The organism is Candidatus Electronema sp. JC, from assembly GCF_048287365.2.
GTDB lineage: Bacteria > Desulfobacterota > Desulfobulbia > Desulfobulbales > Desulfobulbaceae > Electronema.
Genome location: NZ_JBLWEM020000023.1, coordinates 1 through 45,554, shown reverse-complemented (window position 1 = coordinate 45,554; position 45,554 = coordinate 1). Strand labels below are relative to the sequence as shown.

Annotated in this window: 42 protein-coding genes, 1 tRNA gene and 1 pseudogene; 16 read left to right on the top strand and 28 right to left on the bottom strand. The window is 58.0% G+C overall.

The features are described from left to right. Positions 1 to 135: 135 nt before the first annotated feature. The 5 genes from ACNKH3_RS03680 to ACNKH3_RS03660 all read right to left on the bottom strand — a co-directional run bounded on the left by ACNKH3_RS03680 (position 136) and on the right by ACNKH3_RS03660 (position 2,833). The gene (locus tag ACNKH3_RS03680; protein WP_420208292.1) at positions 136 to 294 is read right to left on the bottom strand and encodes a hypothetical protein; all 159 of its coding nucleotides are present in this window, start codon (positions 292 to 294) and stop codon (positions 136 to 138) included. 19 nt (positions 295 to 313) lie between these two features. Beyond that, positions 314 to 916 (bottom strand): hypothetical protein, encoded by a 603-nt coding sequence (locus tag ACNKH3_RS03675; RefSeq protein ID WP_420208291.1) that lies wholly within the window; start codon positions 914 to 916, stop codon positions 314 to 316. 92 nt (positions 917 to 1,008) lie between these two features. Continuing rightward, on the bottom strand, positions 1,009 to 1,518 hold the full coding sequence (locus tag ACNKH3_RS03670; protein WP_420208290.1) for a MogA/MoaB family molybdenum cofactor biosynthesis protein: 510 nt from the start codon (positions 1,516 to 1,518) through the stop codon (positions 1,009 to 1,011). 23 nt (positions 1,519 to 1,541) lie between these two features. After that, complete coding sequence (locus ACNKH3_RS03665) at positions 1,542 to 2,393, bottom strand: hypothetical protein (protein WP_420208289.1); 852 nt, start codon at positions 2,391 to 2,393, stop codon at positions 1,542 to 1,544. Next, positions 2,393 to 2,833 (bottom strand): ubiquinol-cytochrome c reductase iron-sulfur subunit, encoded by a 441-nt coding sequence (locus ACNKH3_RS03660; RefSeq protein ID WP_420208288.1) that lies wholly within the window; start codon positions 2,831 to 2,833, stop codon positions 2,393 to 2,395. The genes ACNKH3_RS03665 and ACNKH3_RS03660 overlap by 1 nt, the downstream gene beginning before the upstream one ends. Positions 2,834 to 3,069: 236 nt before the next feature. Between ACNKH3_RS03660 and ACNKH3_RS03655 the strand changes: the two genes are divergently transcribed. Further along, complete coding sequence (locus ACNKH3_RS03655; protein WP_417916259.1) at positions 3,070 to 4,899, top strand: tetratricopeptide repeat protein; 1,830 nt, start codon at positions 3,070 to 3,072, stop codon at positions 4,897 to 4,899. 469 nt (positions 4,900 to 5,368) lie between these two features. Further along, positions 5,369 to 5,980, top strand: coding sequence for a fibronectin type III domain-containing protein (locus tag ACNKH3_RS03650; protein WP_417916260.1), 612 nt, complete (start codon positions 5,369 to 5,371; stop codon positions 5,978 to 5,980). Between the two features lie 144 nt (positions 5,981 to 6,124). On the opposite strand, the gene coaD is transcribed toward ACNKH3_RS03650, so the two are convergent. The 17 genes from coaD to ACNKH3_RS03565 form a co-directional block, all read right to left on the bottom strand. After that, complete coding sequence (gene coaD, locus ACNKH3_RS03645; protein WP_417916261.1) at positions 6,125 to 6,604, bottom strand: pantetheine-phosphate adenylyltransferase; 480 nt, start codon at positions 6,602 to 6,604, stop codon at positions 6,125 to 6,127. Next, complete coding sequence (gene rsmD, locus ACNKH3_RS03640) at positions 6,601 to 7,188, bottom strand: 16S rRNA (guanine(966)-N(2))-methyltransferase RsmD (RefSeq protein ID WP_417916262.1); 588 nt, start codon at positions 7,186 to 7,188, stop codon at positions 6,601 to 6,603. Before rsmD ends, coaD begins: the two co-directional genes overlap by 4 nt. Positions 7,189 to 7,191: 3 nt before the next feature. Continuing rightward, positions 7,192 to 7,959 carry a CDP-diacylglycerol--serine O-phosphatidyltransferase gene (gene pssA, locus ACNKH3_RS03635; protein ID WP_420208287.1) on the bottom strand — a complete coding sequence of 256 codons (768 nt, stop codon included), beginning with the start codon at positions 7,957 to 7,959 and terminating at the stop codon, positions 7,192 to 7,194. 114 nt (positions 7,960 to 8,073) lie between these two features. Continuing rightward, positions 8,074 to 8,559: a thioredoxin family protein gene (locus ACNKH3_RS03630; RefSeq protein WP_420208286.1), complete on the bottom strand. Its 486-nt coding sequence runs from the start codon at positions 8,557 to 8,559 to the stop codon at positions 8,074 to 8,076. Continuing rightward, on the bottom strand, positions 8,552 to 9,769 hold the full coding sequence (locus ACNKH3_RS03625) for a glycosyltransferase family 4 protein (RefSeq protein ID WP_420208285.1): 1,218 nt from the start codon (positions 9,767 to 9,769) through the stop codon (positions 8,552 to 8,554). Before ACNKH3_RS03625 ends, ACNKH3_RS03630 begins: the two co-directional genes overlap by 8 nt. Then, a complete protein-coding gene (locus ACNKH3_RS03620; protein ID WP_420208284.1) occupies positions 9,766 to 11,460 on the bottom strand; it encodes an FAD-dependent oxidoreductase in 1,695 nt (564 codons plus the stop codon). The genes ACNKH3_RS03625 and ACNKH3_RS03620 overlap by 4 nt, the downstream gene beginning before the upstream one ends. Before the next feature lie 15 nt (positions 11,461 to 11,475). Then, a complete protein-coding gene (locus ACNKH3_RS03615) occupies positions 11,476 to 12,393 on the bottom strand; it encodes a glycosyltransferase family 2 protein (RefSeq protein ID WP_420208283.1) in 918 nt (305 codons plus the stop codon). Next, positions 12,386 to 12,637, bottom strand: a complete 252-nt coding sequence (locus tag ACNKH3_RS03610) for a DUF4911 domain-containing protein (RefSeq protein ID WP_420208282.1) — start codon at positions 12,635 to 12,637, stop codon at positions 12,386 to 12,388. Before ACNKH3_RS03610 ends, ACNKH3_RS03615 begins: the two co-directional genes overlap by 8 nt. A gap of 49 nt (positions 12,638 to 12,686) precedes the next feature. Then, positions 12,687 to 14,129 carry an adenylosuccinate lyase gene (gene purB / locus ACNKH3_RS03605; RefSeq protein ID WP_420208281.1) on the bottom strand — a complete coding sequence of 481 codons (1,443 nt, stop codon included), beginning with the start codon at positions 14,127 to 14,129 and terminating at the stop codon, positions 12,687 to 12,689. A 136-nt stretch (positions 14,130 to 14,265) separates the two neighbouring features. Continuing rightward, positions 14,266 to 14,694 carry a DUF4395 domain-containing protein gene (locus ACNKH3_RS03600; protein ID WP_420208280.1) on the bottom strand — a complete coding sequence of 143 codons (429 nt, stop codon included), beginning with the start codon at positions 14,692 to 14,694 and terminating at the stop codon, positions 14,266 to 14,268. A 41-nt stretch (positions 14,695 to 14,735) separates the two neighbouring features. Continuing rightward, the gene (locus ACNKH3_RS03595) at positions 14,736 to 15,923 is read right to left on the bottom strand and encodes a hypothetical protein (RefSeq protein ID WP_420208279.1); all 1,188 of its coding nucleotides are present in this window, start codon (positions 15,921 to 15,923) and stop codon (positions 14,736 to 14,738) included. Next, positions 15,910 to 16,173, bottom strand: coding sequence for a hypothetical protein (locus ACNKH3_RS03590; protein WP_420208278.1), 264 nt, complete (start codon positions 16,171 to 16,173; stop codon positions 15,910 to 15,912). Before ACNKH3_RS03590 ends, ACNKH3_RS03595 begins: the two co-directional genes overlap by 14 nt. Before the next feature lie 82 nt (positions 16,174 to 16,255). Continuing rightward, positions 16,256 to 18,025, bottom strand: a complete 1,770-nt coding sequence (recJ, locus tag ACNKH3_RS03585) for a single-stranded-DNA-specific exonuclease RecJ (RefSeq protein ID WP_420208277.1) — start codon at positions 18,023 to 18,025, stop codon at positions 16,256 to 16,258. Positions 18,026 to 18,167: 142 nt separating this feature from the next. After that, a complete protein-coding gene (locus tag ACNKH3_RS03580; RefSeq protein ID WP_420208276.1) occupies positions 18,168 to 20,408 on the bottom strand; it encodes a lectin-like domain-containing protein in 2,241 nt (746 codons plus the stop codon). A gap of 6 nt (positions 20,409 to 20,414) precedes the next feature. After that, positions 20,415 to 21,398: a hypothetical protein gene (locus ACNKH3_RS03575; protein WP_420208275.1), complete on the bottom strand. Its 984-nt coding sequence runs from the start codon at positions 21,396 to 21,398 to the stop codon at positions 20,415 to 20,417. A 38-nt stretch (positions 21,399 to 21,436) separates the two neighbouring features. Next, positions 21,437 to 22,114, bottom strand: coding sequence for a hypothetical protein (locus ACNKH3_RS03570; RefSeq protein ID WP_420208274.1), 678 nt, complete (start codon positions 22,112 to 22,114; stop codon positions 21,437 to 21,439). 584 nt (positions 22,115 to 22,698) lie between these two features. Continuing rightward, positions 22,699 to 22,775 (bottom strand) — tRNA-Met (locus ACNKH3_RS03565). 199 nt (positions 22,776 to 22,974) lie between these two features. Here ACNKH3_RS03565 and ACNKH3_RS03560 point away from each other — a divergent pair. The 9 genes from ACNKH3_RS03560 (at position 22,975) to metG (ending at position 31,733) form a co-directional block, all read left to right on the top strand. Further along, positions 22,975 to 23,109: a hypothetical protein gene (locus tag ACNKH3_RS03560; RefSeq protein ID WP_420208273.1), complete on the top strand. Its 135-nt coding sequence runs from the start codon at positions 22,975 to 22,977 to the stop codon at positions 23,107 to 23,109. Positions 23,110 to 23,151: 42 nt separating this feature from the next. Then, the gene (locus tag ACNKH3_RS03555; RefSeq protein WP_417915945.1) at positions 23,152 to 23,961 is read left to right on the top strand and encodes a hypothetical protein; all 810 of its coding nucleotides are present in this window, start codon (positions 23,152 to 23,154) and stop codon (positions 23,959 to 23,961) included. A gap of 164 nt (positions 23,962 to 24,125) precedes the next feature. Beyond that, positions 24,126 to 25,436: a hypothetical protein gene (locus tag ACNKH3_RS03550; protein WP_420208272.1), complete on the top strand. Its 1,311-nt coding sequence runs from the start codon at positions 24,126 to 24,128 to the stop codon at positions 25,434 to 25,436. Positions 25,437 to 25,487: 51 nt separating this feature from the next. Beyond that, positions 25,488 to 26,306, top strand: coding sequence for a prolipoprotein diacylglyceryl transferase (lgt, locus tag ACNKH3_RS03545; RefSeq protein ID WP_420208271.1), 819 nt, complete (start codon positions 25,488 to 25,490; stop codon positions 26,304 to 26,306). Positions 26,307 to 26,315: 9 nt separating this feature from the next. Then, positions 26,316 to 27,047, top strand: a complete 732-nt coding sequence (gene pyrF, locus ACNKH3_RS03540; RefSeq protein ID WP_420208270.1) for an orotidine-5'-phosphate decarboxylase — start codon at positions 26,316 to 26,318, stop codon at positions 27,045 to 27,047. A 124-nt stretch (positions 27,048 to 27,171) separates the two neighbouring features. Continuing rightward, the gene (holB, locus tag ACNKH3_RS03535) at positions 27,172 to 28,173 is read left to right on the top strand and encodes a DNA polymerase III subunit delta' (protein ID WP_417916417.1); all 1,002 of its coding nucleotides are present in this window, start codon (positions 27,172 to 27,174) and stop codon (positions 28,171 to 28,173) included. A gap of 105 nt (positions 28,174 to 28,278) precedes the next feature. Further along, the gene (locus tag ACNKH3_RS03530) at positions 28,279 to 29,229 is read left to right on the top strand and encodes a PSP1 domain-containing protein (protein WP_417916416.1); all 951 of its coding nucleotides are present in this window, start codon (positions 28,279 to 28,281) and stop codon (positions 29,227 to 29,229) included. Between the two features lies 1 nt (position 29,230). Beyond that, complete coding sequence (locus ACNKH3_RS03525) at positions 29,231 to 29,767, top strand: hypothetical protein (RefSeq protein ID WP_420208269.1); 537 nt, start codon at positions 29,231 to 29,233, stop codon at positions 29,765 to 29,767. A 10-nt stretch (positions 29,768 to 29,777) separates the two neighbouring features. Then, complete coding sequence (gene metG, locus ACNKH3_RS03520; RefSeq protein ID WP_420208268.1) at positions 29,778 to 31,733, top strand: methionine--tRNA ligase; 1,956 nt, start codon at positions 29,778 to 29,780, stop codon at positions 31,731 to 31,733. Positions 31,734 to 31,820: 87 nt separating this feature from the next. Here metG and ACNKH3_RS03515 read toward each other — a convergent pair whose 3' ends face one another. Beyond that, positions 31,821 to 32,141, bottom strand: a complete 321-nt coding sequence (locus ACNKH3_RS03515) for a c-type cytochrome (RefSeq protein WP_420208267.1) — start codon at positions 32,139 to 32,141, stop codon at positions 31,821 to 31,823. 282 nt (positions 32,142 to 32,423) lie between these two features. After that, on the bottom strand, positions 32,424 to 33,224 hold the full coding sequence (locus ACNKH3_RS03510) for a hypothetical protein (protein WP_420208266.1): 801 nt from the start codon (positions 33,222 to 33,224) through the stop codon (positions 32,424 to 32,426). A gap of 184 nt (positions 33,225 to 33,408) precedes the next feature. On the opposite strand from ACNKH3_RS03510, the gene lon reads away from it, so the two are divergent. The 3 genes from lon (at position 33,409) to metK (ending at position 38,957) form a co-directional block, all read left to right on the top strand. Next, positions 33,409 to 35,790, top strand: coding sequence for an endopeptidase La (gene lon / locus ACNKH3_RS03505; protein ID WP_417915822.1), 2,382 nt, complete (start codon positions 33,409 to 33,411; stop codon positions 35,788 to 35,790). Positions 35,791 to 35,880: 90 nt separating this feature from the next. Next, positions 35,881 to 37,776, top strand: coding sequence for a bifunctional homocysteine S-methyltransferase/methylenetetrahydrofolate reductase (locus ACNKH3_RS03500; protein ID WP_420208265.1), 1,896 nt, complete (start codon positions 35,881 to 35,883; stop codon positions 37,774 to 37,776). A 17-nt stretch (positions 37,777 to 37,793) separates the two neighbouring features. Then, positions 37,794 to 38,957 (top strand): methionine adenosyltransferase, encoded by a 1,164-nt coding sequence (metK, locus tag ACNKH3_RS03495; protein WP_420208264.1) that lies wholly within the window; start codon positions 37,794 to 37,796, stop codon positions 38,955 to 38,957. 65 nt (positions 38,958 to 39,022) lie between these two features. Here the strand turns inward: metK and ACNKH3_RS03490 are convergent, their stop codons facing one another. The 3 genes from ACNKH3_RS03490 to ACNKH3_RS03480 all read right to left on the bottom strand — a co-directional run bounded on the left by ACNKH3_RS03490 (position 39,023) and on the right by ACNKH3_RS03480 (position 42,722). Then, the gene (locus tag ACNKH3_RS03490) at positions 39,023 to 40,927 is read right to left on the bottom strand and encodes a biotin/lipoyl-containing protein (protein WP_417915716.1); all 1,905 of its coding nucleotides are present in this window, start codon (positions 40,925 to 40,927) and stop codon (positions 39,023 to 39,025) included. A gap of 161 nt (positions 40,928 to 41,088) precedes the next feature. Next, positions 41,089 to 41,223 (bottom strand): hypothetical protein, encoded by a 135-nt coding sequence (locus tag ACNKH3_RS03485; protein ID WP_420208263.1) that lies wholly within the window; start codon positions 41,221 to 41,223, stop codon positions 41,089 to 41,091. A gap of 56 nt (positions 41,224 to 41,279) precedes the next feature. Beyond that, positions 41,280 to 42,722 (bottom strand): acetyl-CoA carboxylase biotin carboxylase subunit, encoded by a 1,443-nt coding sequence (locus ACNKH3_RS03480; RefSeq protein ID WP_420208262.1) that lies wholly within the window; start codon positions 42,720 to 42,722, stop codon positions 41,280 to 41,282. A gap of 262 nt (positions 42,723 to 42,984) precedes the next feature. Here ACNKH3_RS03480 and ACNKH3_RS03475 point away from each other — a divergent pair, with 262 nt between their 5' ends. Continuing rightward, the gene (locus tag ACNKH3_RS03475; protein ID WP_420208261.1) at positions 42,985 to 44,340 is read left to right on the top strand and encodes a vWA domain-containing protein; all 1,356 of its coding nucleotides are present in this window, start codon (positions 42,985 to 42,987) and stop codon (positions 44,338 to 44,340) included. Between the two features lie 147 nt (positions 44,341 to 44,487). Next, entirely contained in the window at positions 44,488 to 44,952 is a 465-nt protein-coding gene (locus tag ACNKH3_RS03470; RefSeq protein WP_420208260.1) for a YkgJ family cysteine cluster protein, read from the top strand. Positions 44,953 to 44,967: 15 nt separating this feature from the next. Here the strand turns inward: ACNKH3_RS03470 and ACNKH3_RS03465 are convergent. After that, a pseudogene (locus ACNKH3_RS03465) lies at positions 44,968 to 45,554 on the bottom strand (IS5 family transposase); the annotation flags it as partial.

The following is a 45,554-nucleotide window of genomic DNA, read 5'->3' as shown; positions in this document are numbered from 1 at the left end:
CAGGACTGACCCGCTCCGCTTCGGCGCTGCTATAAACTCGCTGAGTGCCGATTAAAAAATTAATATAATCGTACTCACTTACTTTGGATTTATTCATCCTGATAGGTTAACTGATTTTTACCAACTGCGTAACTCCTATTTGTTTTTCGAGGACGACTGGCCGAAAAAATAGCCAAGGATGACCAGAAAGCCGTTGCTGAGAATTTGCGATTCCGCGCCGAAGATCATGCCGCCAATCAGGGCGACAGTGACCATGAGAAGGACAATGCCGCCATTGGTGATGCTGTATTGCATGTTCGCTTACGTAGAAGCGTCAAATGATTGGGCAGTGTAAATAAGTGTCAAGTGATTTCTTCCACGCAGCCTTTGTGTCGAAGTCCTTTGCTAATTCTTCACCATCGCCTCTTTTTGTGAATGCACCCATGCCGTGTTGAATCATGTAACGAGGATAATAATCCGGCACCCCAATTCGCACGATCTCCCTGCAAGCTACTGCAAGACCTTCTGGACTGCCAAGTATCTCCTTTATATTTTTCTGGAATTCGACTCGTTTGCTTTCATCCAATGCACCTAATGCCTGCATAAAGGCAACATCTACTGCTTGATGGGCTGTCTTGTCTACTACCCGAAAAGTATCAAAACGTCCATATGTTCCTGCAATTGCGAAAAGGAAGGCACCTTTTTCATACATTTCTGAGTCAACACACTTCGACATAGACTTGTAGAGATCAGTTGGGGTGTATTTGCTCTCCACTTTATCCATACCGATACAACCAACGTCGTATTTTGATTCCAGGTTGCCAGATGCCTCAATTATCTGGATAGTTGGTTGCGTTGCAGAGTCGGCGGCAAAAGCCCCAACAGTAAAACCAAATGAAAAAGCAGCGATCGATGCAAAAATTGTTCTCGTTTTCATATTTCCTCTCAGGATTTTTTTGTCAAATAATCGTGGCGCGGCTGCCGCCTCCACAATTTTCGCAGCACATGACCCGAAACTGCTCTATATGATCAGCAGGACTGGCCGCAGTCCGCCGAATCGCCCTTGATTTTGCGCAGGCCATGCGCCAAGGCGGGCAGCACGGCCTCCAAGTTTTCTTTCGCCGCCCGCTCGCTGCCGGGCAGATTGATGATCAGGCACTGCCCGCGTACCCCGGCGATGCCCCGCGACCAGACCGCCTGCACGGTTTTGGCGAGGCTGGTTTGGCGCATGGCCTCGCCCAGCCCCGGCACCTCCCGCTCAATCACCCGGCGGGTTGCCTCCGGCGTGCGGTCGCTGGGCGAAACTCCGGTGCCGCCGGTGGTGACGATCAGATCCAGCCCCCGCTGGTCAGCCCATTCGGTCAGCGTGGCGACGATCAGCTCTTCTTGATCAGGAATGACCGCGCTGGCGGCCACAATGAAGCCCTGCGTAGCCAGAAGCTCTTGGAGCAGCGGCCCGGCGGTGTCCTGCCGCTCGCCGCGCGAGCCTTTGTCGCTCAAGGTGAGCACGCCGCAGGTGAACGGGGAAAATTTGCTCATGGCATTGACCTCGTGGTGAAAAATCATGATCTCCAGCCCAGCCAAGTGAAGGCGGCGTAGGCGAGCAGCCAAGCTGCGATGACGGCAAGGCACCAGCTTCTGGCCCGGCCTGCCGCAGGCAGCAAAAGCAGCGGCCCGATCAGTGCGGCAGGCAGCGCGATTCCGGCCCAGAAGGCGGGCAGATGGCGCAGCAGCTCCTGCATTCCGATGAAAAACCACGGCCCGGCGATGCGCAGCAGACCGAAACGTTCCGGCTCAAGAGGAATTTTTACGAAGGCCGCTGCGGCAAGCAGCAGCAGAAGCAGCGGCAGATGATTGCGCCATAGCGCGCCATAGCGGCGGAGATGCGGCCAAAGGCAGAATGCGGCCAGCAGCATCAGTCCGACCGCGTGATGCAGGTAAATTTTCCGCAGGCCCGCCGCGCCAATGTCGAGCAGCAATTTGTTCAGCGGCTGGCCGAAGAGCGGAATGGAGAGCGCGATGTTTTCCGCAATTGCTCCAGCAGCTTCTCCGGTCGCATCGCCGCGCAGAATGTAGCCGGTGAAAAGCAGGCTCAGGGCGACCGGCGCGCTGGCGGTCAGCCGCAGCCAGTCCGCTTGAGAAAACTGGCCGCTGCGCCGCCCGATGACCAAGGCCAAATGGATGAGCAGCAGGCAAAAAAACGCTTGGCTGGAGCAGTAGTGCAGCGAACGCCAAAAGGTGCCGAAGGGGATGACTAACTGGATGGTCGCGGTGGAATAGAACGGCTCCGCCGGGTTGTACTGCAAGCCGAGCACCAAGCCGGACAGCGCGGAAATATAGAGGCTGATCAGGGCGTGGCCGCCCCAGCGCAGGGAGAAAAGCCAGCTTTGCAGTGCCGCGAGCTGACCAGCCATCAAATCGTCACCACATAGCCGGTCACTGCGCCGGTCTCATCTTTTTGCAGCTCCACTGGAAACGCGGGCAGGTTTTTCTCCGCAGGTCCGGCCAGCCGCAGGCCCTGCGGGCTGAAGCGGCTCTGGTGGCAGGGGCACTCAATCATCTGTTTGTCTTCCAAAAAATTCACCCGGCAGCCGAGATGGGTGCAGGTGCGCGAAACCGCCCAAGCCGTTTGCCGGTCCGGCGAGGCAAAGAGGAAAAATTCCCGCTCGGCGTGCACTCCGCTGCGCGGCAGCGGAGCCGCGACCTTCACATAACGCGGCTTTGGTTTGACCGTGAAGCCGGTGAACTTGAGCAGGGGATGAATCAGCGCCAAGCCGGAAAGAGCGGCAGTCCAGCGGAGAACAGCTGTCAGCACGCTGCGGCGGTCATCGGAGGAGGCATGAGGGCAAGACATAGCAATTGCGGCGGCAAGGACGAAAACATTGACAGGCAGGGGGCAGAAAATCTTTTGCTCCGCTGGCGTTGTGCAAAAAGTTTACTATATAGCACGAAACCGCAGCAAACAAGCTGATTCTTCATGCAGGCGGCCCGCGCAAGCGGCGTGCGCCTGCTGTCTTTTTCCGCTTGACAGCGCGGCGGCATTATATGAAATTCTGCGGACAAGAACTTCAACGCCCAAGGAGGCTGCGCATGAACTACGCTTGGTTTGAAAAAATTGCTCCGCATCTTGCTGGCAGCCCGCTGGTGCTGATCGGCTTTGTCCTGCTGCTCGCCTACGGGATTCACTGGCAGCTGATAAAATCCGGCTTGCTGTCTCAAGTGGACAAGAAAGACAGCGGCCTGATCATCCGGCTCTTTCTCCGCTACGGCTTCTGGCTGGCCTTGACCTTGCTGCTGGCGGGAGTGGGCTTGGAGGCGTGGAAAAGCTACGTGGCAAAGATTCCGCCCGTTGACGCGGCAAAGCTGGCGGAAAAGCTGATGGAGCCACTGCAAGGCGAGCTGGCCACGAAGAACGAGCAGATCAAAGCCCTGACCAAAGCCATTACCGCCCTGTCGAAAGCTGATGCGCCTGGCCGCCGCATTGATGAAGCCCTGCAAGCCTTGCAGCGTGGCGATGCCAAGCAGGCCGAGGCTATTTTTGCTGAGGTGCTGAAAACAAAAGAGGCGCAAGGCCGCGCTGCGAACAAAGAAGCGGCGGCGGCAGCCCGGCACTTGGGCGCGTTGGCTTACATGAACAATCCCAAGGAAGCGCTTGTTGCCTACCAAAAGGCCGCAGAGCTTGACCCGGACAATCCTGACGGCTGGAATCGGCTTGGGCATTTGTTGAGCCGTACAGGGGAGCTGGCGCAGGCGGAAGCGGCATATCGCAAGGTGCTGGCCTTGGGCGGCACGAAAAAATGGCAGGCAGCAGCCACCGGCAATCTGGGCCTTGTGTATGCAACACGCGGGGACTTGGCGCAGGCGGAGGAGATGCACAAAAAATCTCTGGTGCTGAATGAAGTCTTGGGCAGCAAGGAAGGCATGGCGATCAACTACGGCAATCTGGGCAATGTGTATTTCACAGGCGGCGACTTGTCGCAGGCGGAGGAGATGTATAGCAAAGCTGTGGTGCTTCATGAAGCCTTGGGCAGCAAGGAGGGCATGGCGGCGAATTACGGCAATCTGGGCAATATATATTATACACGCGGAGACTTGGACAAGGCGGAGGAGATGCACAGGAAAGCTCTGACGCTCAATGAAGCCTTAGACAGCAAGGAAGGCATGGCGGCGGATTACACCAATCTGAGCAGTGTATATTTCACACGTGGCAACTTGTCGCAGGCGGAGGAGATGCACAGGAAAGCTCTGACGCTCAATGAAGCCTTGGGCAGCAAAGAAGGCATGGCACTGAATTACGGCAATCTGGGCATTGTGTATTCCACGCGCGGCGACTTGGTGCAGGCGGAGGAGATGTATAAAAAATCTCTGGTGCTCAATGAAGCCTTGGGCAGCAAGGAGGACATGGCTGCGAATTACACCAGTCTGGGTTTGATATATAAAAAGCGCGGGGATTTGGCGCAGGCGGAGGAGATGTATAAGAAGAGCCTTGAAATCAGCGAGGCGTTAGGGATGAAAGAAGCAACGGCGAATCAATACGCCAATCTGGGCAGTGTATGTAAAAAGCGCGGAAACTTGGCGCAAGCGGAGGAGATGCACAAGAAAGCTCTGGTACTGCATGAAGTCTTGGGCAGCAAGGAAGGCATGGCAAAGTCTTACGGCAATCTGGGCAATGTGCATTTAATACGCGGAGACTTAGCGCAGGCGGAGGAGATGTACAAGAAGAGCCTTGAAATCAGCGAGGCGTTAGGGATGAAAGAAGCAACGGCGAATCAATACGCCAATCTGGGCAGTGTATGTAAAAAGCGCGGAAACTTGGCGCAAGCGGAAGAGATGTGGAAAAAAGGCCTGCATCTATTTAAGGAAATGGGGCACCCAAACGCCAAGGAAGTGCAGCAATGGCTGGATGGTTTAGGCAAATAGTCCAGCGTCTTTCTTTCGCCCGCAGCAGTGCCTCTCCTTCCTGACCAACAGCGCAACGCCGAACCTCCCGCAGTATCCCTCCAGAAAACACCTCGCCGCATTCCGCATCGCCTCGCCGCATTCCGCATCGCCTTGACGCGCTCAGAATTGCCTCGCTGCTGAACTCGATGAACCGCTGCGGAGATTTTCACCGTGCTGATTGATTCGGCACGTTGCTGCCAAGCTCCTTGCCGCGCCACACTGCCCATAAAGCCGCTGCATGAATCATCGGCCTGCTGATACAGAGCTTTCCGTAATGCGCTTCTCTGCATGATAATGCGAGGCAGAGCAGACCGTCTCGTTCTGCAACAGCAAAAAACATCTTGCATTATTGCATTCAGCGGCGTATCGTGCAAGTGCTGTGCGCGGCAACGGGCTGGCCGCTGCTGTGTCGCAGAGAAACAGCGGATATATCACAGGAGGCTGGATCATGGCGGAGTTCCCGAAAACAGAAGAAGGCATCATACAGCTGGCGCAAACGATGATCAGCGGCATGACGGAAAATGCCGATTATCCTGCGCCGCCAGTTCCAGCAGCCCAGCTGCAAGCGCTCTTGGATGAATTTGTCGGCGCAAGCAATTCCCAAGTTGCGGCATACGCTGCGGCGGAGCAGGCCACGCAAACCAAGCGCACGAAAAAAGAGACCCTGACTGGCGGAATGCGGGCGGATTTGAACTATGCCGAATATGCGGTGAACGGCGATGACGCAAAGCTGAATCAGATTGGCTGGAGCGGACGGATGCCGCCTTCGCCGATTGCCGCGCCTGGCCAGCCGCTGAATTTTCAGGTTGTCCGGCAAAGTCCGGGCGCAGTGAGCCTGCGCTGGAAGCGGTCTGCTGCTGACGGCGGCCCCGCCGCTTATTTTGTCATCAAACGGCGGGGACGGGGCGACGACGAGGAATGGACACCGGTGCACACGCTGACCGGCGTTGAGGCGGAACTGACAAATCAGAAGCGCGGCAAAGAGCTGGAATATTGCGTTACCGCTGTCAACAGATCAGGCGAAAGCCTGCCGAGCAACAGCGTGATGGTGGTGCTGTAAGGGTTTATTGCCGGGGCGAAAATTTCTTCGCCCCGGCAATGCCAGCAAAAAGGCAGCATCCAACAAGGGCAAAAGATTTTTTGCCCCTACGTTGGCCGATGATGTTTTGGTAGGGGCGAAAAATATTTCGCCCAGGCATTTTCCTCAATGCCCGAACTTCGTCTTCAGCGCAGCCAAGACATGCGCCGGAACCATGCCGCTGATGTCCCCGCCGTGCCGCGCCGCGTCTTTGATGATTGATGAGCTGATGTAAATCCAGCGGAATCCGGTCATGAGGAAAACCGTTTCCACCCGCCGCTCCAGCTTGCGGTTCATCAGGGCGAGCTGGAGTTCGTAGTCAAAATCAGAGACCGCCCGCAGGCCGCGAATAATGGCGCAGGCGTTTTTGCGCACGGCGTAATTCACGATCAAACCGCTGGCCGTGTCAACCTCCACGCGCTCATTAGCCGCAAAGCATTGCTGAATCATGCTGATCCGCTCCTCCAAGCTGAAGAGCGGGTTTTTGGAGGGATTGAGAGCAATGGTGACAACCACGCGCTCGAATATCCGCAGCGAGCGGGTGATGATGTCAATATGCCCGTTGGTGATCGGATCGAAGGTGCCGGGATAAATGGCGATGCTCATTGCGCCAGCTCCTCTGTCCGCCGGTAAAACCAGAGGCCGGTTTCGCCGTAGCTGCGCTGATCAGTCAGCGACAGACTGCCGCACCGCTCAGGCAGGCGGGCGTTTTTGCGCTCCTCAGCAATCAGCAAACCGCCTTCTTGCAACAAGCCGCTTTCCGCCGCTGCCGCCGCAGTTTTTTCCGCTAGATTTTTTTCATAGGGCGGATCAAGAAAGATCAGATCAAAGCGCATTCCAGCAGGCAGGCGGTTTTTCAATTTGACGAGACTGTCAGGCTTAGACAAATCGAGCTGAAGCAGCGCGGCATTGGCTCCGGCGGCGCAGCGGCTGAGGCTGTCCTGAATAAGCTGCAAGGATGTTTTCGACAGATCGGCAAAGACCGCCGCCGCCGCGCCCCGGCTCAAAGCCTCCAAGCCGAAAGAGCCGGTGCCTGCGTACAAATCCAGCACCGCGCTGCCGGGAATTTCCGCCGCGATGATGCTGAAGAGCGCCTCGCGCACGCGGTCGCTGGTGGGACGAATAAGCGTGCAGCCAGGTTTCGGCCCGCTGATGCTGCGGCCTCGCGCTGCGCCGCCGGTAATGCGCATCGCTCAGGCCGCTCCGCTGTCTGATGACGGCGGCGGCTGATTTTTCCGCCGCATCAGCCCGTACAGCTCCAGCAGCGGCCCGGAGGCGGCGTAGCTGAGGGCGGCGATGAACAGCGTCACCGGCGGCTCGGAAGCGAGCACCACCAAGATGAGAATAATGCCGACCAGCGCATGAAAACGCCGCTCGCGGGGAATGTGGATTTTCTTGAAGCTCCGGTAGCGGTGGTTGGAAATCATCAGGTAGGAGAGCAGATAGACCAGCAGCAGGATGGAGATGTGCCGGACCGTGCCTTCCGCGCCCAAGTGGCGGGAAAACATCACCGCTGTGGCCACGGCTCCGGCGGCGGCAGGGCACGGCAGGCCGACGAAATCATAATTCTTCTGCTTCTCCGGCTGCGGCGGCGCGGCGGCGAGAGTGTTGAAGCGGGCCAAACGCAGGGCGGTTGTGGCGACATAAAGAAAGGCGGCCAGCCAGCCGTAGCGGCCATAGGGTTTCAACGCCCAGAGATAGGCAAGCAAGCCCGGCGCCACGCCGAAAGAGACCATGTCGCAGAGCGAATCCAGCTGCATCCCAAAATTGGAGGTGGAGCCAGTCATCCGGGCAACCCTGCCGTCCAGGCCGTCAAAGATGGCGGCGATGATGATCGCCACCGCAGCGGCGTAAAAATGACCGTTGATTGAGGCGACCATCGAATAAAAACCGCTGAAGAGGCTGGCGACGGTCAATGTGCAGGGGAGGAGAAAAGCGCGGCTAGGCTGGGGCAGTTCCATCATGGCGGCTCGCTGGCAGGAGAAATCTGAGGAAGCGGGCGGACGCTCGGCCCGCCCTGCGCAGGGCAATATTATACCTGCAAGGCGGAGTTCTGCAACAGAATACGGCCCGGCTCAGAGCTGCCCGCGCAGCCAGAGTTCGGCCTGCGCCGGAGAGGGCAGCAGGCCCGCGCATTTGATCGCGCCGTTGATCATCAGGGCTGGGGTTTTGGTCACGCCGTGCCGCCCGATCTCGTCCGGGTCGTAAATCTGCTCCACGTCCGCCGCGATTTCCAGCCGGTCGAGCAGCTCGATCAGCATCGTGTAAAGGCGGTTGCAGCTGACGCAGCCGGTGCCGAAGATGCGAATCACTAAACCCTCTCCGCCGCCGACCTCCGCGCCGCAGTGCCTGAGCCAAGCGGCCAGCAGGGCTTCGCGGTACTGCGCCTCGCAGCCGGGCGGGATGTAGTTTTCTTCTTTGATTTTCGCGAAGAGAAAGTCCGCTGCTTCAGCATCAGCCAGCTGCTGGCGGGCGGCAACGTACAACGCGGCATCAAGACCGACCAAGCCGACGCTGGCCTTGCCGATGCGGATGAAACGGGAGGCGGGTGTCTCAGACATTGTTGCTTGTTGCGGATGGCTGCACAGCGCAGCCGAGATTTTTGTACACCTGATGCAGCGTCCGGCCCAGCGCGGCGGAGGAGTAGCGGTCGCGGACGGCCCGGCGGCCTTCATTGCCCCGGCGGCGGGCTGCATCGCGGTCGTCCAGCGCGGCTTGAATGGCGGCGGCCAGCCCGGCGGCATCGCCCGATGGCGCGAAATAGCCGGACGAACCGAGCATGTGGCGGTTGTTGGCGGTGTCAAAGCAGGCCACCGGCAGCCCGGCGGCCATGTAGTGCAGGAGCTTGCCGCTGGCCTCGCCTGCGTCAGCCTCCTTCGGCTCCACCGCCAGCTCGCCCAAGGCCAGCCAGCCAGCCAGCTCGGCGTAGCTGAACTGGCCAGGCAGCAGGCAGCATTGCTCCAAATGATGTGCGGCAACAAAATTCCGCGCCGCCTCGGCCGGATATCCGGCCAGCAGGAAGAAGAGGTCGCCGTGCTCCGCGCAGAGCAGCCGCATCGCCTCCAAAAGCTGCTGCATCCCCTTGCCCGGCAGCAGCGAGCCAGTGTAGATGATCACCCGTCTGCCTGCCGGAATCACCCCTTCCGGGGGACGGCAGGCGGACGCGGCGGCGAAGAAGGAGTCCGGCACCACGTCCTCCAGCAGCAGGACTTTTTCCTGAGGCACGCCGAAATCTTCCAGCAGGCAGTCCTTGCTCCGCCGCGACGAGCAGAGGAAGAAATCCGGCATCCGGCAGATCAGTTCCTCAATGTTCCTGAACAAACGCAGCGGCAGCGAATTCGCGCCGAAGCTCTGGTATGCGGTCAGCTCGCCGGAGAGACTGCCTTGCATGTCCATGATCAACGGCAGCCTGCGCCAGAACAAACATTTCTTCACCGCCCAGCCGATCAGCGCGCCCTCGTGAAGATGACAATGAAGAAGGATGGGCCGCTCCTGCCAGACTGTCTTCAGGACGAGAATGAACAGCAGCGCGTCGGCAAGGAAGCGGTAGGGCGAATAGCCTGCGTCCAACTTGGTGTAGCCCGGCACCGGCCAGATGCGGCGGATGTCTAAGCCCTCCATGTCGCGGCCATGATGGTATGTGCAGAGGATCACCCGCCGCTGGCTGTGCCGCAGGGCCTCGATCTCGTTGCGGATACGGATATGGCAGCCTCGGTCGGCAAAAAAAGGCGTGGGCGCGACATGGACAATCGCCGCTTTGCCGCCGCTCATGCCGGACTGACCTGCTGGCGGAACGCGTAGCGGGCCAGCACAGCCGCCTTTTCCGCCGCAGTCCGCTGCTCGTCCCAGTCCAGCTCGGCAGCCATGATTGCCGCCGCGCGGTTCAAGGCCGCCTCGTCCGGGCAGCCGATGGTGCCCATGCCGGTGCGGCGGAACACCACGTCATCAAGATGCGCGGCCATCTCCTTCCGCGCCGCATGCAGCACTTCCGCCGCGCAGACTGACACGCCGGGCGAAAGCGGCTTGAGCAGCTCCGCATCTCCGGCGGCGGTCTCCATCACCCGGTCAATCCCTGTGCCGTGATAGCGGATCAAATGCTCGGCCATCTCCTTGGTCAGCAGCGCGCTGTATTGCTCCTGCTTGCGGGCAATGAAGGCGGCAAGATTCGTCATGCCGCCTTCGAGCAGCGGCGTGACGGCGGTGCGGCAGGGAAAGGCCGGGCAGCCGAGCTTGCGCACCGCCAGATCCACCGTTTTTTCCGCCAGGCCGCGCGCGGTGGTGTATTTCGCGCCCAGCGCGGTGATCAGACCGGCCACGCCGTCGCTGCTGTGGTGGTCAACCAGCTGGTAGTCGCCGCCCGCCTGATATTTCTCCGGGTCAATCACGCGCACAGTCAGGGGGTAAATGCCGACGTAGGCATAATAAACCTCGTCGCGGCGCAGGCCGAGATCCGGCAACGTCTCGTTGATGTCGGCGAGAAACTCGTCCACATCCTCGGCAGTCACCCGCAGCTGGTCGAAATCGCCCTTGAAGGGCGTGTTGGTGGTGCCGATGAGCGATCGGCCCCGCCACGGGATGATGAAAAAATGCCGCCCGCCACGCGTGACAAAGCCTTCTGTTTTCTCGCGGGTGGTCAGGGCAAGGGCATAGTCCGGGTGAATCTGCCGGGTGACGAGATGCACGCCGCGAGCAAAGCCGGTGATTTCCTTGCGCAGCCGCAGCTGGAGCGAAGGCGAGGCGCGGTTGAGGGACTGCGCAGCCGGGCCGGAGGAATTGACGGTCATCCGGGCGGCGACGGAAAATTCCTTGCCGCTGAGCGCGTCTCTGACCGCAACCCCGCGCACCCGGTCCCGGCTGCTCAGATAGCTGACCGCTTCAGCGTAGTTGGCGACTGCCGCGCCGTTGCTGGCCGCTGTTTTGATGAAGGCCAAGGTCATGCGCTCAGAGCTGTGCATGTGCGACTCGTTCAGCACCTGCGCCCCGCTGAGCTTGGCGATGCTGGCTAATTGCGGCGCCACGCGGACTGCCTTGATAGGCGGCAGGAACTCGCCCAGCGGCGCGCCCGGCGGCAGATCGCTGAAGCCGCAGTGGCAGAGGCCGTAGATGCGCATCGCCGCCTGCAAGGGCAGCGCGCCTTGCATGAACGAGCCTTTTTCGGTCGGAATGAGAAAAGGCAGCCAGCGCAGCAGATGCGGGGCCAACCGCTGCATGATCCGCTGCTCCCGGCCTGATTCCCGCACCTTCCAGAGCTGGGCCTGCGGCAGGTAGCGGATGCCGCCGTGTAGCAGCTTGGACGAGGCGGCGGAAGTGAAGCCGCCGAAGTCGCGCCGTTCCAGCAGGGCCACGCTGAGGCCGCGCAGGGCCGCGTCATGGGCGATGCAGGCCCCGCTGATGCCGCCGCCGATCACCAGCAGATCAAACTCCTGCCGGGCCAGACGGCGCAGATGCTCGTTTCTGTTCATGCTCTTCTCCTTGGTTCAGGGCCGCTTGGCCAACTTCTTCCGCAGCTTGTATTTGACCGCCGCCAGCAGCAGCTTCAGCCGCTCGCGGACGCTCGGCTCGGCTCGGCCCGCCAGCTCGGCCCGCACCTGCTCCAGCTCGTCGCGCAGCTCCAGCAGCCGCGCGGTTCCGGCGGCGGCAAGGCCCCTGTGCTGCTCCGGCAAGGCGGCGAGCATGTATTTATGAATCACGTCGAGATCTTGCAGCCGCCCGGTCACAGCCGCCTCGCTCAGGGTGTTGCCGCTGTGGATGCGGTAATAGAGCAGCTTCTGGTCATGGACATAACGCACTTGGCCGGGAAAGGCCAGCATCATGCGGAAGATATAATCGTAATCATGCAGATAGCGCAGGGAGCAAAACTTGCCTGCCGTGCGCACGGCTTCAGCGGTCATGAAGAGATTGGAGGTCGTGACCATGAAATTGCCCTTAAGAAAGGCGGTGTACAAATCGCCGCAGGCAAAATACCAGTCCCTGTTCTTCTTGTGCCAGACATTCCAGCCGAAATTCGGATCTGAGAATTCCTCGCCGCTGTCAGAGATCGGCACGACATCGCTGAACAGGCAGGCTGCGCCGCTCTCCTGCTGAAGAGCCAGCAGCTTTTCCAGCCGGTCTGTGGTGTAAATGTCATCCGAATTAAGGATGGCGACATAATCTCCCTTGGCCAAGCCCAGCCCACGGTTGATGGTGTTGTAGGCATCCTGATTCTCCTGATGATAATAGCTCAGGCGGGGATCGTCATAGCTCTGAACAATCTCGCCGGTCGCGTCCTTGGAGCCGTCGTCAATCACAATCAGCTCAAGCTGGCTGTGCGTCTGTTTGAGGACGGACTCGACAGCCGGGCCGATGAAGCGTTCATGGTTATAGGCAGGGATGATGACGGAAACAGTTTTATTCATTTGCATGCACAAACTCAGCAGCCTGAGCCGCCTGCGTTAATCCTGTTTCATCTGAATTTGCAGGCGCCAGTTCGCCCGATATTGCCGCCAGCAGCGTCCACAGCTCGGCGTGTCTGCCTTTTGGGACAATGAGCCGGACCAGCCCTTCCTGAACATCGATGGTGGAAAGCACGGCAAGACCGTCGTAGCCTTCAAGCAAAAAGCGGAAGAGGCTGATGCGGTCGGTTCTGATGCGGAGGAACAATGTATGCATAATGAATGGCAGCAATAGAGGCCGGAGAAGGGCAGGGCGGTCAGACCTTCAGTGAGGCATCCACGCCGCCGAGCAAATCCTGATAATTCGTCAGCACTGGCTCGACCACCTCAGCCAGAAACTCCTCAGTCTGCTGGGCGGCGCGGCCAGTGAATTCCTGATAATTGCCGATCAGCTTTTCCAGCTCGTTCAACGAAAAGGGAACGCGCTCATCTTCTGCCAGACGGACAAGCAGGTCGTTGTCCAAGCCTTCCTCCTTCACTGCCAAACCAGCGGCCACAGAATGCTCGCGGATCACCTCGTGCATTTCCTGACGGCTTTGGCCCCGCTCGACACAGGCCATGAGGATCTTCTCAGTGGCCATGAAGGGCAGCTCGGCCCGCAGATGCTTTTCAATTTGCTTGGGATAGACCACCATGCCGTTGGTGATGTTGACGTAAAGCCTCAGGATTGCGTCCGTAAGCAGGAAGGCTTGGGCCATGTCCATGCGGCGGATGGCTGAATCGTCCAGCGTCCGCTCAAACCACTGGTTGGCGGCAGTGGCGGCGAAGTCGGCGGGCAGCCCCATCAGCTTGCGGGCCAGTCCGGTCATGCGCTCGGAGCGCATCGGGTTGCGCTTATAAGCCATCGCCGAGCTGCCGACCTGCTTCTGCTCAAACGGCTCTTCCTGCACTTTCAGGTTGGAGAGCAGGCGCAGATCCACGGCAAATTTGTGCGCGGACGCGCCAATGCCTGCCAGCGTTTCGGCGGTTTTCATATCCAATTTGCGCGGGTAAGTCTGTCCGGTGACTGGAAAAACCTGATCAAAACCGAGCTTCTCCGCCACGCGCCGGTCGAGTTCGCGCACCTTGGCGTGGTCGCCGTGGAACAGCTCAATGAAGGTGGCCTGCGTGCCGACTGTGCCTTTCGCGCCACGCGCCTTGAGCTGCCGCTCCAAAGCCTCGATGTAGTCCAAGTCCATGAGCAAATCTTGGATATACAGGGTGTTGCGCTTGCCGACTGTGGTCGGCTGGGCGGGCTGGTAATGGGTGAAGCCCAGCGTGGCCATGTCCTTGTGCGTGCGGCAGAACTCGGCCAGATTGGCGATGACGTTGACCAAAGCCTTCTTGATTAGCCGCAAGGCTTTTTTCTGGATGATCAGGTCGGTGTTGCAGACAACAAACTGCGAGGTCGCGCCGAGATGAATGATGGCCTCGGCTTTCGGACACTGCTGGCCGTAGACATGGACATGCGCCATGACATCGTGGCGGATTTCCTTTTCCTTCTTTGCCGCCGCCGCAAAATCAACGTCCTCGGCATGGCTTTTCAGCTCATCCACCATCTCCCGGCTGACGAGTTCCAAGCCCAGCTCGTGCTGCGCCTCGGCCAAGGCCACCCAACATTTGCGCCACGTGGTGAACTTGAAGCGTTCTGAGAAAAGCTCCTGCATTTCCCGGCTGGTGTAGCGGCTGACCAAAGGCTCTTGATAAATATCGTGATTCATAGCAACGTATTGCGGATGAAGGTTGATGTGTGGGGAAGAACTGGCGGTGTATTAAAACGCAATCCGGCGGAAAAGTCCACAGGGAAGGGCAGGGGAGGGGGAGAAGCAGGGCAGGGCGGCCCTGCTTCGGCGGGTTTCAAGTCATTTTGCAGATGAACGGGTACATCTTGCAGGCCACGCAGAAACGGAAGGCGGCTTCCAGCAAGGCGCAGGCGGCGAACATCAGGCCGATGACCCAAGCGGCGGCATTCTGATGCAGAAGCCAGGCGGCGATGAGGAGGACGGAGAAAAAGAAGCCTATCCGGGCGGCGAAAATTTTGGGCGCGGCATCAACCAAGACCGGCTTGAGTTTTGCCAAGGCGACAATTTTTTTGCTGATTGCGACAAAAAGGCTGTATTTCGGCTGCCAGAAGCCGCGAATGCAGAAATCCGCCGCCACGATTAAAATGAGCCACTTCCATGGGCTGAAGAGAAAAAGCAGCAGCAGGACGACAGCCTGCGCGGCGTTGGCCCGCACGACATTCTCGTCAATTTTTTCAAAAGATACTGGACACATTGCATTCATGAAAAACCTCCTGCGGTATTGAAAAAAAAATTTCGAGGCGGTCAGTTGCCGCCGCCGGAAAAAATGGGATCCAAGGAAGCGGATGCCGTTTTTGCGAAGCCAATGCTTTCCTCGGTCATGAATGCAAGATTTAGAAATGCCAGACGCAAAGAATACAGCTTGTCCATCCCGTTCAGCTTTTTCTTCAGAACAGTTTTTTTGTACATCCTGACAAGTTCTTTGGCCGCGCCTTGATTGATATTCGTCATATCAACATAAAGCATGTCAACGTCTGCGCCTTTTTTGATCTTGCTGATTGGCTGATATGTAGTTATGATGTATGGCCCAGGCCGGTCAAAATTGAGTTTTGTCCTTGCGCTTAACACAGCAAGAAGTTTTCTGGATGATTCGTAATCCGGCTTATGCGAGGTGTCGTCAGTGCCAACAGACGGAATCAGGAAGATATTCAATTCCTCCGGCGGTATGGATTCCGCCATTTCATTGGCCGATGCCGTTGATTCTTGAATATAATTCACCAGATCAATGTATTTGCTGCCGCCATTTCTCCCTGTCAAAACGTAGGAGTACGTTGCATAGTCTTCAGGCTCCGCACCAAAGCTGGAGAGATATTCCCAGACATGAGCGGCAGGGAGAGCTGGTGACTTTTGAGCAAATGCTTTAGGAATATACGCTGATAACTCCTCAATAACAATATCTGCCTCAGGTTTAGCCTGCTGCTCATTGCGACGACGGTAAACCTCAATTTGCTCCTCGACAGGAGCAGAAGCTGGACGCAGACGCAAGGCAAAATAGGGGATAAACTTGCCGCCGCGTTTAGTCACTCCAGCTTTAAATACGAGAGAAGAAAAATCTTTCTGCTCATATCCAGACTGTTTGCTTCTGAGCAGTTTTTTTATTGTGGCAACGCCGAACCTGCCAGCGTGCTGCTGCTCATCTGGAGTGAATTGATCAGCCAGCTCCGGCCCGGCTTTATGCACCATTAAAGCGACAGCTTGGCGGAGCATGAAGTCTGCCCACGATTCAATGATTTCAGCATCTCCACTGAACAGAGAAAGCTGAGAATTCAAATAACCTTGCGCAGCTTGCTCCTCCGTCACTTCATTGCTGTAGGCCACATGCCATCCGCCAAAATCCGGCTCTTCCTCAATGATTTGCGGGACAGGAGTGGCGGACAAATCCTGCGCCAGCAGTGCCGCAAACAGCAATATAATCAATTTAATCGTTTTCATTTGTCTCTCCGTCTTGTTTCTTTTTTCGGCCTGTGATCTTTGAATAAATAAAATCTGTTGCAAACGCCAAGCAGAGACCAATTCCTGCAATCACCGTGGTGAGAGAACTTATCTCCACCTCAGGATACACCAGCTTGAACAGTGCTGTGACAGCAGCGATATGCAGCAGGATTACAACAGAAAACCGCAGCAGCTTTCGGTTGGCAAACATCATCGCGGCAGACAAGGCTTGTTCAGATTTATCGGACAACTAAGCTGAGTTAACGATACTGTGCGGCATGTGAGGAGGTCAAGGAATTTTTCGTGGCACGCTTAATGTCGCATAATATATATTATGATAAGTTTTTGCCGCTGAGAATAGCCGCCGCATGGACTTCCACTCGGCTCACGCCCCGGTAGCTGCTCTCCTTCAGCCTGAAGGCCAAATCCACCGCCCCTTCTGCCGCCGCCTCAAAATGAGCGGCCATGAAAAAGCCGATGCCCTTGACCATGCCGCCGTTGAGCGGCACGGCGAAGCGCAGATGCTCGCGCAGCGTGTTGACCTCGCGCAGGCGGATGTTGCGCAGGAGAAAAACCGGCTCCGGGTTGCCTTGGCCGAACGGCTCCAGCAGCCGCAGACTGCTGGCCAGTTCGCGGAAGTCCGTCTGCTCGTCTAACACTGCGTCAATCGAGATGCCTGCCTTGGGCAGCCCGCCGCCCAAGGCGCGGACAGCCTCAGCAAAGGCGGTGCGGAACTGGGCAAAGTCCTCGTTCCGCACAGTCAGGCCAGCGGCCATCGCGTGGCCGCCGAAATGAACGATCCACGCCCTGCATTGCTCCAGCACCTGATGCAGGTTCAAGCCCGGCACGGATCTGCCTGATCCCTTGAGCATTCCTTCCTGACCGCTGTCGCCAGTGAAGACCAAGGACGGCAGGTGAAAACGATCTATCATCCGGGAGGCGATGATGCCGATCACGCCGGGGTGCCAGTCCGGGCCTTGCAGGACAAGACTCCCCTGCCCTGCTGCAACCTGCTGTTCTGCCTGCTGAAGCGCGGCTTCCAGCACCTCGGCTTCCAGCTCGCGGCGAAGGATGTTCGCCGCCTCCAGCTCCTCCGCCAGCACTGCTGCCGCGCCCATGTCCTGTGTCAGCAGCAGATCTGCGGCCAGCTGCGGATTACCCAGCCGTCCAGCGGCGTTGATGCGCGGCCCCAGCTGATAGGCCACATTCTCCGCAGAAACACTATCTTCCCGTAGTCCGGCCCGCTCGCAGAGCGCGGCGATGCCCGGCCTGCCACGTCCGCTGATGACCTCCAGCCCGGCACGGACAAGCACGCGGTTCACCCCGGTCAGCGGCATCACGTCAGCAATGGTGCCCAAGGCGGCGAGGTCGAGTGAATCGCGCAGATTCGGCATCTTGTCCTGCGTCCACCAGCCCTTTTCGACTAACTTTCTCCGCAGGGCAACGAGGAGGAAGAAGGCCACGCCCACACCGGCCAGCTCGCCGTCGGCAAAGGCGCAGCCCGCCTGCCTCGGATTCACCACTGCGTCGGCCAAGGGAAAATCCGCTGCGGCAGCAGGCGGCTCATGGTGGTCAGTGATGATGACAGTGAAGCCTAAGCTCTGGGCATATCGCACTTCCTTCGGCGTGGAGATGCCACAATCCACGGTGATCAGTAGCGCAGGCATGAGCACCAGCGCGGCCAGCGCGGCCACAGACTTCATGGTCAGGCCGTACTCGTCAGTCAGGCGGTTGGGGAGATGATAAATAGGCTCTAGGCCGGTTTTGCGCAGGAAGTCAGCCAGCAGCACCGTGGCGGTGATGCCGTCCACGTCATAGTCGCCGTGAATGACGATCTGCCGCCGACGCACCACAGCTTCGGCGAGCAGATCCGCCGCCTTGTCCAGCCCTTTCATCGCGCTTGGCGCAGGCAGGTCAGCAAGCTGCGGCTGGAGGAAGCGGCGGGCGGCTTCAGCGGAAACAAGACCACGCCGGAAGAGGATTTTGGCAATGACGAGCGGCAGTTGCAGGTCAGCAGCCAGCTGCTTGCAGCAGGTCGCTTCGGTTGCGGAAAGCGGCGGCGGAAGGGTTAAGCCCCCTGCCCTGCTCACGCCTGTTTCCATGCCAACTGGCTTGATTTGCTGTCAATCATCTTAATCATTTAGTTCACGTTCATGGCCGAATAAAAATAGTGCGAGCACCCCCTACTGTTCAAGAAACTATAAAACGCAGACAAGTCACCTTGGAACCTTATTACAGGCAAATCTATTGAACAATAAGGAAAGCATCATCAAGATAACCGTCGTTATTCCATCCTTGAGTTCGCTCAGAGTAAAAATGATAGGTGACAAAACGAGTTCCTGACGGCACTGCCACGGTATTTTCTTTTAACGTCCACGTATTATTTGAATAAAACCAGCCTAAATCAGAAGAGCCTATATCTGAACTCCCGTTGCTGAAGGTAATCTCAATTTTCCCTCTATCCTCTTGGGTTCCATAGCCGGACTGCCAGCCACCAAACCTTGCAGTCAATTTTCCAGAATCAATATCTTGGATGCTAAATCCCTTGGCTGCAAGGTCAACGATCTGGTAACTATGGGTAGTTGCAGCCGTGATACCTCCCAAATAATTGATGCCGCTATGAGGTGGCGGGTCATCAGTATTAGTCCTAATTGCGTTATCTGTTATCCAATTATCTAATCCTGATTCAAATCCAGAATTCTCCAGCAAGTTATTTGTATAAAAAATAACCGGAGAAAAATACTGCTCGCTGGTTGCGCTGCCTGTTGCGCCGACAAAGCCATAGCTTGCCGTGGAAGTTCCGAGAAGCGTCTTGAGGTCAAGACCTTCATGCGCAAAAACTGTGCTGCCGTCCAGAGTCACAGAGAAAACTTGCGCCTCTTTGTTCCAGCTTACAGTCATGGTATGCGTTGCATTGTCTTCAATGTTGAAGGTAAGAGGCACTAAGGGAAGTCCTCCATTATCTGTGCTGTTATGTTTGACAGAGCCATTCTTGATGAGAGCAATATGATCTGCCGACGGATCGGATGAATTGCTAAAGGTATCTATTTCGACACCTAAACAAGGTTTGTCACCACATGCGCTGCTGAAACCCAATCCTTCTCCTCCGTTCAGGGACGTACCTGCCGGAGTCAATTCAGGAAGCATGATAAAGACCATGCCGTCGGCCCCATTGTTGTTGTCTCCCATATAGATGGTGAACGTTTTTTCAAAATCACCATCCACGTTGAGCGCGCCTTCACGCAGGGCCATGCCAGTCTTCCACGTTGCATCAGGGGTGATGCGTATAATCTTATCTCCTTCGGCCTTCTGCGCATCCTCGTACAGCAGCCAGTCATCTGTCACGGTGATAGATTGCTCAGGAGGCGTAAGGTCTTTCATATTGTCGGCAAAGGTGGGGTCACCAGTCATGCCGACATCAAGAATGCAGTCCTCAAGCAGGATGGAATCAGTAATTCCTGCATCACGGCAGATTTTTTCGGCATTGGTGCGCACATCATCCGAGAGGTCCGATGCTTTGATAAGCTCATAAGGAAAATTGAGGTCAGTATAGGTTGAGGTGTCCTCTCCCTCAGCATACGTGAATAAAGACTCGTCTTTGGTGATGCGCCAGCTGTTGCCAAACTGATTGTACAGTTCATCTTTTGCCAGCTTATAAAATACGTTAAACGTTTTGCTGCCGTCTCTGGTTTGCAGGTCATTGCTTCTGTCGCCGTCGCTGTTGCCGAGCAAACCTTTGACCAGCCCTTTGCGGTTGTCTGGCAGGGAAACGAAAATATCAAGATGACTGTTGTGAGTATTAACCAACGCCATGCTGTTGTCCTTCCAGATGACCCAATATCGATTCTGGTTCTGTGCATAGATTTTACAGCCGTTTTTGAGTTGGACAATCTCTTTGTCCGCCATAGTTTTTGGAGCATTGTTGATAGACAAACAAGGAGTCTTTGCAACATTGATTTCGACCACATCTCCGCCAACGCTCATGGCAACGGCTTTGTTGGTGGCAATATGTTTTGAGTTTCGCCAAGGTCCCTGACGAATTTGGATGGTCATCTCCGTCGGGTCTTGCGTTGATTGCAAATAGACAAACTCTCCCACCGCTTGGAAGTCGTAGTGCAGCCTGTCAAGTGTGTAGATGTGTGGGTCGCCGGAGCTACTGCCGTACTTAATGTCACAAGTTATATATGCACCAAAACCTGTAATCAAAGAATATCCGGCACCTATTGCCACAGCTGGTAGGATACCTACTCCGGTGGCAGCCAACCCCACAAGACCAACGGCTATCCCGCCTGCATGACCAATCAAAGAATTTTTTATATTACATTCAAGTAACTCGGGAGAAGCAGAAGGACAAAGACCAGCCCCAATAGAGTTAATTGCAACTCCACAAAGATGATCAACTGCAAGCGCACCTACTTCTTCAATTGGTGTTTTTGATAAAAGACCAGAGGCGCTGCACCCAGCATTAGCCAAGATAAATCCCAAAGCACATTAATCTATATTACTTAAAGATGAGCGAATTGCCTCAATTGGAGCTTGAAGAAATCCCTCTTCAATATGAACTTCATGCAAAATCCAATCCAAGGCGATAATTGTTCCTTCATTTACACTGAATTTTGTAGGATACCCGTAATCATCCATTAGCGTTTTAATAATGTGATTACCTATAATTTCTTCAGCAGAAATAAATACAAGAGCTTTGGCAGCACCGTAGATATCTTTCTCCGCAAAATATTTAACCACCCAGCCGTTAGTTGTCGTTACTGTAAGCCATAACGGATCAGAAGGATCAGTATTAGTCACCACTTCGGATTGATCATCGACTACCGGAGGCTGGATCGAACTGACATCAGGCAATTCACCAATAACTGTCCATTCCTTTTCACCGTGAATTGTGTAGTTCTCCCAATTTAAAATTACTTTTTTATCATCCTGTTGCCCAATAGAGATTAGATGTCCATCGCCGTCGAATTCCATCTCAAAATACTCGCTGGTCTCATCCTTTTGGGCATGAAATCCCGTAAGGACAACTGGAGCACCCATTGCATCCTTGACTGCAAAGTACTCCACAGTCCATCCATTGGTCGTCACAGCCGTCAGCATAAGTCGATCAAATGGATCAACATTCATTGTAAATGCTGTATTTTCATCAATAATAGGTTCTGATGAAAAGTAGAACTCAGGAATATCACCTATAATTTTCCAATTCTCTTGAGTTAGATTAGCCGCCTTCTGCAAGGCAAGCATAGCATCTCCTGCCGCAACCTTGCCATTACCGTCCGCATCCAAATCCGTGCAAGTTCCTTCATTCCCTGTCAGCATCCGCATAATCTTCATGGCTTTTTCAAGCTCATCAGCTTGAGAAGCAGATGCCTCATCAGGAAAAACATTCAGAAGCAGAACACCGGCCAAAAACATTGCAGCAATTGCAACCCTATTCACCTTCCTGCCTGTTTGTTTCTTTTGTGCAGACAACATAATCTCTCTCCAGTTCTTCCGACAGCAGAACCCTGTCAATTTAAAAGAAGATGAATCCAAGGCATGTGCGCTCTGTATCCAGTGCCGCCGGGCGCATTTTTTTCTTTCGGATTGTAGGGATTGCCTTCTGGATCAACTTTCCCGGCAATACTGTTGAAATATTCCTGCAAGTCCGTATAGCCGTCATGATCATAATCACTGAACGCATTGGCCGTGTCCAGATCACCGAACATTTGCTCTTCCCAAACATCGTCAATGCCGTCCTGATCACTGTCCGAAAAAGTATGAACAACAACCGCGCCTTCAGTCAAGGAAACCGGCAAAGGAGGAAATGGGTTCTCAGCGTCTGCCGCACCATTGAGCAGAGGAAGCGTTTCCCCGCTCGCCGGATAACCGCAGCTCTCATTGTTCATGGCCACGGCTTCAATGGCTATGGGATAGGTGCCATCAGGCGCATTGCCTGCAACAGTGAAACTGAGCTGAAACAAGGTCGTTTCGCTCTGCCCGGCCTGAACCCGTATCCCGCTGAGAACTGCCTTGTTTTCAGAGACCTTATACACAACCGGGCTGGTGTAGGTGACTCCATCAACCACGATTTCGCTCGGCGGCAGCGGATCAGGAACAGGACTCAGAGACTGCCATTGCTCGGAAAAGGTGCCAAAAAATGGAGATGCGACCGAGGTCAACTGCAAGTAATCGGTGTTGTAGGTCAAGGCAAGGAGTGCCGCAGCAATTTCCGCAGGCTGATCAACGGTTATCTGCACAATGATGCTGTTGCCGGGATGCGCCGTTGCCGTCGAAACGCCCAAAGACACTGCCTCGCTGACTGACGGGGCGCAAAGAAACAGAGAAAATGCGATGAGATAAATTTTTATGAAGGATTTTTTTTGAGTCATGGCAATGTATCTCTGTAAGAACTGAGTTTTTCAGATAAATAATAATCTGAATGATTCTTTTTAAACTCACTGAATGCTTTGCTCCTCAATCATTTTTTGCTCCATGCGAGAGAGTGGCTTAAGAATACAGATTTCATCTGAAAAAGCAACAACTAATATGCAATTCCCCGCCATCTGCGGGCTGTGAAATTAAGCGCATGAAAACACAAGAATTTTATGGAGCAGCCGATATTAACCTGTAAACCCGTTTTGAAGCATTCTTCCAGCAAATTTCCTTGGTCATGCGCGGCAGGAGGTTGAGCTCCAACCGCCTGTTGCTCCGGCCAAAAACGAAAAAGCCCTGAATCCATTTTGGATTCAGGGCTTTCATATTGCCTGACCGGACAATGCCGGATATTTTTTGGTGGCGATGCAGGGACTTGAACCCCGGACACTACGGATATGAGCCGTATGCTCTAACCGGCTGAGCTACATCGCCTTCAATTCCAAGGAAGAGAATTATGCTCTTTTCTGTTCCTTTTGTCAAGCAGGAATCATAAAAAACATGGCCGCCCGCCGCCAGCGGCGGCTTTTCTGTCCGGCCAGCCAGCAATTCCTTGTCCTGCATCAGAAAAAAAAGGATAATGACTGAAATTTCCGTCCTGCGTCCGGCAGACGGACACGCAACCCGACACAAGATGAAGGTCATGCTGACATTGCTCCGTGCGGCCCTGCTGCCGCTTCTCCTGCTGACCGCCGCGCCGGTCATGGCCGCCGAATTTCTCCTTTTTTACAGCAACAACGTGCATGGCGAAACTGAACCCTGCGGCTGAAAATCCCGGCAGCTGGGCGGTCTGTCCAGAAAATCAGCGCAGATGACCCGGATCGCCGGGCAGGAGCAGCTTCCTTGGCTGCATCTTGACAGCGGCGGCCTGCTGTTCAACAAGCAGAGCAGACTGTCCGCCGGCCAGGAGGAGTCCGGAAAAAACGCCGCCGCAGGCATCGCCGAGGCCATGGAGGCCATGCGCTGCCGCGCCCTCGGCATTGCCGCGCACGACCTGGCCGGCGGCGTGGCGTTTCTGAAGCAGCTTCAGCAGGAGCGGCAGCTGGCCTGGCTGTCGATGAATCTGGTCGAGGCGGCAAGCAGGCAGCCGGTTTTTCCTTCGTGGCTTATGACTGAAACAGCTGGACTGCCGGTGGCGGTGCTGGGTCTCACCGGCGGGCCAGAGACGTTGGCGGCGGCCCCGGACAAGGCGGACTATGTGGTGCTGCCGTGGCAGGATGTGCTGCCTGAGATCCTGCGGCAGGCTCGCGGCAAAGCGGCGGTGGTCATCCTGCTCTCCAGCTATCCAGCGGCGGTGAACAAGGAAATAGCCGCCGCCCATCCCGGCCTGCACATCGTGCTGACCTCCGGGCCGGGAGCCGCCGCATCGCATCCCGCGCTGTCCGGCGGCGCGCTTTTCGCCCAGACCGGCGCGCAGGGAAAAACTTTGGGCCTGCTGCGGATCACATGGACTGAGGCGGGCAGATGGGCGGCGCCGCAGGCGGAGGATGAAAATCTCTGCCGCTTCAACGCCCGCCTCATCCCGCTGGAGTCCTCGCTGCCGGAAGACGCGGCGGTGCGGGAGATCATCAGCCGGGCCGCGCAGCGGCGGACGGCAGGAAAAAACCGCCGGGGAGATTGAATTGCGGCAGGAAAAGCGATAGACTGCAATCAGAACTCCTCCTGATGCGGGACGGAGCCGGAAAAATCTGAATGCGCCGCGCGCGGCTGCCGGGAAGGAGGAGCCTGGCAGCGGCAGTTCCGGCAGCCGCCCCTCAGTGTTGCGCACATCAGGGACAGAACTTCATGTATCAACAATTTTCGTTCATGCTGGCGGTGCTGCTGGTTGTCATCGCCGGAGTCACTGTGCTGATCATGCTGGAGATGAGCAGCAGTCCGCAGGAGCAGGGCGGCAGAAGCGGCTGCCCTTTTTTCCAGCGCATTCTCGGCTATCTTTTTCTGGTGCTCTTCGCAGTGCTGCTGGCCTGCATGGTCTTTCAGGCCGGCAGCCTTCAGGAGAACATGCCCGCGCCGGTCATGATCCTCGCCCTGCTGCTGGTGCCGCTGGTCATGATCAAGGTGGTGATCGCCCGGCAGCAGGCCCGGATCAGCACCAAGCTGCTCCTGCTCGGCACCGCCATTTTCGGCCTGTCCTTCGGACTGACCGGCATGGCGGCGAAATACTACGCCCAGCACGGCGACAGGCTGAAATCCGGCATGTTGGGCCCGGACGCGGAGCAGAATATAGGCATAGAGCCGGGCCAGGCGATCATGAGCAAAAAATGCAGCAAGTGCCACAGCCTGGAGCGGATCTACACCGCCAGCATCACCGACTGGTCGCCGATAGTCAGCAGGATGGCCAGTTTTGACGCGCCCAACATCTCCAGCTCCGAGGTCAAGCACATCGCCGAATATCTCAACAAGCTGGAGGAGCAAAAATTTGACAAGCGGGCGCGGCAGCTGATTTCCGCCAAATGTGTGATCTGCCACGCTTTGGATAAAATTTTCATTACCGAGAAGAACGCGCAGCTCTGGCGCGAGATTGTTGATCGCATGATCAAAATTGTCGGCGACCCCGGCTATATGAATGACGAGGAGAAAGAGATCATCATCAGCTTTCTCAGCCGCCGCCGTCAGGGACGCATAATCAGCCAGCCGGATGACAAGCCGGAGGATGTGTTTATCGGGGTCAGAAAACTGATCGCCCGCAAATGCAGCGCAGGCTGCCACGCCTTGGAGCGGGTGCTGCGCCCGGAGAAAAGCCGGGAGGAATGGACGGAAACGGTCAACAGCATGGTTGAAATGACCGGCGATCCAGAGTATCTTTCTGAGCCGGAGAAGCAGCAGATCATCGACTTTCTCAGCCTGCCGCCGGACGAGCGGCGCAGCGGGCCTGCTGCCGAGCCGCCCTCAGCCCGGCTGGAGCATCCGCTGCTCAAGGCGAAATGCCAGCGCTGCCACAGCCTGCACGTCGTCGAGCAGGCTGAGAAAAGCACGGACGAATGGGCGCAGACAGTGAGCAAGATGGCGGAAAACAGCGGCGACCCCAACTATCTCAGCGAGCAGGAGAAGCGGGACATCATCACTATCATCAGCAGCTGGGAAGTGATCAAATAGCCCCGCCGCCGCTTGTTCCGCAGCAATCAGAAAAAACGCATTCACCTCGTCATGCTTGCTTATCCTGACATTGATCCTGTAATATTCGCCGTCGGTCCTTTCGCGGTGCGCTGGTACGGCCTGATGTATGTTCTCGGTTTCGCCGCCTCATATCTTTTAGTCAGACAGCAGGCGCGGCAGTTCGGCTGGCAGCGGATGCTGGACCAGATAGACAACCTCAATCTGGCCCTGATCGCCGGGGTGATCCTCGGCGGGCGCGGCGGCTACGTCCTGTTTTACAACTTGCCCTATTACCTTGAGCATCCGGCGGAAATCCTCGCCACATGGCAGGGCGGCATGTCCTTCCACGGCGGGGTGATCGGGGTTGTGCTGGCCGGGCTGCTTTTCTGCCGCTCCGCCAAGCTGAATTTCTGGCAGTCTGCGGACTTGTATGTGGTCACGGCCCCTGTCGGCCTTGGCTTAGGCCGGATCGGCAACTTCATGAACGGCGAGTTGTATGGCCGCGTCACCGACGCGCCGTGGGGGATGATTTTCCCCGGCGGCGGCGAGCTGCCCCGGCATCCTTCCCAGCTCTACGAGGCCCTGCTGGAAGGACTGGTTCTCTTCTGCATCCTCTGGCCGCTGCGGGCCAAGCCGTGGCAGAATCAGCCCGGCAGACTGTGGCCGCACGGTTCCCTGCTGGCCTTGTTTCTTATTTTGTACGGAACCTTCCGCTGGCTGATCGAATTCTTCCGCGAGCCGGATCCGCAGCTCGGCCTGCTGCTCTTCGGCATGAGCATGGGCCAGCTGCTCTGCGCCGCGATGATCGCCGCAGGACTGATCCTGCACACTGCGCTGCGGCAACGGCAGCAGCAATCTCTTGCCCACTAAGTACGCATCATGCCCAAAAACATCCCGCTCAACGAGCGGATCATCTTTGCCCTTGACGTGCCCACCCACGAGGAGGCCATGCGCCTGATCGAGCGGCTGGACGGCGAAATCCGCTTTTTCAAGGTCGGCCTTCAGCTCTTCATGGCAGGCTGGTTCAAGACCATCGACGCGCTGGTCGAGCGCGGCTGCAAGGTGATGGTTGACCTGAAATTCTTCGACATCCCAGAGACGGTCAAGCTGGCGGTCGGCCAGCTCTGCGGCCGGGGCGTGACCTTCGCCACCGTGCATGGCAACGACCCGATTCTGCGGGCGGCGGCGGCAGCCAAGGGCGACCTCAAAATCCTCGCAGTCACGGTGCTGACCAGCTTCGGCGAGGAGGACATGCGGGCGATGGGCATGAGCGGCAGCATCGCCGATTTGGTGCTGCTGCGCTCGCGCCGGGCGCTGGAGCTGGGCTGCGACGGCGTGGTGGCCTCTGCGCTGGAGGCCGGGCCGCTGCGCGGCGAGCTGGATGAGAATTTCCTCATCGTCACACCGGGCATCCGGCCCGGAGCGAATATAGACGACGGCAGCGACGATCAGAAGCGCATCGCCACAGCTAAAAACGCCATCCTCAGCGGCGCGGATTACGTGGTCATCGGCAGGCCAATCCGCGACAGCAAAGACCCCGTCGCCCTGATCCGCAGCTTGCAGCAGGAGATCGCCGAGGGGCTGGCTGGGAGAAATCGTCTGTCAGTTTGATCGCAATTTTCCGTCAGCTTGCTCATTCCTCCGGTTTTTCTTTCCTCACGCCCAGCTTGCAAGAGACTTGCAAAGACAGTCGGCCTGCTGTCTGGCCGACTGCTTTTTCCTATTGCTGTCATTTATGCCCTTTTCCCAAATCATCGGTCAGCGCAAAGCCCTGAGCCTGCTCCGCCGCGCCCTGAACGGCAGGCGGCTGGCGCACGGCTATCTCTTCACCGGGCCGGAAGGCGCGGGCAAAAGCACAACCGCCCGCGCCTTGGCCGCCACGCTGCTTTGTGAACAAAAAGGCGGCGGCCCGCCCTGCGGCTTTTGCTCCGGCTGCCGGAAATTCGCCGCAGGCAGCCATCCTGATTTTCTCCTGCTCCAGCCGGAAGGCGCGGGGATCAAAATCAATCAAATCCGCGAGCTGAAAAAGGCCCTGACTTTTCCGCCCTTTGAGCAGGGAATGCGGGCGGTGATCATTGAGGACGCGCAGAGCATGGGCCGCGAAGCAGGCAACAGCCTGCTCAAGCTGCTGGAGGAGCCGCCGCCGGACAACATCATCCTGCTCATCGCCTCGGACGCAGAGCCGATGCTGGAAACCATCGTCTCCCGCTGCCAGGTCATTCCCTTTGCCCCGCTGACTGAGGCGGAGGCCGGACAGGTCATCCGACAGACGCAGCCGCAGTTTTCTCCAGAAGACGCTCGATTGATGGCCAAGCTGACCGGCGGCTGTCCGGGCCGCGCCGCAGCTCTGCACAGCAGCGATGCTCTCAGGCTGCATAAGGAATGCTTGGATGCCCTGCTGGCCGCCGCCGCCAGCGAGGCGGCGGCGGTCGAACAGGCTCTTGCTCTGGCCGGTCGGCTGGCGGAGCTGAAGGACGATCTGAATCTCTTTCTTGATCTTCTTTCACTGTCTTGGAAGGAAGTGATGGCCTCCCGCCTCTGCGGGAAGGAGCTGGAAGCGGGCCATCCGCTGGCCGGGGCAAGAGAACGCTGGAATTTGCAGCAGCTTTCTGCTATGGTGGAGGCGGCGGCATCGGCCCGCAGCGATCTGGCGAGAAATTGCAGCCGGACCTTGGTTTGCGAAGCGCTGCTGCTGGAGCTGTTCTGCGGCGGAGCAAAAGGCGGCGGCGGGCTTTGACAGCTCCTGAAGCATTTGAAAACAACTTCAACAGAACAATTTCAGATATTTTGCATTTGCCTGAATGCCAAGCTGTTGATCTGATATTGTCAATATTGATAACAAATGATGAAATTTGCAGGGCAGGACAACGCGCCTTCAATAGCTGAGACAACCGTCAGCCAAGGCGGAGAAATTCATTTCTACCGCGTCCGCCGCCGCCCGCTGGGGCAGGATCATCTCGCCCGCAGCCTGCTGGCTGATTTGTCCCCCGGCGAGATCGTGCTGATCAGGACAGAGGAGCGGCTGGAGCCGGTGACGCTCGCCTGCCGTGCGCCTGCGCCCCTGCCTGACAAATCCGCTGATCATGCCTGGGAGATCACCCGCCGCGCCAATGCCGAGGAGCAGGACCGCCTCGTTCAGCTGCCCGCCCGCGAGCGGGCAGCCGCCGCTTTCTGCAAAGAGCGGATCAGGGCCTTGCATCTGCCCATGCACTTGGTGCAGGCCGAGTGCCACGCCAATGGCTCCAAGGTGATTTTTTATTTCACTGCTGAAAACCGGGTGGATTTCCGTGAGTTGGTCAAAGATCTGGTGCATGAGTTCCGCACCCGCGTCGAGATGCGGCAGATCGGTGTCCGCCACGAAACCCAGATGACCGGCGGCATCGGGGCCTGCGGGCGCGAGCTGTGCTGCGCCGCCTTTCTCCGCAATTTTGAGTCAGTGTCTATCAAAATGGCTAAGGCGCAGGACCTGCCGCTCAATCCGGCCAAAATTTCCGGGGTCTGCAACCGTCTGCTTTGCTGTCTGACCTACGAATTTGAAAGCTACCGGGCTATCAAGCGGGAGATGCCCCGGCTGGGGCAGCAGCTTTATCATGCCGACAAGATGTATAAAGTCACGCGGGTGCTGCCGATGCAGGCCACAGTGCAGGCCGTTTCCGAGGATGGCGCGGAGGTGACGCTGACTGAGGCGCAGTGGCGCGAGGCGGAGAATGCGGAACGGCAGGGAATGCAGGCGCAAAAAAAAAGCAAGGTTGTCGGGAAGAAGGAATTTTCATCAAAGCGCAGAAAGGATTGAAATGAAGTTCAAAATAAGCACTGTCGTTTTGACAGTCTTGTTTGTCGCATCCGTGTTGGAGTTACTGTTTAACCTTGACTTGACATGGCTGCTTTTTGTCTGTCATAATCATGAGACATGTTTTGTTGATGTCGCTTTGCCGATATCTTTTGTCATAGGGATCAGTCTCGTTGTCGATTATTCATTGCACTCTTTGCGAAAAAAGGAAAAAGAAAAGAGCGTTGTTTACCGGCAGACTATTTTCGGAATGAATCATTTGGTGCGAAGCCTGCAAAGCAAATTTGTCGTGATCACTGATTCTGAATCAGTGAAGAAAGAGTTTGGAGAAGATATTATTGCTCTGCTCCGAGAGTCGTCTGCAGAAATAGAAGGAATTCTTAACAAGCTGGCCGCGCTGAACAAAGCTGATCCAGTAATCATCAAAGATATTCTATCAGCGCAAAATCGCTGCAATATTTGCGGCTGCGAGCGAGTGAACCCGCTGGAGCTGCATCCAGCTATGAACCTTCAGCGGGCGAAGCGGCCTGCGCATTTATAATTTTCCAATCATGACCACCTACATCACCACCCCGATTTATTACGTCAATTCCACGCCGCACATCGGCCACGCTTATACAACCATCATTGCTGACACCTACAGCCGTTTCCGGCGGCTATGCGGCGATGACGTGCGCTTTCAGACCGGCACGGATGAGCACGGCGAGAAGATTGTCCAAGCAGCGGAGAAAGAGGGCATTGGCCCGCGTGAGTATGCCGACCGGATTTCCGCCGCCTTCCGCGACACTTGGCCGCTGTTAGACATCGCGCCGGATCATTTCATCCGCACCACGTATCCTGAGCATATCAAGGTGGTGCAAGACATTCTGCAAAAGGTTTATGAGCAAGGCGACATTTATTTTTCCTCATATTCCGGGCATTACTGCAAGGGCTGCGAGCGATTCCTGACCGAGAAAGAACTGTTGGACGGCAAATGTCCTGATCATCTCACTGTCCCGGATGAGGTCAGCGAGCAGAATTATTTTTTCCGCATGTCAAAATATCAGGACTGGCTGATCAATCATATCAAAGCCAATCCTGACTACATCACTCCTGAACGCTACCGCAACGAGGTGCTCTCTTTCCTCAGCGAGCCGTTGGAGGATTTGTGCATCTCCCGGCCTTGCTCGCGCCTGACTTGGGGCATTCCGCTGCCGTTCGACAAGAATTTCGTCACCTACGTCTGGTTTGATGCGCTCATCAATTATCTGACCGGCATTGGCTATCCTGACGGAAAAGATTTCACCAAATATTGGTCAGTGGCGGAACACATTGTTGCCAAGGACATTCTCAAGCCGCATGCCATTTATTGGCCGACCATGATTCAGGCTGCCGGGATGCCGCCGTATCAGAAGCTGCACGTGCATGGTTATTGGAATGTGGATGAAACCAAGATGTCGAAATCCATCGGCAATGTCATCCGCCCCGGCGATTTGGTTGAAGAATACGGCAGCGACACCGTGCGCTATTTTCTTCTGCGTGAGATGAGCTTTGGCCGCGATGCCTCGTTTTCTAAAGAGGCGATCTTTGAACGCCGCAACTCCGATTTAGCCAACGATATCGGCAATCTCTTCTCCCGCGCTTTGACCATGCTCGCCAAGTATGCGGAGACGAAGGTGCCGCAGCCGGATGAAGCCGCTGTCACCGAAGAAGACCGGGTGCTGATCTCCGCCATCGAGAAGATGTTGGCCGATTACGCCGCCTGCATGAACGGCTTTGAGTTCCACCGCGCTTTGCAGGCAATCTGGGAAGTGATTGGAATGCTGAACCGTTTCATCGTCACCAACGCGCCGTGGGAGTTGGCCAAAGATGCGGCGCAGGCCGGGCGGCTGCGGACGGTGCTCTATTTCCTTGCCGAAAGCCTGCGGATTCTCGCACTGGTGCTGCGTCCGGTCATGCCGACTGCGGCAGCTAAGATGGCTGCCGCGCTGGGCTTGAGCGAGGAATTGGATAAAGCGGTATTGCCTGAAGCGGGCCGCTGGGGAGGAATTCAGCCCGGCACCACGCTGCATGTCGGCGAGGCAATCTTTCCCCGGATGGAGAAAAAGGCCGCTGTGCCTGCCGCGCCGGAGAAGCCCAAGCCGCAGGCCAAGGCGGAAAAAAAAGCAGAGCCAGCGGCGCAGGAAGAGGACGGTCTGATCAGCTTTGACTATTTCGGCAAGGTTGAGCTGCGGGTGGCGGAGATTGTCGCGGCGGAGAAAATCGCCAAGGCGGAGAAGCTGCTCAAGCTGACGGTGAAGGCACCGGAGGAGCGCACGCTGGTGGCTGGTATTGCCAAGCATTACAGCCCGGAAGAGCTGATCGGGCGCAAGGTTATTATTGTGGCGAACCTGAAGCCTGCCAAGCTGATGGGCATTGCTTCGCAAGGCATGGTATTGGCTGCCAAAGAGAAGGACGCAGACGGCAACGAGCGGCTGGTGCTGTCCAGCGTGGCGGCGGATATTGCGGCAGGGTCGAGGGTGGCGTAAGACCAGGGAAAAACAAAAGGGCAGGTTTTGCAACCTGCCCTTTGTTCACCGACACTGCGCAGGCCGGTGAATCGTCAGCCAAACAGATTATTTCGCGTCAGCGGCCAAGGACAGAATCCATGCAGCCAACGCCTTGGCATCAGCCTCTTTCACGTTTGCCTGCGCTGCCATCGGCATTGTGCCCCATTTGTCTTTGCTGCCCTGCATGATTGAGGTCTCAATCGTCTTTGCGCCCTCAGCGTCGCCTTTGTATTTGGCGGCGATCTCCTTCAAGCTCGGCCCCATGCCTTTCTGCTCCATCTGGTGGCAGCCCATGCAGTTGTTTGCCTTAGCCAATTCCTCGCTTGCAAAGGCGGAGCCAGAAACGAGCAGACATGCAGCGGCAACGCCAACGATTGCTAACTTCATATTTTTTTCTCCCAGAAAAAATAAATGCGGATTGTATCAAATCAACCACGGCATCATGCCAAGGTCGCCCGTCTGCCGCAGACACGTAATGCGTCATGTTGCAAACGTGCAAAAGTATACTTTATATTCATGAAAAATGAATCATGTCAAGAAAAAAATACAGCATGGGCGCAAATCAGGTTTCAAGCCTCAATCGCCCGCAGTTCAAAGCAATCCGGCAATGAGCGGCAGGCCCAAGCAAGGACGGAGTAATGATGCCTTTTCAGACATTTGCAAGATTCGTCACCGCAGCACAGACTTCGGCGGATGATATCCCGACGGCGCGGTGGTGTTGGGCAGGAGCAGGCTGTCCGGTCCGATCAGTGTGCCGGGGTTGGTCACGGAATTGCAGCCGGTCTGCACCCGGTCGCCGAGTATGGCCCCGAATTTGCGCAGGCCGCTGTCAAGCGGGCCGTCCGGTGTTTTAACTTGGACATTGCCGGGCAAAAAGCGGAGGTTGGCGAATTTGGTGCCTGCGCCGAGATTGGCCGCTCCGCCGAGGATGGAGTCGCCTATATAGGCGAAATGCCCGGCCTTCGCGTCGTTGAGAAAGATGGAATGCTTGACTTCAGTGGCATGACCGACCACGCAGCGGCTGCCAGTCAGGCACCAGCCGCGCACGTAGGCTCCCTGCCGCACTTCTGTGCAGTCGCCGAAAACCGCAGGCTCCTTGATCAACGCGCCGGACTCGATCAGCACGCCTTTGCCGAGCAGAATGCGGCTGCCCATCAGCACCGCCCCGGCCATGATCACCGAAGCCCCGGCCAGCTCCTGACCATCGCGCAGCACCTTGAGCTGACCTTTCAGCGCATCGCCCCATGTGATGACGCAGCCGTCTGCCTCCTCAAATTTTCCATCATGCAGAATCAGATGGCAGGGCAGCGGCACGCCGTCCTGAAAGCGAGGATGGGCAAGCGGCGCGTAGTCCAGCCCGTTCAGATAGGATTTCAGCCGCTTCAGCGCATCCCAGACATGGACGCAGCCGTCAAACAGGGCGCGGTGGTCAAAACTGCTCAGATCAAAAAAGGACGCAGGAGCAAGCATGGGAAGCCTCGGTTCAATGTTTTTTTGCCGCCGGACGCTGTCCCGGCTTGACTTACTATAAGGTTATGTTTAAGTTCTTTCAACCATTGATGCAGCGAACCGCCGCAGGTCTGCGGGCAGGGCTGACAAATTCCTGATCTCAGGAGGAAAAGAATTGCAGAGCGACGATTCACTGTCCAGCAGCATGGACGATTTTGCGGACAGCGTTCAGGACGCGGACATTCCCGAAGAGCTGCCGATGATGGCGGTGCGGGATGTGGTGGTCTTCAACTACATGATCCTGCCGCTCTTTGTCGGACGGCCCAATTCCGTCTCCGCTGTCAACGAGGCCATGAGCGGCAGCAAGATGCTGATGCTTGTCACTCAGAAAGAGGTCTCCAGCGACAAGCCAGAGCCGGACGACCTCTACGAGGTGGGCATGGTGGTGCAGATCATGCGCAGCCTCAAACTGCCCGACGGTCGGCTGAAGGTGCTGGTGCAGGCTTTAGCCAAGGCCAAGATCACCGACTACAAGCAGAAGGAGCCGCATTTCCGCGTCGGCATTGCTTTGGTCGAGGAGGATGAGCCAAGCGCCGAGATCACCGTGGAGATCGAGGCGCTGATGCGTTTGGTGCGCGAGCAGACGGAGAAGATCATGTCCCTGCGCGGCATCCTCTCCGCTGATCTGATGGGGGTCGTCAACAGCATTGAGGAGCCAGGCAGGCTGGCTGATTTGGTCGGTTCCAACCTCCGCCTCAAGGTGGGTGAGTCGCAGAAGATTCTGGAGACCGTTGATCCGCTGGAGCGGCTGCGCTTAGTGGCCAATCTGCTCAACAAAGAGCTGGAAGTGGCGGCGGTGCAGGCCAAGATTCAGTCCGACGCGCGGGAGGAGATGTCGAAGTCGCAGCGGGAGTACTACCTGCGCGAGCAGATGCAGGCTCTGAAAAAAGAGCTGGGCGACGACGATTCGTACACCGAAGACATCGAGGAGTTGCAAAAGAAGATCTCCAAGAAGAAGCTGCCCAAACACGCCCGCAAAGAGGCGTTGAAGGAGCTGAAACGCTTGGAGATGATGCACCCGGACGCTTCCGAAGCCAACATTATCCGCACCTACATTGAGTGGATCATTGATCTGCCGTGGAAGAAGTCTTCCACCGATCTGCTCGACTTGGTCAAGGCCGCCAAAGTGCTGGACGAAGATCATTTCGGCTTGGAGAAGGTCAAGGAGCGCATCCTTGAATTCCTTGCCGTGCGCAAGCTGAACACCGAGACTAAAGGGCCGATCCTCTGCTTTGTCGGCCCGCCGGGCGTGGGCAAGACCTCGCTGGGCAAGGCTGTGGCGCGGGCGATGGGCCGCAAGTTCTACCGGCTCTCGCTCGGCGGAATGCGCGACGAGGCCGAGATTCGCGGCCACCGCAGAACATATATCGGCGCGATGCCGGGCCGCATCCTGCAAGGACTGAAGAGCGCAGGCACCTGCAATCCGGTCTTCATGATGGACGAGATCGACAAGATCGGCTCCGACTACCGGGGCGATCCCTCCTCGGCCCTGCTCGAAGTGCTGGACCCGGAGCAGAACAACACCTTCTCCGATCATTACATGAACATGCCCTTTGATTTGTCCAAGGTCATGTTCATCACCACGGCCAACCGCACCGACACCATTCCCGGCCCGCTGATGGACCGGATGGAGGTGATAGAGATTGCCGGCTACACGCAGGAGGAGAAGCGGGTCATCGCCCGCACCTACCTCCTGCCCCGGCAGGCCAAGGAGAACGGCATCAAGCTGAGTCAGGTCAAGATGGACGACAGCATCATTGACATGATCATCAGCAGCTACACTGAGGAAGCCGGGGTGCGCAATCTGGAGCGCGAGCTGGGGCGCATCTGCCGCAAGCTGGCCCGCAAGATTGCTGAGGGCGGCAAGGGGCCTTACTCGATCTCCAAGAACACGGTTGAGAAGTACCTCGGCCCGCCGAAGTATCTGCCTGACGCGGAGATGGACACGCTCGCCCAGCCGGGCTTGGCAGTCGGCCTGGCATGGACTTCCGTGGGCGGCGCGCTCCTGCACATCGAAACCTCCATTGTGCCGGGCAAAGGCGGCTTGATGCTCACCGGCAAGCTGGGCGAGGTGATGAAGGAATCGGCTCAAGCGGCCCTGACCTACTGCCGCAGCCGCAGCAGCGAGCTGGGCGTGGAGAAGGGCTATTTTGAGTCGCGGGACATCCATATTCACGTCCCTGCCGGAGCCATTCCCAAGGACGGGCCGTCCGCAGGCATCACCATGACCGTGGCCCTCTGCTCGGCCATCACTGAGAAAAAGGTGAGCAAGGGCATCGCCATGACCGGCGAAGTGACCCTGCGCGGCAGAGTGCTGCCCATCGGCGGCCTGAAGGAGAAAGCCTTGGCCGCGCTGCGGGCCGGGATCACCAAAGTCATCATCCCTAAAGACAACGAGAAGGACTTGGTGGAAATCCCGGAAGAGATGCGCAGAAAGCTCATCTTCTACCCAGTCAGCCACATGGACGAGGTGCTTCAGCTCACCCTCGGCAGCGGCTTCAAAACACCGGAGCGGAAGGAGCCATGAGCGGCTCCGCGCCGGACAAAACAGGGGCGGACTGTCCGCCCCTGTTTTTTTGCCGCAGGCTCCATCCGCTCCAGCGACTGCCCAAAGACTATGAAGCCTGATTTTCTTGCATACGTCCATGATTATGTGGTGCTCGGCGACGGCGCGCTGGGGTCCTACCTCTTCGAGCAGGGGGTGGAGCGGGGCCGCAACCTCGACCTCCTCAACGAGCAGGCCCCGGACCTTGTGCTGGCGGCCCACGAGGAGTACATCCGGGCGGGCAGCCAGTTAATTGAGAGCAACACCTTCGGCGCCAACCGCTTCAAGCTGCGCGGCGCAGGCGCGGGCGGCAGAGCGCAGGAGATCAGCCGCCTCGGCGCGGAGATCGCCGTCAAAGCCGCAGGGCAGAGCGTCTATGTCGCAGGCTCGGTCGGCCCGACCGGGCTGATGTTCCCCCTGCATGACGCGGAGGCCGGGCCGGACGAGATCAGGGCCGCCTTCTGCGAGCAGATCCTCGGCCTGGCTGAGGGCGGCGCCGACCTGCTGATGCTGGAGACCTTCTCCAGCCTGGAGGAAATCCTCCTGGCGATTGAGGCGGCCCGCTCCGCCGCGCCGCAGCTGCCTGTGGTCAGCCAGATGGTCTTCCCGGCCAAGGGGATGACCGCCCTCGGCGAGGACGCGCTGCTCTGCGGCAGGCGGATGCGCGATGCCGGCGCGGCCTTGGTCGGCTCCAACTGCGGGCGCGGCGTTGACGCGACAGCGCAGGCCGTGTCGCGGATGTCGTCCTTGGCCGCCGAGGGCACGCCGCTCGCCGCTTTTCCGAACGCGGGCCTGCCGGAGCAGCTGGACGGGCGCATGATTTACCCGGCCCAGCCCGCTTACATGGCCTTGCGGGCCAAGGAAATGCTGCGCAGCGGTGTCCATCTTATCGGCGGATGCTGCGGCACAACGCCTGCGCACATCCGCGAATTCCGTTCCGCGCTCCGCATCAAGCCTGTGCGGGTTCGCGCAGCGGTCGAAGCGGTCAGAAATGAGGCTCCTGCGCCCGCGCCAGCCGCGTTTAAGCCCGGCGGATTCCTTCAATCGCTCCGGCTAGGCCGTCTGCCTATCATCGTCGAGCTGGATCCGCCCGCGCACTTGGATGCGGAGCCTGTCCTGCGCGGCGCGGCGGCTCTGGCAGCGGCTGGAGCGGACGCGATATCGCTGGGAGAGAATCCGCTGGCCGTTCTGCGGGCCGGGAACTTGAGTCTGGCGGCCCTGATACGGCAAAGAACGGGCATCCAGACCATTCTGCATCAGACCGGACGGGATCTGAACGCCCTCGGACTCCAGTCGCGGATGATGGACGCGCATCTGCTCGGCATCGAAGCGGTTCTGGCCATCTCTGGGGACTCGGCAGCGGGCACGGATCAGCCCGGAGTGAGCGGGGTATTCGATCTGCGCTCCTACGGACTGATCGCCATGCTCGAAGGACTGAACCGAGGGGTCAGCATGGCCGGTCAGCCGCTGCGGAAACAGACGGAATTCTCCATCGGCTGCGCCTTCAGCTTCCGCCCAGAGGATCCAGAGGTCCAGCTGCGCCGTTTGGAGAAGAAAGTTGAGCTTGGAGCGCGTTTCGCCATGACTCAGCCGCTCTTCTCAGCCGAAGCAGTGGAGCGGATGGCCGAGCAGGTGCGCCATCTTGACATTCTGGTCTTTCCGGGTATCTTTCCATTGATCTCGGCACGCAATGCGGAGTTCCTCCACAACGAGGTGCCGGGCATCAGCGTGCCGCAGGAGCTGCGGACATTGCTGGCGCGCTACGAGCAGACCGCTGATCAGCGCAAGGCCGCGCTGGAGCACACCGCCGCATTGATTGAACGCGTCGCCCCCTTCATTGACGGGCTGTATCTTGTCAGTCCGCTGAACAAGTGGGAGATCGCGCTGGATTTTGTCGCCCAGGCGCGCCGCGCCGGATGGACAGGAAGCGGACGGGCAGACAAAATTCTTCAGAACACCACCCTTTAACCTCACGGAGCAATCCCATGTCGCGTCATCTGTTCACTTCCGAATCTGTGTCTGAAGGCCATCCTGACAAGGTGGCCGATCAAATCTCCGACGCAATCCTTGACGCGATTCTCGCGCAGGACAAATACGCCCGCGTCGGCTGCGAAAGCCTTGTCACCACCGGCTTGGCGATGATCGCAGGCGAAATAACCACTTCGGCCTGGGTCGACATGCCGGAGATCGTCCGCCAGACGATCAAGGCGATCGGCTACAACTCCTCGGAGATGGGCTTTGACTGGCAGTCCTGCGCTGTCATGACCAGCATAGACAAGCAGTCGCCTGACATCGCCCAAGGCGTGAACGAGGGCAGCGGTCTTGACCTGGAGCAGGGTGCCGGAGACCAGGGCCTGATGTTCGGCTACGCCTGCGACGAGACGGAAGTCCTCATGCCCATGCCGATCACCTACGCCCACCGGCTGGTCAAGCGCCAGGCCGAGGTGCGCAAGAACGGCGTGCTGCCGTGGCTCCGGCCCGACGCGAAGAGCCAGGTCACGGTGGAGTACGTGGACAACAAGGCCCAGCGCATCGAGGCCGTGGTGCTGTCGAGCCAGCACAGCCCGGACATCTCCTACGCCGACCTCAAAGAAGGCATCATGGAGGAGATCATCAAACCCATCCTCCCGGCGGCGATGCTTGACGCGAACACCAAGTATTTCATCAACCCCACAGGCCGCTTCGTCATTGGCGGGCCGGTCGGCGACTGCGGCGTGACGGGCCGCAAGATCATTGTGGATTCCTACGGCGGGCGCGGCTCGCACGGCGGCGGCGCGTTTTCAGGCAAGGATCCGTCCAAGGTGGACAGATCGTCTTCCTACATGGGCCGCTACGTGGCCAAGAACATTGTCGCCGCTGGCTTGGCCTCGACCGTGGAAGTGCAGGTGGCCTACGCCATCGGCATTGCGCGGCCCGTGTCCATCAACGTCAACACCTTCGGCACCGGCAAGGTTTCCGAAGAGCGGCTGACTCAGCTGGTGAGCGAGATATTCGACCTGCGGCCCAAGGCCATCATCCAGCACCTGAACCTGCTCCGCCCCATTTACCGCCAGACCGCCGCCTATGGTCACTTTGGCCGCGAGCTGCCTGATTTCACCTGGGAGCGCACGGACAAGGCCGAGGAGCTGAAGGCTGCGGCAGGGATTTAGCCTCTGCGCAAAAAAAGGGGCAAAGCTGAAGCCTTGCCCCTCTGTGAATAAAACTTGGACTGCGCTCAGTCTTTGATGTCCACCTTCACCAGCTTGTCCCCCGGCTGAAGGCTTTGCCCCACCTTGACGCTCACTGCAGCCACCACGCCCGCCTCCTCCGCAACTACCGGAGTCTGCATCTTCATCGCCTCCAGCACCAATAGCTGATCTCCGGCTGCCACCTCCTGCCCGGCCTTGACGCTCACCGCGCTGACGTTGGCGGCAAAGGGAGCGCGGAAGTCGCCCGCCTGAGCCAGCTCGGCAATCTCCTCTTTCGACAGCTTGGCCGCTGCCGGGGCCGCGCCCGCATGCTTCTCCGGCTCGAAGACATAGACCCGCTCGTGGTGGTCCACGTTGAGATAGACATTGGTGCTGCCGTCCTGAGTCTTCTGCGCTGGCCCGACCTCAATCAGATGCTCCTTACCGAAGTGATCCTTGAACATCAGGGTCTCGCCGAGCGGGAAGCCTCCCTGCCGCAGGAAGATGGACGGCGGCAGCACATACGCCTTGCCGAACTCGGCCTCGAATTTGTAGAAGTTGACCGCGTCGTTCGGATGCTGGAGGTAGATAACCAGCTGCTGCTCAGTCGGCTCATAGCCCAAGCGGTCAATCAGGGTCTTGCGCTCCTGCTCTATATCCATGTCGGAAATGGCCTCTGCTCCGCCCTGCTCGGCCAGCGTCTTGCGCCAGTCCTCGCCAAAGACCTTCTCGTAGATCCAGTCGGCAGGCTGATAGAAGGGGAAGGGGCCGTACTTGCCCAGCAGCAGGTTCTTCAGGTCGCCAGAGGGCGACTCATAGCGGCCATGCTGAACGTTGGAGACCGCAGTCGTCCACAGTATCTGCGAGCCAGGGGTCACACTCCAGAAGTTTCCCAGCTCCTCCTGCACCTTGGGCAGCTCCTTGTGGAGGATGTCGGGCATCTTGTCTAAGAAGCCGCCCTTAGCTGCCTGCTCCAAGCTGGAACCCATAGCTCCGCCGGGCAGCTTGTGGATCTGGACGGTCGGCTGGAAGCCCTTGATCTGCGACTCGAACTGCGCATAGTGCGGACGCTGGTCGCGGATGGCATCGGACGTGGCAATCACCGCTGCTTCATCAATGCCAACTGCTGTCTTACCGTGATCTTTCAGAGTTTGAATGACGGTCAGCACTGCGGGCGGGCCGTAGTAGCCAGTAAAGGCGTGGTCGGCCGCATCCACGATCTTTGCCCCGTTCAGCACCGCCTCGGTGATGCGGCCCACGTCGTTGCCGTCGGTGTTGTGGCCATGGTAGTGGATGATCAGGTCAGGGTAGGCCTGTTTGATCGCGTTGACCAGCTCGCCAATGCGGCGGGGTGTGCCGAGGCCGCCGTGGTTCTTGATACAGAGGGTGATGTCCTCGCCGGTGACAGCAAGAATCTCCTTCACCTTGGCCACGTAATAAGCGTTCGTGTGCTCCGGCCCGGTAGAGAAGCAGATGCACGGCTCGTTCAGCTTGCCCGCCTTGGCAACTTCCTCAAAGACCGCCTGCATGTTCGGCACGTGGTTGAGGAAGTCGAAGGTGCGCCAGACATCCACGTACTTGGCAAACTCGCGCACGGTGAAGCGGATGACGTTGGCCGGATAGGGCCGGTAGCCGAAGAGGTTCAAGCCCCGGCAGAGGGTCTGGAACATCGTGTTCGGCATGGCCTGCCGCAGCAGCTCCAGCTTGAGGAAGGGATCAACCTGCTTGCGGAGGATGTCCACATGCACTGAAGCCCCGCCCGTGATCTCCAGCGAGAAGTAGCCTGCCGCCTCCCGCGCTGGCGCGGCCAGCAGGTCAGTGTGGAGCAGGATGCGGTTCTTGTAGTCCGACTGGGACATGTCCCGCGCCGTGTTCGTGATGTAATAGCCGTCGGCCTGGCGCAGCGCGGCCAGCATCGAGGCAATGTCCATGTCTTGCGTGATTCGTGTCATGACCTGTGTCCGTGGTGGTGTTGAATTCGTTCGTCCCTGACCCGCATTTCGGCCTTTGCGCCCTGAATCTGCCTCTCCGGCGGCCCTGTCAGCTCCTGCGCAGATGTGATCTGCGGTAAATCAAGCCCAATCTGTGTTGAATCAGCCTCAATCCGCTGTTCCTACGGCTTGCTGCGGAGCAGATGCGACGTGATCCGCAGCGGGTTGAGTCGCATCTGGAGCAAATCAAGTTCGATCTGTTGCAGATGAAGCTCTGTCCGTCCTGCCTCAGGCTCAATCTGGCTCAGATCAGGCACTGCGTCTCTCAGATGCAGCTGAATGCTTTGCAATTCAAGCCTGTTCCGGCGCCGCCTCAGGCTGCATAGGCGTTGCCGCCCTTGCAGTGGATCTCGGCGATCAGCTTGGCCAGCTTGTTGACCTCGCTGCTGTCTTCCTCGTAGTCGAAGAGATATTCGTGGGTCTCCAAGAAGGAGGTGTCGAACTTGCCCGCCTGAAAATCCGGATCGTTGATCAGGTTGAGATAGAAGGGGATGGTGGTCTTCGGGCCGCTGATGACAAAGTTGTTCAGACTGCGGCGCAGGCGGTCAACTGTCTCGTTCCACGACCAGCCGAACACGGTCATCTTGACCAAAAGCGAGTCATAGACCTGCGGGATGGTGAAGCCCTGATAGCAGAAGCCGTCGAGGCGGATGCCGTAGCCGCCCGGCGAGCGGTAGACATGCACGGTCTTGCCGCCTTCCGGCATGAAGTTGTTCTTCGGATCCTCGGCGTTGATGCGCATCTCCACGGCATGGCCGCGCAGCTGCACGTCCTCCTGCCGGATGGAGAGGTCTTTGCCCAAGGCCAGCTTGATTTGGGTGCGGACGATGTCTATGCCGGTGATCATCTCCGAGACCGTGTGCTCGACTTGCAGGCGGGTGTTGATCTCCATGAAGTAGAACTTGCCGTCGCTGTCATAGAGGAACTCGACCGTGCCCGCGTTGAAGTAGCCTGCGGCCTTGGCGGCCTTCACCGCTGTCTGGCTGATCGCCTCCTGCTGCTCCGGCGTGAGCTGAAAGGCCGGGGCGATCTCGACTAACTTCTGGTTGCGCCGCTGGATGGAGCAGTCGCGGGTGCCGAGGTGGATGGTGCTGCCCTTCTTGTCGGCGATGATCTGCACCTCGATATGCTTGGGCCTGACCACGGCTTTCTCAAGATAGACCGAGTCGTCGCCAAAGGCGGCATTGGCCTCGGCGCGGGCCATGGCGTAGTGATCCTTGAGGTCTTTCTCCTGCTCGATCTTGCGGATGCCGCGCCCGCCGCCGCCTGCTGTGGCTTTGAGCATGATCGGGTAGCCGTATTTCCTGCCGAACTCGACCGCCTCCTGCAAGCCCTCGTTCCCGGCCTTCAGATTTTGCGTGCCCGGCACCATCGGGATGCCTGCCTCGGCCATGATCCTGCGGGCCGTGACCTTGTTGCCAAGATTGTCAATCACATCTGACGGCGGGCCAATAAAGATGATGCCCGCCTTCTCGCAGGCGCGGGCAAAGTCGGCGTTCTCAGCCAGAAAGCCGTAGCCGGGATGAATGGCCGCAGCCCCGCTCTTCTGCGCGGCGGCGATGACCTTGTCAATGTTCAGATAGTCGCAGCGCGGGCCGTGCCCGATCCAGACCGCCTCGTCAGCAGTGCGGATGTGGCTGGAATCCCGGTCAGGTGTTTCATAGACAGCCACAGCCTCGCAGTTCAGCTCCTGAATGGCCCGGATGATGCGGATGGCGATCTCACCCCGGTTGGCAACGAGTATTTTAGTCTTCAATGGTTCCGCCTTCCTGATAGTTGGAATTATTCTTGCAGCCGGTCAACATGCGGCGGACCGGGTTCAGCCCTGCTCACCTCTTCTTGATTCGGGCGAAATCCCGCTAAGATAACAGAAAACGCGGCGTTCCGCAAGGAAAAGGTCTGAGGGGCCGGCCAGCTGGCGGCGCATCTTTCCGCTTGCAATTTCCGCCTGCCGCGCTAAATCTGCGGAAGGCTGCGCCGCAGCACGTTCTTTTCCCCACTTTTTTCAGGAGGCTGTCATGAACACCCGCCGCATTCCCCGCGCCCCAGTCAAATCCGCCGCCGCGCTGCTCGCCTGCTGTCTCGCCCTGCTCTGGGCAGGAGCCGGTCAGGGTCAGGCTGCGCCGCTCCAGCTTCAGGTCGCCTTTGACAACGACCATATCTACGCTGGGCAGGAGGAGGCCCGCTATCTCGAAGTGCTGGTCACGGCTCCGGACGCGGCCAGCCAGCGGCCCCGCGTGCCGCTCAATCTGGCCTTGGTCATTGACACCTCCGGCTCGATGGAGGAGCAGGGCAAGCTCGACTATGTCAAGGAGGCGGCCTTGGCGATGATCAGCCGCCTGCGCCCGGAAGACCGCTTCGCCTTGATCGCCTACAGCACCAAGGCCAGAGTGCTGTATCCGTCGCAGCCGGTCGAGCAGGGCCAGCAGATGCAGTGGCTGATCAAGTCGCTTGAGGCGGCAGGCGGCACCAACCTTGGCGAAGGGCTGCTGGAAGGCTTTCATCAAGTGCGGAATCACGCCCGCCCGTCAGTCATCAGCCGGGTGCTGCTGCTTTCGGACGGCCTGGCCAACATCGGCATCACCTCGAACGAGGAGCTGGCGCAGCTGACCTTGGCGCAGGCCGAGGCAGGCGTTTCCCTGAGCAGTTTCGGCGTGGGGCTTGACTTCAACGAGGACTTGCTCGCGGCTTTGGCCGAGAGCGGGCGGGGGATGTACTACTTCATCGACCACCCGGAGAGCATGAACTCCATTCTCGCCAAGGAGTTCAAATCCGTGGAGCAGCTGGCCGCCGCCGACATCAAGGTCAACATCAATCTGGGCAGCGGCTTGGTCATTGAACAGGTCTTCGCCAACAGCTTTGAGGTCAATGGCAATCAGGTCACGGTGCGCTTCGGCGACTTGGCCGCAGGCGAGCGGCGGCGGATGCAGATCCGAGTGCGGCCCAAGCTGCGGGGCGCGGTCCGGCTGGACAATGCGGCGCAGGTCAGCGTCAGCTACAAGGAGCCGGGCGGCCCGGCGGCGGCGCCGCTCTCTGGCCGCCTCAGCATCATCAGCACTGAGGATGCGGCTGCCGCCGCCGCCCGCCAGAACAAGGAGGTGCTGGAGCGGGCCGCTGTGTTTGAGGCCAATCACGCCCGGCAGCAGGCGGCCCTGGCCGTTGACAAGGGCGAGCAGGCCCGCGCCGCCGCCATTCTCAGCGAGGCGCGGAAGAAGATCGAGGCCGCCGCTCCGGCTGCCAGCCCCACGGTGCAAAGCGAGCTGTCCGCCATTGACTCCTACAGCAAAAGCGTCAGCAAGCCGATGAAGGCCGAAGACCGGGCGATGGAGCAGAAGAAGGTCAAGCACCGCAGCCAAGCGGTAGAGGGCTGCTGATCAGCAGGCGGTGATATAAAAATGCCCTTCGGCTCCGCTCAGGGCGCTTGCACGAACAAGCACTCTGAGCGGAGTCGAAGAGCGCGCAGTTCCTGACTGCCTGTTGAAGGATGAGTATGCCAGCGTTTTTTTGCGCAAGGAGAAATGATGACAAGCGATGCGGCGTTTCCTTACGAATTTGACAACGCGGTCTGCGCCGCCTGCGGCGGCCGCTGCTGCCGGGGCGCGGGCGGCTATGTCTGGGTGAGCCGGGAGGAGCTGGAGGCGATGGCCGCCATGCGAGGAATGAATGCGGGCCTCTTCGCCAAACAGTATGCGCGGCGGACGCAGGGCAAAATTTCCCTGCAAGAGCGGGTGATCAGCGGCGAGCATTTCTGCTGCTTCTTTGACCGCGCCGCCCGCCGCTGCCTGATCTATGAATGCAGGCCAGCGCAGTGCCGCTCCTTTCCTTTCTGGGAGCGGTTCAAAACGGATCAGCAGGAGCTGCTCCGGGAATGTCCGGGGGTGCGGCTGACCGGGCCGCAAGCGGATAGACTTGACGGACGGGCTACAGCGGGAGCTTTTTGCAAGTCAGTCAGTCTGTCCCTGTCAGGCCGCAGCGAAAAAACTTGATAGAGCCTGTTAACACTATTTGATTGCAATCACGATCAGGGCAAAAACGACAAATCCGATGAACATGACATCCAGTTTGTCAAATCGGGTGAAGATGCGGCGGAATCCCTTCAATCTCCTGAACAACCGCTCTACTTCATTCCGTTTTTTATACAGTTCTTTGTCATACTCCCAAGGTTCTGTCCGGTTGCTTTTTGGGGGCACAACAGGCGAAAAGCCCAGTTCTGAGACCAATTTTCTCGTTTCATCGCCTTCATATGCTCTGTCCATGATCATCGCGCATGGTTCTGAAGCCTCCCCCAGCTCCGTCAACAGCTTGCGGCCTTCTGGAGCATCTCCGGCCTGGCCGGGAGAAAGCGAAAAAACTACGGCACATTCATCAGATGCGGCAACTAAATGCAATTTTGTTGTCCATCCGCCGCAGGATTTGCCGACAGATTGAGAGCCGTGTTTTTTAATGCCCCAGTTCCGTCAGGGTGAACTTTGATGACCGTGCTGTCGATAGAAAGGGCATCCGTGCTGACATGCAGCATCTGCTCCTGCTGCAATCGTGCGAAAATTCGGTCAAGCACACCATTTTTGCTCCAGCGGCTCATGCGGGT

Coding starts and splice junctions, on each gene's coding strand:
- ACNKH3_RS03680 (WP_420208292.1), bottom strand. CDS start 294: ATGCAATACAGCATCACCAATGGCGGCATTGTCCTTCTCATGGTCACT.
- ACNKH3_RS03675 (WP_420208291.1), bottom strand. CDS start 916: ATGAAAACGAGAACAATTTTTGCATCGATCGCTGCTTTTTCATTTGGT.
- ACNKH3_RS03670 (WP_420208290.1), bottom strand. CDS start 1,518: ATGAGCAAATTTTCCCCGTTCACCTGCGGCGTGCTCACCTTGAGCGAC.
- ACNKH3_RS03665 (WP_420208289.1), bottom strand. CDS start 2,393: ATGGCTGGTCAGCTCGCGGCACTGCAAAGCTGGCTTTTCTCCCTGCGC.
- ACNKH3_RS03660 (WP_420208288.1), bottom strand. CDS start 2,833: ATGTCTTGCCCTCATGCCTCCTCCGATGACCGCCGCAGCGTGCTGACA.
- ACNKH3_RS03655 (WP_417916259.1), top strand. CDS start 3,070: ATGAACTACGCTTGGTTTGAAAAAATTGCTCCGCATCTTGCTGGCAGC.
- ACNKH3_RS03650 (WP_417916260.1), top strand. CDS start 5,369: ATGGCGGAGTTCCCGAAAACAGAAGAAGGCATCATACAGCTGGCGCAA.
- coaD (WP_417916261.1), bottom strand. CDS start 6,604: ATGAGCATCGCCATTTATCCCGGCACCTTCGATCCGATCACCAACGGG.
- rsmD (WP_417916262.1), bottom strand. CDS start 7,188: ATGCGCATTACCGGCGGCGCAGCGCGAGGCCGCAGCATCAGCGGGCCG.
- pssA (WP_420208287.1), bottom strand. CDS start 7,959: ATGGAACTGCCCCAGCCTAGCCGCGCTTTTCTCCTCCCCTGCACATTG.
- ACNKH3_RS03630 (WP_420208286.1), bottom strand. CDS start 8,559: ATGTCTGAGACACCCGCCTCCCGTTTCATCCGCATCGGCAAGGCCAGC.
- ACNKH3_RS03625 (WP_420208285.1), bottom strand. CDS start 9,769: ATGAGCGGCGGCAAAGCGGCGATTGTCCATGTCGCGCCCACGCCTTTT.
- ACNKH3_RS03620 (WP_420208284.1), bottom strand. CDS start 11,460: ATGAACAGAAACGAGCATCTGCGCCGTCTGGCCCGGCAGGAGTTTGAT.
- ACNKH3_RS03615 (WP_420208283.1), bottom strand. CDS start 12,393: ATGAATAAAACTGTTTCCGTCATCATCCCTGCCTATAACCATGAACGC.
- purB (WP_420208281.1), bottom strand. CDS start 14,129: ATGAATCACGATATTTATCAAGAGCCTTTGGTCAGCCGCTACACCAGC.
- ACNKH3_RS03600 (WP_420208280.1), bottom strand. CDS start 14,694: ATGAATGCAATGTGTCCAGTATCTTTTGAAAAAATTGACGAGAATGTC.
- ACNKH3_RS03595 (WP_420208279.1), bottom strand. CDS start 15,923: ATGAAAACGATTAAATTGATTATATTGCTGTTTGCGGCACTGCTGGCG.
- recJ (WP_420208277.1), bottom strand. CDS start 18,025: ATGGAAACAGGCGTGAGCAGGGCAGGGGGCTTAACCCTTCCGCCGCCG.
- ACNKH3_RS03560 (WP_420208273.1), top strand. CDS start 22,975: ATGAAGGTCATGCTGACATTGCTCCGTGCGGCCCTGCTGCCGCTTCTC.
- ACNKH3_RS03555 (WP_417915945.1), top strand. CDS start 23,152: ATGACCCGGATCGCCGGGCAGGAGCAGCTTCCTTGGCTGCATCTTGAC.
- ACNKH3_RS03550 (WP_420208272.1), top strand. CDS start 24,126: ATGTATCAACAATTTTCGTTCATGCTGGCGGTGCTGCTGGTTGTCATC.
- lgt (WP_420208271.1), top strand. CDS start 25,488: ATGCTTGCTTATCCTGACATTGATCCTGTAATATTCGCCGTCGGTCCT.
- pyrF (WP_420208270.1), top strand. CDS start 26,316: ATGCCCAAAAACATCCCGCTCAACGAGCGGATCATCTTTGCCCTTGAC.
- holB (WP_417916417.1), top strand. CDS start 27,172: ATGCCCTTTTCCCAAATCATCGGTCAGCGCAAAGCCCTGAGCCTGCTC.
- ACNKH3_RS03530 (WP_417916416.1), top strand. CDS start 28,279: ATGATGAAATTTGCAGGGCAGGACAACGCGCCTTCAATAGCTGAGACA.
- ACNKH3_RS03525 (WP_420208269.1), top strand. CDS start 29,231: ATGAAGTTCAAAATAAGCACTGTCGTTTTGACAGTCTTGTTTGTCGCA.
- metG (WP_420208268.1), top strand. CDS start 29,778: ATGACCACCTACATCACCACCCCGATTTATTACGTCAATTCCACGCCG.
- ACNKH3_RS03515 (WP_420208267.1), bottom strand. CDS start 32,141: ATGAAGTTAGCAATCGTTGGCGTTGCCGCTGCATGTCTGCTCGTTTCT.
- ACNKH3_RS03510 (WP_420208266.1), bottom strand. CDS start 33,224: ATGCTTGCTCCTGCGTCCTTTTTTGATCTGAGCAGTTTTGACCACCGC.
- lon (WP_417915822.1), top strand. CDS start 33,409: ATGGACGATTTTGCGGACAGCGTTCAGGACGCGGACATTCCCGAAGAG.
- ACNKH3_RS03500 (WP_420208265.1), top strand. CDS start 35,881: ATGAAGCCTGATTTTCTTGCATACGTCCATGATTATGTGGTGCTCGGC.
- metK (WP_420208264.1), top strand. CDS start 37,794: ATGTCGCGTCATCTGTTCACTTCCGAATCTGTGTCTGAAGGCCATCCT.
- ACNKH3_RS03490 (WP_417915716.1), bottom strand. CDS start 40,927: ATGACACGAATCACGCAAGACATGGACATTGCCTCGATGCTGGCCGCG.
- ACNKH3_RS03475 (WP_420208261.1), top strand. CDS start 42,985: ATGAACACCCGCCGCATTCCCCGCGCCCCAGTCAAATCCGCCGCCGCG.
- ACNKH3_RS03470 (WP_420208260.1), top strand. CDS start 44,488: ATGACAAGCGATGCGGCGTTTCCTTACGAATTTGACAACGCGGTCTGC.